The sequence below is a fragment of the Streptomyces sp. NPDC052225 genome (genome assembly GCF_040679615.1).
Taxonomy (GTDB): Bacteria; Actinomycetota; Actinomycetes; order Streptomycetales; family Streptomycetaceae; genus Streptomyces.
In genome coordinates this window covers 108,931-164,953 of the sequence record NZ_JBFAVD010000018.1, presented here as the reverse complement: position 1 = coordinate 164,953, position 56,023 = coordinate 108,931, and the positions used below count along the sequence as shown (strand labels likewise).

Below are 56,023 nucleotides of genomic sequence, written 5' to 3'. Positions count from 1 at the left end.
CGGCCGCGTCCTGGCCCTCTCGCCGACCGGCGCCCCGCTGGGCCAGACCCGCCCCCGCCCCTCCCCGCACTCCGACCGCGTCGTGGCCGAGCTGCCCCCGCCCGTCGTGATCGACGGGCGGGTCTACGCGAGCGCCCCGGACGGCACCCTGTTCGGAGTCGACGGGCGCAGGGCCGGGGCGTGGTGAGGCTCGGGCGTCAGCCGAGCTTCGAGACGTCGCGGACCGCGCCCTTGTCGGCGCTGGTGGCCATCGCCGCGTACGCGCGCAGCGCCGCGGAGACCTTGCGCTCGCGGTTCGCCGGGGCGTAGACGCCGTTCAGGGCCTCGCGGCGGGCCGCCAACTCCTCGTCGGAGACCAGGAGTTCGATGCCGCGGTTCGGGATGTCGATGCGGATGCGGTCGCCGTCCTTGACGAGGGCGATCGTGCCGCCGGCCGCCGCCTCGGGCGAGGCGTGGCCGATGGACAGGCCCGAGGTGCCGCCGGAGAAGCGGCCGTCCGTGACGAGCGCGCAGGCCTTGCCGAGGCCGCGGCCCTTCAGGTACGAGGTCGGGTAGAGCATCTCCTGCATGCCGGGGCCGCCCTTGGGGCCCTCGTAGCGGATGACGACGACGTCGCCCTCCTTGACCTGCTTGAGGAGGATCTTCTCGACCGCCTCCTCCTGCGATTCGCAGACGACGGCCGGGCCCTCGAACGTCCAGATCGACTCGTCGACGCCGGCCGTCTTCACGACGCAGCCGTCCTCGGCGAGGTTGCCCTTGAGGACGGCGAGGCCGCCGTCCTTGGAGTAAGCGTGGGCGACGTCGCGGATGCAGCCGTTCGCCGCGTCCGTGTCGAGGGTGTCCCACCGCTCGGACGTGGAGAACGCCTCGGCGGAGCGGACGCAGCCGGGCGCCGCGTGCCACAGCTCCTCGGCCTCGGGCGAGGCGCTGCCGCCGCGGATGTCCCAGGCGTCCAGCCACTCCTTGATCGAGGGGCTGTGGACGGTGTGGACGTCCTCGTTGAGCAGGCCGCCGCGGTAGAGCTCGCCGAGGAGGGCCGGGATGCCGCCGGCGCGGTGCACGTCCTCCATGTAGTACGTGGTCGTGGGCGCCGCGTTCGGGGCGACCTTGGCCAGGCAGGGGACGCGGCGCGAGACCGCGTTGATGTGGTCGAGGTTGTAGTCGACCTCGGCCTCACGGGCGGCGGCCAGCAGGTGCAGGATCGTGTTCGTGGAGCCGCCCATGGCGATGTCGAGCGCCATGGCGTTCTCGAAGGCGGCGTGCGTCGCGATGTTGCGCGGCAGGACCGAGTCGTCGTCCTCGCCGTAGTAGCGCTTCGTCAGCTCGACGACCGTCGCGCCCGCGCGCTCGTACAGCGCCTTGCGGGCGGTGTGCGTGGCGAGGACCGAGCCGTTGCCGGGCAGCGAGAGGCCGATGGCCTCGGTCAGGCAGTTCATCGAGTTGGCGGTGAACATGCCGGAACAGGAGCCGCACGTCGGGCAGGCGTTCTCCTCGATGCGGAGGATGTCCTCGTCCGAGACGTTCTCGTTCACGGCGTCGCTGATCGCGTTGACCAGGTCGAGCTTGCGGACCGTGCCGTCGACGAGGGTGGCCTTGCCGGCCTCCATCGGGCCGCCGGAGACGAAGACCGTCGGGATGTTGAGGCGCAGCGCGGCCATCAGCATGCCGGGCGTGATCTTGTCGCAGTTCGAGATGCAGATCAGCGCGTCCGCGCAGTGCGCCTCGACCATGTACTCGACCGAGTCGGCGATCAGGTCGCGCGACGGCAGGGAGTACAGCATGCCGCCGTGGCCCATCGCGATGCCGTCGTCGACCGCGATCGTGTTGAACTCGCGCGGGATGCCGCCGGCGGCCGAGATGGCCTCGGAGACGATGCGGCCGACCGGGGCCAGGTGCGTGTGGCCGGGCACGAACTCCGTGAAGGAGTTGGCCACCGCGATGATCGGCTTCCGGCCGATGTCCGCACCGGGTACACCGGAGGCGCGCATAAGGGCGCGTGCGCCCGCCATGTTGCGGCCGTGGGTGACTGTGCGGGACCTCAGCTCGGGCATCGTCGCTCGCTCCTGCCTGAAGGAAGAGAAAAAAGAGTGTCTACGAGCCTACGCCGCGGCTCCAAGATCTGGACAGGGTGTCCGTATACCGAAACACCCGTCTCAGCCGCGCCCCTTTATCTGCCGGTCAGATGCCCCTGCACGACCGGTGCGATCCGCGCGACGAGGTCCTCCACGTCGGCCGACGCCAGCGGCTCCACCTTGATCACGTAGCGCAGCATCGCGGTCCCCACCAGCTGGGCCGCGGCGAGCGACGCGCGCAGCTCGGCCTCGCCGTCCGGCAGGTCGAGGCGCTGCGCGATCCGGGCGAGGACCTGCGCGGCGACGAGCCTGCGGAAGACGCCGGCCGCCACGTCGTTGTTCACGGCCGAGCGGACGATGGCCAGGAGCGGGGCCCGGGTCGCCGGGTTCTCCCACACCCCGAAGATGAACCGCGTCAGCCGCTCCCCGACCCCGTCGAGCGGCCCCTCCTCCACGGCGGTCGGCGCCTCGAAGGCCGGGGCGAACGCGACCTCGACCGAGGCGGCGAACACCTGCTCCTTGGTCCCGAAGTAGTGGTGCACGAGCGCCGAGTCGACCCCGGCGGCCTTGGCGATGGCGCGCACGGACGCCTTGTCGTAGCCCCGCGCGGCGAACTCCTCGCGGGCCGCGTCCAGGATCCGCTCCCGCGTCCCCGGCCCGTCCCCGCCCTGCGTACGGGAAGGGCGCCCCCGACGCCGTACGGGACCGGTCGCGTCGGTCATGAACGCGGTACCCGCACCGCGGAGGCGAGGTGGAGCCGGGTGAAGGCGAGGGCCTCGGCGAGGTCGGCCTCGCGTTCGGCGCTGGACATGGCACGGCGGGTGTTGACCTCGATGACGACGTGCCCGTCGAAGGAGCTCGTCGCGAGCCGCTCCAGGAGTTCGGCGCAGGGCTGCGTGCCGCGGCCGGGGACGAGGTGCTCGTCCTTGTTGGAGCCGCCGCCGTCCGCCAGGTGCACGTGGCCGAGGCGGTCGCCCATGCGGTCGATCATCTGCATCGCGTCGGTGCGGGCGGTCGCGGTGTGGCTGAGGTCGACGGTGAAGTGCCGGTAGTCGTCCTTCGTGACGTCCCAGTCGGGGGCGTACGCGAGCATCTCGCGGTCCCGGTAGCGCCACGGGTACATGTTCTCCACGGCGAACCGCACATCCGTCTCGTCGGCCATGCGCCACACGCCGGTGACGAAGTCCCTGGCGTACTGGCGCTGCCAGCGGAACGGCGGGTGGACGACCACGGTCGACGCCCCGAGCTTCTCGGCGGCGGCGCGGGCCCGCTGGAGCTTCACCCAGGGGTCGGTGGACCAGACCCGCTGCGTGATCAGCAGACACGGCGCGTGGACCGCGAGGATCGGCATGTGGTGATAGTCGCTGAGGCGGCGCAGGGCCTCGATGTCCTGGCTGACGGGGTCGGTCCAGACCATGACCTCGACACCGTCGTAGCCCAGGCGCGCGGCGATCTCGAAGGCCGTCGCCGTCGACTCCGGATAGACCGAGGCCGTCGACAGGGCGACCTTCGCATCCGGGATGCGCACCACTGGTTCTGCCACGGAGACAGAGTACGGGCCCACGCGAGACGACGGGGAGCGGGCCCGGAAGCGTAGGCCGGAACCCGCCTCCTCGCCTTCAGGCCCCGGGCAGGTGGTCCAGGCGGCGCAGGATCACGCCCTCGCGCAGCGCCCACGGGCAGACCTCCAGGGTCTCCACTCCGAACAGGTCCATCGCGCCCTCGGCCACAAGGGCGCCGGCGAGCAGCTGGCGGGCCCGGCCCTCGGAGACGCCGGGCAGCTCCGCCCGCTCCGCCTCGGTCATCCCGGCGAGCCGCGGCACCCAGTCCTCCAGGGACTTACGCTTCAACTCCCTTTGTACGTAAAGGCCCTCGGTGGAGCGGGCCGCTCCCGCAAGACGGGCGAGCTGCTTGAACGTCTTGGACGTGGCGACCACGTGGTCGGGCGCCCCGAACCGGCTGAACTCCCCCACCGTGCGCGCGATCTGCGCCCGCACATGCCGGCGCAGCGCCTTCACGTCGGCCGGGTCCGCCGGGTCGCCGGGCAGCCACGCCGCGGAGAGCCGGCCCGCGCCGAGCGGCAGCGACACCGCGGCGTCCGGCTCCTCGTCGATGCCGTACGCGATCTCCAGGGAGCCGCCGCCGATGTCGAGGACGAGCAGCTTGCCCGCGGACCAGCCGAACCAGCGCCGGACCGCGAGGAACGTGAGGCGGGCCTCCTCCTCACCGCTGAGCACCCGCAGCGCGACGCCGGTCTCGTCCTTGACGCGGGCGAGGACCTCGTCGGCGTTGCTCGCCTCGCGCACCGCGGAGGTGGCGAACGGGAGCAGGTCCTCGACACCCTTGTCCTCGGCCGCCACCAGGGCTTCTCTGACCGTGTCGACCAGGCGCTCCACGCCATCGGGGCCGATCGCCCCGCGCTCGTCGAGGAGTTGGGCGAGCCGCAGCTCCGCCTTGTGCGAGTGCGCGGGCAGCGGGCGGGCGCCCGGGTGCGCGTCCACCACGAGCAGATGAACCGTATTCGAACCCACGTCGAGGACACCGAGTCTCATGTACGGAACGCTACTGCGCTGACGGGGCGGCCCGTCCGGCAAGGTCCGGGCAAGGGCCTCGGCGCCTTTACCCTGGAGGCGTGCCAAAGACGAAAAAGGCCAAGGCCGACAAGAGCGACAAGAAGACGAAGTCGGCAAAGCAGAAGACGCCGAAGTCTGCGCAGATCCTGAACCCGGCGGGGCAGCCCGACGAGAAGCCGATCGACTTCCCGCGCGCCTGGGTCGAGTTCCCGGATCCCGCGGACGACGAGCAGATCTTCCGCTGCGATCTGACATGGCTGACCTCTCGTTGGAGCTGCATCTTCGGCAGCGGCTGCCAGGGCATCCAGGCGGGCCGCGCCGACGACGGCTGCTGCACGCTGGGCGCGCACTTCTCGGACGAGGACGACGAGAAGCGGGTGGCCGGGTTCGTGGCCCGTCTGACGCCCGACATCTGGCAGCACCACGACGTCGGTACTCAGACGGGCTGGGTGTCGAAGGACGAGGACGGGGAGCGCCAGACCCGCCCGTACAACGGCTCGTGCATCTTCCAGAACCGCCCCGGCTTCAAGGGCGGCGCCGGCTGTTCGCTGCACATCCTGGCGATCAAGGAGGGGCGTGAGCCCCTGGAGACGAAGCCGGACGTCTGCTGGCAGCTGCCGATCCGGCGGACCTACGAGTGGATCGACCGGCCCGACGACACCCGGGTGCTCCAGGTCTCGATCGGCGAGTACGACCGCCGCGGCTGGGGTCCCGGCGGCCACGACCTGCACTGGTGGTGCACGTCGGCGACGTCGGCACACGGCGCGGGCGACCCGGTCTACGTCTCGTACCGCCCGGAGCTGACCGAGCTGATGGGCCAGGCCGGCTACGACAAGCTGGTCGAGCTGTGCGAGGAGCGCCTCGCGGCGCTGCCCAAGGGCCTGCCGCTGGTCGCCCCGCATCCCGCGGACCCCGCGTAACGCCGCGTCGGCTCACGGGGACTGCGTCGGAGACGTCGAGTCCCCGGGGTCCGTCGTGCCGGGGTCGCTCGGCGCGGGGTCCGTGGGCGTCGGGTCGGGGTCCGTCGTCCCCGGGTCGCTGGGGGTCGGATCGGGGTCCGTCGTGCCGGGGTCGCTCGGCGTCGGATCGGGGTCCGTGGTCCCCGGGTCGCTGGGCACCGGGCCCGGATCGTCCGTGCCGGGGTCGCTCGGCTCATGGCCGTGGCCCCCGCCCGAACTGCCGTATCCCTCAAGGGAGATGACGGCCCCCGACGGGTCGATGCCGATGCGGGCGTACCAGTGCCCGGCCGGCTCCCTGTCGTGATCGACGTACACCTGGATCGTGATCGACTCCCCCGGCCGCAGCGTGCCCGACGACCGGCTCAGATACAGCCAGGACGCCCCGGTGTACGCGGACCAGTCGACCGGTGAACTCCCTGACGCGGTCAGCGTGATGAGCGTCGCGTCGCCGCTGGGCTGGGCCTCGACGGTGAGCCTGCCGGGACCCGTGCCCGCGCGCGTGGGCGGCGAAATGACCTCTACGGAGACGTCCGGTGAGCGGCTGCCCGCGGTGAAGCGGGGGTCGGGGGTGGTGCTCGCGTTCCCCGCGTTCTCGTACGCGTCGCCCGGCCGCTCCTCGCCCGCGAGCCCGCCGGGGCCGCCCGCCTCGCTGGCGCTGATGGAGCGCCCGTCGGAGCCCTCACCGGTCTGCGGAGCGCCCCGGTAGGCGGCCCACAGGGCGAGCACGGGGGCGGCGACCACGGTGGCGACGACCGTCGTGGTGACGGCACGCGCGCGCAGCCGGTCCCTGCGGGCGGCCCGGTCCTTGGGGTCCATCGGGAAACCGCGCCGGTCGAAGCGCGGGGCCGTGGAGTGCGAGGTGTGCATCGCGTGGTGCAGCGCCGCGCGCGGAGCCTCGGCGAGGGGCAGCGCGGCGGGGGTGACGGTCGTGCCGGGCCAGGCTCCGGGGGTGGCGCGCTCGGCGGTGCGGCGGCAGCGCGGGCAGTCGTCGACGTGCCGGACCAGTTCGCGGCGCAGAGCGGCGGAGAGCAGCAGCTGATGGTCGCCGGTGAGGCGGGCGACGCTGGGGCAGGTGCCGGTCTCGACGACGGCGAGGGCTGCGCGGGTCCGCTCGACCTCGCAGGCGGCGGCGGAGAGCAGCTCGCGGGTGGCCCCGGGATCGCTGCCGAGGACGGCGGCGACCTCGCGTGGTGACAGCTGGTGGCGCACCGCCAGTTCGAGCGCCTCGCGCTGCTCGGGGGTGGTGCCGGCGGCCTCCGGCCAGGCCAGGAGGGCGAGTTGGCGCCGACGCTCCTCCTGGAGGGGCCCGTCCTGCTGCGCGTCGTCCGCTTCCCGTTCGCCGGAGGCCCCGGCGGCGTGCGCCCCCTGCCGCTTGCGCTTGGCCTCGGCGAGGCGGCGCAGACAGGACCAGCGGGCCAGCGCGTACAGCCAGGCGCGCTGGTCGGCCGGCGCCTCCGGGCCGCGGGAGCCGCGCCGCTCGGCGAGCGCGAGGGCGTCACCGAGGGCGGCGATCGCCTCGTCGTGGTCGCACAGGACGGAGAGGCAGTAGGTGAACAGGCCGTCCAGACAGGGCTCGTAGCGAGCGGGCGGGCGCTGCGCGACGGCGCGCGGCGCCGGACGCCTCGCCCCGGCGCGATGCGCCCGGTGTGCGCCGGTGGTGTGCGTGGGGGGTTCCGGCCTGCTGCTCATCACCCGAGCGACCGTAGGCGGCGGGCAGAGCCCCTTCCGCCCCCTTGAACACATTTAATCCTTACGGGTGAAACGATCCCTCAAAAGAGGACAGGAACCTCATATTCCGTGGCCAGTGCGGCTACGCGGGGCGACGGCCGGTGAGCGCGGGGCCGGGATTGTCAGTGGCGCCCGTTACGGTTCGGTCCATGGCTGCCCGTACCAAATCCGCGAAGGACCGACCGTCGTACCGCTGCACCGAGTGCGGCTGGCAGACGGCCAAGTGGCTGGGCCGCTGCGGCGAGTGCCAGGCGTGGGGGACGGTCGAGGAGTACGGCGCCCCCGCGGTGCGCACCACCGCGCCCGGCCGCGTCACCACGTCCGCCGTGCCCATCGGCCAGGTGGACGGCAAGCAGGCCACGGCCCGCTCCACCGGCGTGCCCGAGTTGGACCGCGTCCTCGGCGGCGGTCTCGTACCCGGCGCGGTGGTGCTGCTCGCGGGCGAGCCCGGCGTCGGCAAGTCCACGCTGCTCCTGGACGTCGCGGCGAAATCGGCGAGCGAGGAGCACAAGACCCTCTATGTGACGGGCGAGGAGTCGGCGTCCCAGGTGCGCATGCGCGCCGACCGCATCAAGGCCATCGACGACCACCTGTACCTGGCGGCCGAGACCGATCTCTCCGCCGTCCTCGGCCACTTGGACGCGGTGAAGCCGTCGCTGCTGATCATGGACTCGGTGCAGACCGTGGCATCGCCGGAGATCGACGGGGCACCCGGCGGCATGGCGCAGGTCCGCGAGGTGGCGGGCGCGCTGATCCGCGCCTCCAAGGAGCGCGGCATGTCCACGCTCCTCGTGGGCCACGTCACCAAGGAGGGCACGATCGCGGGCCCGCGCCTTCTGGAGCACCTGGTCGACGTCGTCCTGAACTTCGAGGGCGACCGGCACGCCCGCCTGCGCCTGGTCCGCGGCGTCAAGAACCGGTACGGGACGACGGACGAAGTCGGCTGCTTCGAGCTGCACGACGAGGGCATCACGGGCCTCGCCGACCCCAGCGGCCTGTTCCTCACCCGGCGCGACGAGCCGGTGCCCGGCACCTGCCTGACCGTCACCCTGGAGGGCCGCCGCCCCCTGGTCGCCGAGGTCCAGGCGCTCACGGTCGACTCGCAGATCCCGTCCCCGCGGCGCACGACATCCGGCCTGGAGACGTCCCGCGTCTCGATGATGCTGGCGGTGCTCGAACAGCGGGGCAAGATCAGCGCCTTGGGCAAAAGGGACATCTACTCCGCGACGGTCGGCGGCGTGAAGCTCTCCGAACCCGCCGCCGACCTCGCCATCGCGCTCGCCCTCGCGTCCGCCGCGAGCGACACCCCGCTGCCGAAGAACCTGGTGGCGATCGGAGAAGTAGGCCTCGCGGGCGAGGTCAGACGGGTCACGGGCGTGCAGCGCCGGCTCGCCGAGGCGCACCGGCTCGGGTTCACGCACGCCCTGGTCCCCAGCGATCCGGGCAAGGTTCCGGCCGGTATGAAGGTCCTGGAAGTCGCCGATATAGGGGACGCGCTGCGGGTGCTGCCCAAGGGCCGTCGCCGAGAGGCCCCACGGGAGACGGAGGAGCGCCGGTAGACTTTGCCCTGGTCTCGCCCGTGCGTACGAACGCGACGAACTCCTGGGCACGAAGAGTCCGCGACCAGAGCCTGCGATCCGGAGGAGTCCAGTGGCAGCCAACGACCGGGCGGCAGCTCCCGGAAAGTCCGCCGGTTCCAGTACCGACGGTCTGATGCGCGCCGCGCTGAGCGCGGTGGCGCCGGGCACGGCCCTGCGGGACGGTCTGGAGCGCATCCTCCGTGGCAACACGGGCGGGCTCATCGTCCTCGGCTCCGACAAGACGGTCGAGTCGATGTGCACCGGCGGCTTCGTCCTCGACGTGGAGTTCACGGCCACGCGCCTGCGCGAGCTGTGCAAGCTCGACGGCGGCATCGTCGTCTCCTCGAACCTGGACAAGATCCTGCGGGCCGGCGTCCAGCTGGTCCCGGACCCGACGATCCCCACCGAGGAGACCGGCACCCGGCACCGCACGGCGGACCGCGTCAGCAAGCAGGTCAACTACCCGGTCGTCTCGGTCTCCCAGTCGATGCGCCTGATCGCGCTCTACGTGGACGGTCAGCGCCGCGTCCTGGAGGACTCGGCGGCGATCCTCTCCCGCGCCAACCAGGCCCTCGCGACCCTGGAGCGCTACAAGCTCCGCCTGGACGAGGTCGCGGGCACGCTCTCCGCCCTGGAGATCGAGGACCTGGTCACCGTCCGGGACGTCACGGCGGTCGCGCAGCGCCTGGAGATGGTGCGCCGCATCGCCACCGAGATCGCCGAGTACGTCGTCGAGCTGGGCACGGACGGGCGCCTTCTCGCGCTCCAGCTGGACGAGTTGATCGCGGGCGTCGAGCCCGAGCGCGAGCTCGTCGTACGGGACTATGTGCCCGAGCCGACGGCGAAGCGCTCGCGCACGGTCGACGAGGCGCTGTCCGAGCTGGACTCCCTCACCCACGCCGAGCTGCTCGAACTGCCCATCGTGGCCAGGGCGTTGGGCTACACGGGCTCGCCGGAGGCGCTGGACTCGGCGGTGTCGCCGCGCGGCTTCCGCCTCCTGGCGAAGGTGCCGCGCCTGCCGGGCGCCATCATCGACCGCCTCGTGGAGCACTTCGGCGGCCTCCAGAAGCTGCTCGCCGCGAGCGTCGATGACCTCCAGACGGTGGACGGCGTCGGCGAGGCGCGGGCCCGCAGCGTCCGGGAGGGCCTGTCGAGGCTGGCGGAGTCGTCGATCCTGGAGCGATACGTCTGACGCAACGCTCCGTTCAAGCCCGTCCGGAGCCGATCAAGCCCGTCCGGGGCGATCAAGCCCCTCCGGCGCCACTCAAGCCCCTCCGGCGATTGAGGAGCGGGGCCCGGGGCGGAGCCCCGAGACCCGAACTACAGCGCCCGAAGCCGCCTAGTCGGCCTTCAGCACGAACGACGTCTGCGTCCCGGCGAGTTGAGCCGCCTTCACCTCGACGAGATACGTCCCCGCACCCGCCGCCCCCGCAGAGGGCGTCGCACACTGCGGAGCACTCGGCTGCCGGTCCCACGTGATCGTGTGGGTGACCTTGCCGCCCGCGGGGACCCGCAGGAGCAGGCTCCCGGACCCGGCCGGGCAGTCCTCGGACGACCAGTACCGCTTGTCGCCGTCCGCCTTCGTGATCGTCACGACCGCCGTCTTCGGCCCGAGATCGACCTTGCAGGACTTGTCCGTGGAGTTCTTCGCGATCAGCTCGATCTTCGGCTTCTCGCCCGGGGTGTACGAGTTGTGGACGCTGCGCACGGTCAGCGAGACGCCGCCCGCCGTGCAGTCCGGCAGGCTCGACCCGGCCGGGACCTGGTCGCCGGAGGACGTGCCGGAACCGCTGCCGTCGCCGCCCGCCGAGTCGTCCGAACCGCCGGAGCCACCGGAACCGGAACCCTCGCCGGACCCGTCGCCCGAGCCGTCACCGGACCCGTCGCCGGAGTCACCGCCCGAACCGGAACCCGATCCGCCCGACGTGTCGCGCCCGCCCGGGTGTTCGCTGATCGCGGGCCCCGACCCCGAGGGGCCGGGGGTGATGGACTCCGTCGGGTGCTTGCCGTTGGACCCGTCGGCGCCGTTGTTCCCGTCGCCGCCACCCATGTTGACGATCCATACGATCAGCAGCGCGAGGAGCGCGAGCATGGACGCCAGCACCACCCTCCGTCGCCAATAGATGGAGGAGGGAAGCGGCCCGATCGGATTGCGCAGAGATCCCACGGCTCAAACCTTACGAGAGATCGGGCCGTTGTCCGGTGCCCACCCGCCGCCTCGTGCGGCGAGTTTTCCGGATCATCATCACGCGCGCGCTTTTTGACGCCGTTTCGGCACCCCTGTCTTTCGTCAGGTGCCGCGCCCGACCCTCGCGGGATGTGACGAGGGCCGGGTATTACGTACTGTCCGTGACCATGGGAACCTTCGACTCCGATCTCTACCGCCACATCACCGATTTCGCCCACGACACTCCTTCGTGGTTCCAGCACCTCATGGAGGTGTGGACGGAACTCGGTCTGCTGCTGTTCGCCGTGCTCTTCGTCGTCGCCTGGTGGCGGGCGCGGCGCGGCGACCCGCGGGCCCTCGCCGTGGCGGTGCTCGCTCCGCTGGCGACGGCGGCGGCGTACGTGGCCAGCGAGTTGATCAAGTCGGGGATCGACGAAGAGCGGCCGTGCCGGGCCGTGTCGGGGGCGCTGCGGCCGCTGGTCGACTGTCCCGCCCACGGGGACTGGTCGTTCCCGTCCAACCACGCGACGATCGCCGCCGCCGCGGCCGTGGGGCTCGCGCTCGCCTGGCCGGCGATCGGCTGGCTGACCGTGCCGATGGCGATCCTCATGGCGTTCTCGCGGGTGTTCGTGGGCGTGCACTACCCGCACGACGTCGCGGCGGGCCTGCTGCTCGGCACCCTGATGGCGTTCCTCGTCGTACGGCTGCTGGCGCGGCCGGGGGCGCGGATGGCCGAGGCGATGCGCGGGTCGGGGAACGGGCTCGCGCGCTGGTTCGCGGGGCCGGGTCCCGCGGGCGCCGGATACGGCCCGTCGCACACCGGCGGACCGCGGCACGGCTCGCACCGCCGCTGAATTCCCGTACGCACTGCGGGTCCTGACGGCGGCTCACACGGGCCTACGTCAGCAGACCCGCCTCGTACGCCACGATCGCCGCCTGCACGCGGTTCTTGACCTCCAGTCGGTCGAGGACCGCGCTGACGTACGCCTTCACGGTGCCCTCGACGAGATGCAGGCGCGCGGCGATCTCCGGGTTGGACAGGCCCGCGCCGACCAGGCCGAGCACCTCGCGCTCGCGCGGGGTGAGCGCGGCGACGCGCTCGCGGGCGGACGCCTCCCGGGAGAGCCGGCCGCCGCCGAGCCCGTCGATGACATGGCGGGCCACCTTCGGCGACAGGAACGCGGCGCCGTCGGCCACCGCCCGTACGCCCGCCATCAGTTCGTGCGGGTCGCCGGACTTGAGCAGGAAGCCGGTGGCGCCGCCGCCGAGCGCCCGCGCCACGTACGCGTCCTCGGAGAACGTCGTCAGCATCGCGACCGCCGTGCCCGGCACGGTGCCGGTGATCTCCTCGGCCGCCGCCAGACCGTCCAGGCGCGGCATGCGGATGTCGAGCAGCGCCACGTCCGGGCGGTGGGCCCGGGCGAGGGTGACCGCCTCGCGGCCGTCCGCGGCCTCGGCGACGATCTCGAAGTCGCCGCCCGCGGCGAGGATCGCGCCGACGCCGGCCCTGACCATCGCCTCGTCGTCGGCGAGCAGGACCCTGATCCGCCGGCCCGCGCCGGCCCCGCTCAGCGTGCCCATTCGCGCTCCTCTTCCTGTATCTGGTCGGCGGTGCCCGCCTTGGGGATCACCACGCGGTCGACGAGTGCGTGGGCCGCGCCCGCGGTGTCGAAGCAGAGCCTGAAGTGCTCGACGGGCACGAAGAGTTCGCCGCTGGCGCGGTAGTAGCGGCAGTCCGCGTGCGCGGGCGGCGGGGTGGGCGCGCGCTCGACGGGCGGGTCGCTGATCGTGCGCTCGGGCAGCCGGGGCTCCGCGTCGGCCAGGGGCGTGCCGATGCGCAGCTGCGCGTACGCCTGCGGGGTGAGGACGGCGTGCGTCTTCGTGTAGGCGTACCAGGTGAACGACCCGCCGATCAGGACGGTTCCCGCGACGGCCGCCGCGCCGAACGCGAGGCCCACGCGGCGTCTCGCGGTGCGCCGCGCGTGCGCGAATCCGGCCGGCCCCTGCCGGGGTGTGCCGGGTGCGGGCAGGTGTGCCACCACGCGGAACCCGTCGCCGTGCGGGCCCGCGTCGAACGTGCCGCCGAGCGCCGTGATCCGGGCGCGCAGCCCGAGGAGCCCGGTGCCGCTGCCGTGCGGGGCGGCGGGCGCGCGGGGCGGGCGCTCGTTGCTGACGGTGACCGTGACGGCACCGCCGTCCTGCCGCGTCGCCACGGTGACAGGGGCGCCCGGAGCGTGCTTGGCGGCGTTCGTGAGGGCTTCCTGGACGACGCGGTAGAGGGTGCGGTCGTCGGTGGCGGGCGCGCTCAACAGGCGTACGGGAAGCCCGGATTCGGCGGCCCGCTCCACGAGCTGGGCGACGGTCTCGCCGGCCGGGGCGAGCGGCGCGGGCTCGTCGTCCTCCTCGCGCAGCAGGCCGATGATGCCGTGCAGCCGGTCGGTGGCGTCGGAGGCGGCGGCGCGCAGTTCGGCGGCGGCCTTCCGGTGCGCGTCGGCGAGGCCGGGCGTGACCTGGAGGGCGCCCGCGCGCAGGGCGATGAGGCTCAGCTCGTGGCCGAGGGAGTCGTGCATGTCCTGCGCGATGCGGGCGCGTTCGCGCAGCCGCGCGCGGTCGGCGACGATGCGGTGCTCGCGCTCCAGTTGCTCGGCCCTGGCCCACCCCGCGGCGGTCAGCTCGCGGCTCTGCCGCCAGTACCGGCCGATCAGCCACGGGAAGACCGCGCCGAACAGCAGCGTGCCCATGAGGACGAGCCACTCGGCGGCCGGGTCGACCTGCCGGACCGCGATCTTGACGGTGCCGGTGGCGGCGAGCGCGGCGAAAGCGAGCAAGGAGGGGCGCAGGGCGCGGGACCTCAGCCCCATCAAGTAGGCGAACGCGGCGAGCGCGCACCCGTACGAGAGCGTGAACAGGGACGACGCCACGGCGAGGCCCGGCGCGGCCGCGAGCAGGAAGGCGACGGCGGGCCCGCGGCGGTGCAGGGCGGTGGCCGCGCCGAGCGCGGCGATCCCGGCGACCTGCTGCCAGATGCCGGCGGGCTCGTGCAGATGCAGCCCTTCGACGGCGAGCACCGGGACGGTGAGCGCGGCCCAGAGCGACAGGTCCGACAGGCGGGTCGGTGGAGGTAGGGGTGCGTTCCCGCGTCGTTCGGTGCGTGCGATCGGCGTGCCGGGCGAAGGTCCTAGTAGCGGAGCTACTCGGGCGTTTGACCGGTGCGGCGAGCGTGCGTGCCGGGCGGCGTGGGGATGTGCCCCTACCTCCACCGACCCGCCTAGGGCGGTTCGGCGTCGGAGTTCCACTCCATCGACGGTACAAGCGCGGTCCCCGCTTCCACCTCTGCCGATCGTCAGGGGTGGGACGCCCCCGAGCCTGTCAGGGGGTCCCGCGCGCGGGGCTCCGTCCGTGGCAGGATCGGGAGTGCCATGACTGCGCCCACGAAGACCCCCACGCATCCCGATCTTCACGCACCCGTCATCGACTGGTTCGCCGAGCACGCCCGCGACCTGCCCTGGCGCCGCCCCGAGGCGGGCCCGTGGGGCGTGATGGTCAGCGAGTTCATGTTGCAGCAGACGCCGGTGAACCGGGTGCTGCCCGTCTACGAGCAGTGGCTCGCGCGCTGGCCGCGCCCTGCCGACCTCGCCAAGGAGGCGCCCGGTGAGGCCGTGCGCGCCTGGGGGCGGCTCGGGTATCCGCGGCGCGCGCTGCGGCTGCACGGCGCGGCCGTCGCCATAACGGAACGGCACGGCGGCGACGTGCCCACCGGACACGCGCAGCTGCTCGCCCTGCCGGGGATCGGCGAGTACACGGCCGCCGCCGTCGCCTCGTTCGCGTACGGGCAACGGCACGCGGTGCTCGACACGAACGTACGGCGGGTCTTCGCCCGGGCCGTCGCGGGCGTGCAGTACCCGCCGAACGCGACGACCGCCGCCGAGCGGAAGCTGGCGCGGGCCCTGCTGCCGGAGGAGGACGAGACCGCCGCCAAGTGGGCCGCCGCCTCGATGGAGTTGGGCGCGCTCGTGTGCACCGCGAAGAACGAGGACTGCCACCGCTGTCCGATCGCGGCGATGTGCGCGTGGCGGCTCGCGGGCAAGCCCGCGCACGAGGGTCCGGCGCGCCGCGGGCAGACGTACGCGGGGACCGACCGTCAGGTGCGCGGGAAGCTCCTCGCCGTACTGCGCGAAGCGGCCGATCCGGTGCCGCAGGCGGTGCTCGACCGGGTCTGGGACGAGCCGGTGCAGCGGGCCAGGGCCCTGGACGGGCTGGTCAGCGACGGTCTGGTGGAGCCGCTGCCGGGTGGTCTCTACCGGCTGCCGACGAGCTGAACCGGCCGATCCCTTGACGGGCCGTCCCGGTCCGTTACACAACCGACGGACAGCCGTGCGTTCGTCGCAGGCTGGAACGGACAACGCCGTGACACGGCCTCCGTAGCTTCTTTCTCGTACCGCACACGACCAGTGCGGCACACGGGGAACAGGCAAGGATCGGGAGGCGGTTGATCATGGCGCACGGCGGTGAGGTGCTCGAGTTCGAGGAGTACGTCAGGACGCGGCAGGACGCTCTGCTGCGCAGCGCCCGGCGCCTGGTGCCGGACCCGGTCGACGCGCAGGACCTGTTGCAGACCGCGCTCGTGCGCACGTACGGGCGCTGGGACGGCATAGCGGACAAGCGCCTCGCCGACGCCTACCTGCGCCGCGTCATGATCAACACGCGGACGGAGTGGTGGCGCGCCCGCAAGCTGGAAGAGGTCCCCACCGAGCAGCTCCCCGAGTCGCTCGTGGACGACTCGACCGAGCAGCACGCGGACCGTGCGCTTCTGATGGACGTCATGAAGGTCCTGGCACCGAAGCAGCGCAGCGTCGTGGTGCTGCGACACTGGGAGCAGATGTCCACAGAGGAGACGGCCGCCGCGCTCGGAATGTCGGCCGGAACCGTGAAGAGCACGCTGCACCGGGCGCTCGCCCGGCTCCGCGAGGAGCTGGAGAGCCGAGACCGCGAAGAGCTGGTGTCCCGCGCGCTCGAACGTGAGGAGCGGGAGCGTTGCGCGGCCTAGGCCTACGTGCCTCTGGGACCTTGAGGATCCGCGCCGGGGTCCGCAGGGTCCTGGGTGTGGTGAAGGCGGGGAGTTCGGTGATCGCCGGGCTCGCCGCCCTCGGGCTTTTCGTCGGCGCTCTCGCCGCCTGCTCGGCGGGCGGCACCGGGGCCCGTGACGAGGGCCCGGCCCGCACCGACCCGGTCGGCTCGACCGCGCCGGCCGCCACCGCGAGCCCCGCCCCCTCCACGTCCCCCTCCCCGTCGCCCTCGGCGGTGAACGCCGTGCGTCTGGTGAAGGCCGACCCGAAGGTCAGCACCGACATCAAGCGTGACCTGAAGCCCTGCGTGGCCGACGAGTACCCGGTCGACGTGAGCTACGGCAACCTGACTGGCGCCGCCGCAACCGACGTCGTGGTCAACGTGATGACCTGCGGTGACGCCGTGGGCATCGGGACGTACGTGTATCGCGACGAGGGCGGTACGTACCAGAATGTCTTCCAGGCCGAGGAACCCCCGGTCTACGCGGAGATAGACCGGGGTGATCTGGTGGTCACCAAGCAGGTGTACGACAAGGGCGACTCGGTCGCCTCTCCGTCGGGCGAGGAGATCCTCACGTACCGGTGGAGCGGGGACCACTTCGTCCAGGAGAGCCGGACGCACAACGACTACAGCCACGCGGTGGACGGGGCCTCACCGGTCCCGTCGGACGACGGCTGAGAGCGCGAAGAGCACGCAGAGCGGATGGGAGACCACATGAGCGCCATGGGCGGTGAGCGCAAGGGCGAGCAGACGCACGTCCTGTTCGTCGAGGACGACGACGTCATCCGCGAGGCCACCCAGCTCGCCCTGGAGCGCGACGGCTTCGTGGTGACCGCGATGCCCGACGGTCTCAAGGGCCTGGAGGCGTTCCGGGCGGACCGGCCGGACATCGCCCTGCTCGACGTGATGGTGCCGGGCCTCGACGGGGTGTCGCTGTGCCGCCGCATCCGCGACGAGTCGACGGTGCCGGTGATCATGCTGTCCGCGCGCGCCGACTCCATCGACGTCGTGCTCGGCCTGGAGGCCGGCGCCGACGACTACGTGACGAAGCCGTTCGACGGGGCGGTGCTCGTGGCCCGTATCCGCGCCGTGCTGCGCCGCTTCGGACACGCGGGCGGACCGTCGGCGGCCGGTGCCGGCGCGACCGGCGAGGCCGCGGGGGCCGGCGGCGCGGTGCTGCACTTCGGCGACCTGGAGATCGACACCGAGGGCATGGAGGTGCGCAAGGACGGCACCCCGGTGGCGCTCACGCCCACCGAGATGCGGCTGCTCCTGGAGTTCTCCTCGGCGCCCGGCACTGTCCTGTCCCGCGACAAGCTCCTGGAGCGCGTCTGGGACTACGGCTGGGGTGGCGACACCCGCGTCGTCGACGTCCACGTGCAGCGCCTGCGCACCAAGATCGGCCAGGACCGCATCGAGACCGTCCGTGGCTTCGGCTACAAACTGAAGGCCTGACCAGGCTGATGGGGAAGCGGATATGAGGGGGACGGGGACGGAAGGCACCGGGGGGACCGCGGGCCCGCGCGGCGGGGCGCTGCGGCGGATGCTGCCCCGGCGGCTGCGGCGCTCCCTGCGCACCGGGGTGCGCTGGAAGATCAGCGTCGCCATCGCACTGGTCGGCGCGCTCGTCGCCCTCGCGCTCAGCCTCGTCGTGCACAACGCGGCACGCGTCTCGATGCTGGACAACGCACGGGACGTCCAGGACGAGCGCATCCAGTTCGTACAGCGCCAGTACGAGGCCCGCGGCGGGAACCTGCCGGTCGGCTTCAAGGTCAACGACCCGACGATGCCGCGCGACCTGCGGGCCAAGGCGCTCAGCGGACGCCGCGCCACGTTCGTCTCCGAGCCGTCGAACGGGGTGCCGGACATCTGGGCCGCGGTCCCGCTCAGCAACGGCGACCTGCTCTCGGTCCACACCCGGTTCACCGACCGCAGCGCCACCGTCATGGACGACCTCGACCAGGCCCTGCTGATCGGCTCGATCGCCGTCGTCCTCGGCGGCAGCGCGCTCGGCGTGCTCATCGGCGGCCAGCTCTCCCGGCGGCTGCGCAAGGCGGCGAGCGCGGCCCGCGAGGTCGCGCAGGGCCGGACCGACGTACGGGTGCGGGAGGCGATCGGCGGTGTCGTGCGCGACGAGACCGACGATCTGGCCCAGGCCGTGGACGCCATGGCCGACGCCCTCAAGCAGCGCCTGGAGGCCGAGCGGCGGGTCACCGCCGACATCGCGCACGAGCTGCGCACCCCGGTCACCGGCCTGCTCACCGCCGCCGAGCTGCTGCCGCCGGGCCGCCCCAGCGAGCTGGTCAGGGACCGGGCGCAGGCGATGCGCACCCTCGTCGAGGACGTGCTCGAAGTGGCCCGTCTGGACAGCGCGGCCGAGCGGGCCGAGTTGCAGGACATCATGCTCGGCGAGTTCGTCGGCCGGCGGATCGCGGCCCGCGCCGCGGACGGTGTGCGGGTCGACGTGATCCACGAGTCGGAGGTGACCACCGACCCGCGCCGCCTGGAGCGCATCCTGTTCAACCTCCTGGCCAACGCCTCCAAGCACGCCCGCCCGCCGATCGAGGTCAGCGTCGAAGGCCGCGTCATACGCATCCGCGACCACGGCCCCGGCTTCCCCGAGGACCTCCTCGAAGAGGGCCCGAGCCGCTTCCGCACCGGCGCCGCCGACCGCGCGGGCCACGGCCACGGCCTGGGCCTGACGATCGCCGCCGGCCAGGCCAGAGTCCTCGGCGCCCGCCTCACGTTCCGCAACGTGAGACCGCCGGGCAGCGACCCGGACACCCCCGCGGAAGGCGCGGTGGCGGTCCTGTGGCTGCCCGAGCACGCCCCGACGAACACCGGGAGCTTCCCGATACTGCGGCTGCCCCAGGCCCGTAAGTGACGGCCGGGTGTCCCGCCGGGAAGAACCTCGCGACAGGCCCCTGAGCCGCGCGTTCCGGGGCTAACCTCGCGCCCATGACAGCAGCGCACCCCGCCGAACAACCTCCTCCCATACGTGAGTTGCCGCGCCGCGCCACCTGGTTCGAGCTCTTCGGCGACCTGGTGTTCGTCGCGGCGGTGGGCCAGGCCACGCACCGCCTGGGCCACCACCCGGACACCCTCTCGGTGGTCTCGGCCGCCGCGCTGTTCGTCCCGCTGTGGTGGACGTGGGTGCTGTACGCGGTCCGCGCCAACCGGGCCGACCGCGACGAGACCGCGCAGCGCCTGATCGCCACGGCGGGCCTCGCCACGGTCGCCGGCATGGCCGTCTGCCTGGGCGCCGTCGGACACAGCCACGGCGCCGACATCGGCTTCGTCGTCTCGTACGTGGGCGCGCGGGCCGGTGTCGGCGCGCTCTACGCCTGGGACCTTCGCCACGAGCCGCGTCTGCGCCGCATCATGCGGGCCTTCGTCACCGGCTCCGGGATCACGGGCGCGATCTGGCTGACGGCGACGTTCGCCCTCCACGGCCCCGCCCGCTACATCGCCTGGGGCGTCGCCATGACGGCGGAACTGGCCCTGCCGCTGCTCGCCGGGCGCCGCCTCGCCGACAGCCCGAGCGACGCGGAGCATCTGCGCGAACGGTTCGGCCTGTTCACGATCATCGTCCTCGGCGAGACCGTGCTCGGCTTCACCAACGGCATCGTCAAGGCCGACACCGACCCGGCGGCGGCGCTCACGGGGGCGGCCGCGTTCGCCCTCGCCGCCGCGCTCTGGTGGTCGTACTTCAGCGGCTCGGGCACCCGGCCCGGCGGCCACGAGGAGATCGCGGCCGGCGGACGCCTCATGCACATCTACGTCTTCGGGCATCTGCCGGTCCAGCTGGGCCTGGCCGTCACGGGCGGCGCGGTCGGCGCCGCGGTCGCCGCCCCGCACGACCATCTGAACGCCGCCCTCTCGGCCTGCGTCCTGGGCGGCACGGCCCTGTTCCTGACATCGACCGCCCTGGTCAGGGCATCCTTCACCGGCGTGAGGGAGCAGGTCGTGCTGGTGCGTCTGGTGACGGCGGCGGCCGTGCTGTGCGTGCTCGCGGCCGCCCCGCACCTGCCGGTGGCGGCGACCCTCGCGATCCCGGCCGCACTGCTCTCCGTATCCGTGGTGGCGGAAGTGCCCGGGCACCGGCGGCGGCTGGCCGTGGCGCCCGCGCCCGCTGCCTAGAAGGCCCGGCGCACGGCGACGGCCCCGGTGCCGGAGCACCGGGGCCGTTCGAGCCGGGGGAGGCCAGGAGTGGTCCGCTCAGACGGACTCGGACACCGTCTCACCGGCGTCCCGCGAAGCCGCGCCCTTGGAAGCCGCGTCCTTGGGAGCCGGCGCCGCACCCCGCAGCGCGACCTCCTTCACGAAGACCGAGGCGATCAGCGCACCGACGGCCACGATCGAGCCGAGGATGAACGCCGAGTGCGTACCGGACGAGACCGCGAACTGGTACGCCTCCTTGACCGGCACCGGCAGGCTCGCCATCGCGTCGGCCGTCAGCGTCGCCGACTGCTCGGTGGCCTTGCCGCCCATCTCGCCCGCCTTCTGGGCCATGACGTCCTGGACCTTGTTGTTGAACAGCGCGCCCATGATGGCGACACCGAACGACGAACCGAGCGTGCGGAACAGGGTCGTGGACGACGAGGCGACGCCCATGTCCTTCATCTCGACGCTGTTCTGCGCGACCAGCATCGTGATCTGCATCAGGCAGCCCATACCGGCGCCGAGCACCGCCATGTAGATGCCGGACGTGAACCGCGACGTCCCGGTGTCCATCTGCGCCAGCAGAAACAGGCCGCCCACCATCAGCACGCTGCCGACGACGGGGAAGACCTTGTACTTGCCGGTGTTGGTGGTGACCCGCCCGGCGACCAGCGAGACGACCATCATCGCGAGCAGCATCGGAAGCAGCAGCAGACCGGAGTTGGTGGCCGAGGCGCCCTGCACGGACTGCTGGTAGAGCGGCAGGAAGAGCACCGCGCCGAACATCACGAAGCCGGTGATGAAGCCGATGACCGACATCAGCGTGAAGTTGAGGCTGCGGAAGATGTGCAGCGGCATGATCGGCTCGGCCGCGCGGGTCTGCGAGAACACGAACCCGACGAGCGCGGCGACGCCGATCCCGATGAGCTCCATGATCACGGCGGAGCCCCAGGCGTACTCGGAGCCGCCCCACGTGGTGACGAGGACGATCGAGGTGATGCCGACGGTCAGCAGCGCGGCACCGAGGTAGTCGACCTTGCCCGTCGCGCGCTTCTTCGGCAGATGCAGCACCGCGGTGATCGCGACGAGGGCGACGACACCGATCGGCAGGTTGATGTAGAAGGCCCAGCGCCAGCCGAGGTGGTCGGTGATGGTGCCGCCGACGAGCGGTCCGCCGATCATCGCGAGCGCCATGACGCCGGCCATCATGCCCTGGTACTTGCCGCGCTCACGGGGCGGGATCAGGTCGCCGATGATCGCCATGACGCCGACCATCAGACCGCCGGCGCCGAGACCCTGGACGGCCCGGAAGCCGATCAGCTGGCTCATGTCCTGGGCCATGCCGCTGAGCGCGGAGCCGATCAGGAAGATCACGATGGAGGAGAGGAAGGCGCCCTTGCGCCCGTACATGTCGCCGACCTTGCCCCAGATCGGGGTGGAGGCGGCGGTCGCGAGCGTGTAGGCGGTGACCACCCATGACAGGTGCTCGAGCCCGCCGAGGTCGCCGACGATGGTCGGCATCGCGGTGCCCACGATCATGTTGTCGAGCATCGCGAGCAGCATGGCGATCATCAGCGCCAGCAGCACGACGCGCACGCTGCGAGGCTGTTTCGCCTCTTGTTCTTCTACGGGTATCGCGGTCTGCGCCATGGTCCCCACTCCCCCAGAGCCGGTCGAATCCGGGACTTACTTGCCGCCCGGCTAGTTGCTTACAATAGGGGAAGGTAGAGCTCTAACTAGCCGGGCGTCAAGTAAGTTTTCTCCCAAGGGGCGGTCGATGATCACGGGCAGCAGCAAGCCGCAGCAGCGCCGCGGGAACACCCGCCAGCGCATTCAGGACGTTGCCCTGGAACTCATCGCCGAGCAAGGCTACGAGAAGACGTCGCTCCGGGAGATCGCCGAGCGCCTCGACGTGACCAAGGCCGCGCTCTACTACCACTTCAAGACCAAGGAAGACATCGTCGTCAGCCTCTTCGACGACCTGATGACGCCGATCGACGCGCTGATCACCTGGGCGAAGGAGCAGCCGCCGACCCTGGAGACCAAGCGCGAGATCCTCACCCGCTACAGCCTCGCGCTCGCGGACGCGGCCCCCCTGTTCCGGTTCATGCAGGAGAACCAGGCGCAGATGCGCGAGCTGAGCATCGGCGAGAACTTCAAGGACCGCATGAAGGACCTGCTGAGCACGCTCGTCCCGGAGGACGTCGAACTCACCGACCGGGTCCGCTGCTTCAGCGCGCTGTTCTCCATGCACGCCGGGATGTTCGTCCTCAAGGACGTCGAAGGCGACCCCGAGGAGAAGCGGCTCGCCATCCTCGAGGTCGCCACGGACCTGGTCACCCAGGCCCACAAGCACTGAGCCGTACGCGCGTCGCTCAGACCCTGACGCCCTGCGCCTTCAGGAAGGCGACGGGGTTCACGGCCGAGCCGTAGTTCGCGGTCGTACGGATCTCGAAGTGCAGGTGCGGGCCGCTGGAGTTGCCGGTGTTGCCGGACAGCGCGATGTGCTGGCCCGTGCTCACCGTCTGGCCGACCCTGACGTCGATCCGCGACAGGTGCGCGTACTGCGAGTACGTGCCGTCGCCGTGCTTGATCACGACGGCGTTGCCGTACGCGGGTCCGTCACCGGCGCCGTTCGGGCCGGTCTTGACGACGGTGCCGCCATGCACGGCCATGACGTTGGTGCCGACCGGCACGGCGAAGTCCTGGCCGGAGTGCTTGCCGGTGGACCACATGCTGCCGCCCTGCGCGTAACCGGCGGAGAGCGTGTAGCGCGTGACCGGGTCGACCCACGAGGAGGCCTTCTTGGCGGCGGCCTGCTTCGCGGAGGAGGCGGCCTTGGCCTGCGCGGTGGCCTGGGCGTCGAGGGACGCGGCGGCGACACCCGGCAGAGCGCCGGCCTGAGCGGTGTCGGCGGCGAACGCGGCCCCGGTACCCAGGACGGCGGAGACTCCGAACCCTGCGGCCATGACGGCGGCACGCTTGCGGAGCTTCGACGTACCGGGGTTCTGGGGCGTGGTGCGCTTCGACATACGGGAGACCTCTTCGAGCTTCGGGGACATTCGGGCCCTGCCACCCGCCGGCGGACCGAGCGGACCGAGCGGACCGGACGAACCGGACGGGCATGAAGGAACCCGGCACACGTCCTCGTGCTGCCGGGTGGGCCATCCCTTGGTAACCCCCCGCCCCGCCCCGCCCCAAAAGCCCGATCTACTACGCCGCCTCGTACCGCCCCGACGGGACGCAAGTCGCTTGACACCCCGACCCGCCGCTCGCCGGTCTGCCGGATTTATCCCCCGATCCCGCGTTTAACCCCACTTCACGGACGCGCCCCCAGGCCGCACACGCCTCCCACCCCGCCCGATCCTTCGAATCGGACAAATCACCAGAACCCGTCAACCGCGTAACGACCGCCCGCCGCACCCCCGTGTCCACTATTTCCCCTAGTACCGGACAAATCGCCTGTGCGGCATGTCACCGGTCGGCAAGATCCAACCCCGCGCGGATGTGACCCGGGCTACGCTCCCGGGCCATGGATCCCGCAGTCCTCGGCACCCGCCTCGCCTCGACCGTCCTCGTCTCCGCCCTCCGCAGACTCCTCGTCCAGGACGCCCCGGGAGCGGGCCTCGTCGACAGGCCCGTACGGCTGTCGGGGCTGGTGTCGTTCCGGGGGGAGAAGCGCACGCTCACCGATGCGGACGTCACCCGGCTGGCCCGCAAGCTCGTCGCCGCGGCCGTGGAGGGACCCGGCGAACCCCCCTTCCCGTACGAGGAGACGGAGGCGGTCACCCACGCCCTGGCCCGCACCCTGTCCGCCCTCGGCGACCTGGGCATGGACGACGTACAGGCGGTCCGTCTCGGCCACCGCGAACTGGCCCGCGCCCTGCGCCGCGAAGCCCCCGACCCGGAGCTGTCCGCCGACGCCTCGTACTTCCTCGACTCGCTCACCGAATGGGCCTGCCTGCACCTGGTGCACTTCTTCACCCAGCGGTCGACCTTCGTGGCACGCACGCTCGTCGAGCAGAGCCGCGGCCAGGCCGAGACGCTCGCCAAGCTCGACGCCCTGCTCGCCCGCGACGACCGCCCGGCCGGGGACCACGCCTTCGAGGAGCGCTACCGGCGTTATCTGGCCGCACGCCACAACCGCCTGACGATCTTCGGCCTCGACGTCCGCGACACCGCCGACACCTGGCCCCTCGACGTCGCCTACCTCGGCCTGGAGACCACCCACGACGAGGCGCCCGACCTCGGCGGCGACGGCACCCCCGCCGCCGTCCGGCTGCCCGCCGAGGACGTCCTCGTACGGCATGCGCGCGTCCTGCTGCGCGGCGCGGCCGGCTCCGGCAAGAGCACCCTGATCCAGTGGCTGGCGCTCACGACGCAGGACCGGCTGCCCTACGTCCTTCCGCTGCGCACCCTGATCCGCGCCGCCCGGCTGCCCGCCCCCGGCGAATTCCTGACCGCGACCGACTGCCCGCACACGCCGCCCGACGGCTGGGCCGAGCGCGTCCTCGCCGACGGCCGCGCCCTCGTCCTGGTCGACGGCCTCGACGAGGTACCCGCCGCCGACCGCGCCCGGGTCCGCGACTGGCTGCTCGCCCTGGTCCGCGGTTACCCCGGCAACCGGTGGCTGCTCACCGCCCGCCCCACCGCCGTGCGCCCCGACTGGCTCGCCGCCGACGGCTTCGCCGACCTCGCGCTCGCCCCGATGGACCGCCCCCGCGTCACGTCCTTCGTCCGGTGCTGGCACGCCGCCGCCGACGCCCCCGAGCACGAGGAGCCGCTCCTCGACGCGCTGCGCACCAAACCCGACCTCGCCCGGCTCGCCACCAACCCCCTGATGTGCGGCCTGATCTGCGCCCTGCACCGGGCCCGCCGCGGCTATCTCCCGCCGCGCCGCAAGGCCCTGTACGACGCCGCGCTCCAGCTGATCCTCACCGAGCGGGACCGGCAGCGCGGCATGAGCGGGCTCGACGGCATCGACCTGGAGACCGAGGACCAGCTGGAACTCCTCCAGCGCCTCGCCTACTCCCTCGTCCTCGCGGGCCGCACCGAGATGGACGAGGAGACCGCACTCGCGCTCCTCGAACGCGCCCTGCCGTCCGTGCCCGCCGCTGCCGCCCAGGGCGACGCGCCCGCGATCCTGCGCCACCTCCTGCTGCGCAGCGGCGTCCTGCGCAGTCCGGCGCCCGGCACCATCGACTTCGCGCACCGCACGTTCCTCGACCACCTCGCCGCCCGGTACGCCGTCGAGGAGGGCCACCTCGACGTGCTCCTCGGCCACGCCGACGACACCCAGTGGGAGGACGTCCTGCGCATGGCGGTCGCCCACGCCCGCACGCGCGAACGCGCCCGCCTGCTGCGCGGCCTGCTGTCCCCGGCCGTCCCCCGCCTGACGCTCCTCGCACTCGCCTGCCTCCAGGACGCGACATCCGTCGACCAGGAGGTCGTCGAGGAGGTACGGGCCAGGGCGGCGGCCCTGATCCCGCCGCGCTCGGTGACGGAGGCGGAACAACTGGCCCAGGCCGGCCCCCTGGTCCTCGAACTCCTGCCGGGCCCCGAGGGCCTGTCGGAGGAGGAGGCGCACGCGGTGACGGTGACGGCGTCCCGGCTCGGCGGCGAGGGCGCACTCCCCGTGCTGAAGAAGTTCCGCGGCCATCCGTCCCTCATGGTCCGCCGCCAACTGGTCGGCACCTGGCACCGGTTCGACCCGCAGGAGTACGCCGACGAGGTCCTCGCCCACCTCGACCGCGACCGGCTCGACCTGTCCGTCCGGAACCGGGAGCAGTGGGCCGCGGCCCGCACCATGGCGCCCTGGACCCGGCTCGACCTGACGGGGCCGTACACCTGGGACGACATCGTGGCCGGCACCGACCCCGCGCGGCTCGCGGCCCTCGCCCTGGCCGACAACCCGGACGTACGCGACCTGCTGCCGGTCCGCGACCTGCCCGCGCTGCGCTCGCTGTCCCTCACCCGCTGCCACCACCTCACGGACCTGACCCCGCTCGCCGGCCTCCCCCTGGGCCACCTCGGCATCCCCCAGCAGCCGCTGGCGCAGGGACTGCCGGCACTGACGCAGCTGAGGTCCCTGACGATCGGCCACGCCCTGCCCGGCGGCACGCTCACCGACCACCTGCCGGTCTCGGACCGCCTCCAGCAGCTCTACCTGACCCAGGGCGCGATCACCGAGACGGGTCTCATCGGCCTCGGAGCCCTCACCGGCCTCACCTACCTCAGCCTCAGCGCGGGCCTCGGCCTGCTGGAGCCCGAGGACTGGGACGAGCTCGCCGCGCACCCCGCACTCACCGACCTCTTCCTGGCCGCCGACATCCTGCCCCCGGGGCCGCTTTCCGCCCTCCCCCGCATCACGACCCTCGGCCTCTACCTCCCCGGCGGCCCCGCCACCCTCCCCCTCCACGCACCGCTCTTCCCGAACGCGCGCACGGTGGACATCCACCCCGGCCGGCAGGCCCCCCAGGACCACGCCTCCTACGCCCGCCTCTTCCCGGACGCCGAGGTGAGGGTCCACCGCCGGTGACCCGTCGCCGGGCACGCGAAAGGGGCCGGTGCTGAATCAGCACCGGCCCCTTTCACAGGCTCACCCAGAACTACGGGCTACGCCTCCTTGCTCAGGTTCGGCCCACTCGAGCCGCCCGCCGCCGCGTCCTCGATCGGGGGGACGTCGGGCAGCGCCGACTTCTCCTCGCCGCGGAAGGTGAAGGTCTTGCTCTCGCCCTCGCCCTCCGTGTCGACGACCACGATGTGGCCCGGACGCAGCTCGCCGAAGAGGATCTTCTCCGAGAGGGTGTCCTCGACCTCGCGCTGGATCGTGCGACGCAGCGGCCGCGCGCCCAGAACCGGGTCGTAACCCTTCTTGGAGAGGAGCTCCTTGGCGGACTGGGAGAGCTCGATGCCCATGTCCCGGTCCTTCAGGCGCTCGTCCACCTTCGAGATCATCAGGTCGACGATCTGGAGGATGTCGGCCTGCGTGAGCTGCGGGAAGACGACGACGTCGTCGACACGGTTGAGGAACTCGGGACGGAAGTGCTGCTTGAGCTCGTCCGACACCTTGTTCTTCATGCGCTCGTAGTTGGTCTTCGTGTCACCCGTGGCCGCGAAGCCCAGGTTGAAGCCCTTCGAGATGTCACGGGTTCCAAGGTTGGTCGTCATGATGATGACCGTGTTCTTGAAGTCCACGACGCGGCCCTGGGAGTCGGTCAGGCGACCGTCCTCCAGGATCTGGAGCAGCGAGTTGAAGATGTCCGGGTGCGCCTTCTCGACCTCGTCGAAGAGGACCACCGAGAACGGCTTGCGCCGCACCTTCTCGGTCAGCTGGCCGCCCTCTTCGTAACCCACGTAGCCGGGGGGCGAACCGAAGAGACGCGAGACCGTGTGCTTCTCGCTGAACTCCGACATGTCGAGGGAGATCAGCGCGTCCTCGTCACCGAAGAGGAACTCGGCGAGGGCCTTGGACAGCTCGGTCTTACCGACACCGGACGGGCCCGCGAAGATGAACGAACCACCGGGACGCTTCGGGTCCTTGAGGCCCGCACGCGTACGACGGATCGCCTTCGAGAGCGCCTTGACGGCGTCCTTCTGGCCGATGACCCGCTTGTGGAGCTCGTCCTCCATGCGCAGCAGACGCGAGGACTCCTCCTCGGTCAGCTTGAAGACCGGGATGCCGGTGGCGGTCGCGAGGACCTCGGCGATCAGCTCGCCGTCGACCTCGGCGACGACGTCCATGTCGCCGGCCTTCCACTCCTTCTCGCGCTTGGCCTTCGCGGCGAGCAGCTGCTTCTCCTTGTCACGGAGAGACGCTGCCTTCTCGAAGTCCTGGGAGTCGATGGCCGACTCCTTGTCGCGGCGCACGCCCGCGATCTTCTCGTCGAACTCGCGGAGGTCCGGCGGCGCGGTCATCCGGCGGATGCGCATCCGGGAACCGGCCTCGTCGATCAGGTCGATCGCCTTGTCCGGCAGGAAGCGGTCCGAGATGTACCGGTCGGCCAGCGTGGCCGCCTGCACGAGGGCCTCGTCCGTGATCGAGACACGGTGGTGGGCCTCGTAGCGGTCGCGCAGACCCTTGAGGATCTCGATCGTGTGCGGCAGCGACGGCTCCGCGACCTGGATCGGCTGGAAGCGGCGCTCGAGGGCCGCGTCCTTCTCCAGGTGCTTGCGGTACTCGTCGAGCGTCGTCGCACCGATGGTCTGGAGCTCACCGCGGGCCAGCATCGGCTTCAGGATCGAAGCGGCGTCGATGGCGCCCTCGGCGGCACCCGCACCCACGAGCGTGTGCAGCTCGTCGATGAACAGGATGATGTCGCCGCGGGTGCGGATCTCCTTGAGGACCTTCTTCAGCCGCTCCTCGAAGTCACCGCGGTAGCGGGAACCGGCGACGAGCGCACCGAGGTCGAGGGTGTAGAGGTGCTTGTCCTTGAGGGTCTCGGGCACCTCGCCCTTGACGATGGCCTGGGCGAGGCCCTCGACGACGGCGGTCTTGCCGACGCCGGGCTCACCGATCAGGACCGGGTTGTTCTTGGTGCGGCGCGACAGGACCTGCATCACGCGCTCGATCTCCTTCTCGCGCCCGATGACCGGGTCGAGCTTGGACTCACGAGCGGCCTGCGTCAGGTTGCGGCCGAACTGGTCGAGCACCAGGGACGTGGAGGGCGTGCCCTCGGCAGGACCGCCGGCGGTGGCGGTCTCCTTGCCCTGGTAGCCGGAGAGCAGCTGGATGACCTGCTGCCGCACCCGGTTGAGGTCTGCGCCCAGCTTGACCAGGACCTGGGCGGCGACGCCCTCGCCCTCACGGATCAGGCCGAGCAGGATGTGCTCCGTGCCGATGTAGTTGTGGCCCAGCTGAAGGGCCTCGCGGAGCGACAGCTCCAGGACCTTCTTGGCACGGGGGGTGAAGGGGATGTGCCCGGACGGAGCCTGCTGGCCCTGCCCGATGATCTCCTCCACCTGCTGGCGGACCGCCTCGAGCGAAATCCCGAGGCTCTCCAGGGCCTTAGCGGCGACACCCTCGCCCTCGTGGATCAAGCCCAGGAGGATGTGCTCGGTGCCGATGTAGTTGTGGTTGAGCATCCGGGCTTCTTCCTGAGCCAGGACGACAACCCGCCGCGCGCGGTCGGTGAACCTCTCGAACATCGTTAATCGCTCCTCAGAGCGGTCAGGCAGTAAGGGGGCTGTCCCCTCCCTGTCCTTCCGCAGCTTAGTCCCGCAAGCGGGGACCGCTCATTCCAACTGCCGACACCCGTCGATGGCCTCCTGCCCCGAACGCCGACATCTGCTCCAACCCGATGGTGCGAGACGATGTTCCCGCAGGCCAGGCAGATACCCACACCGCCACTACGCCGATGGCGAACGCGGACTGCCCGACCGGAGCGTGTCGCCCCTCCCACTAGGGATGTCTTACCCGCACGGACTGACACTCCATGCGGCGCGCGCCGGTTCCCTCCGCTACGGGCGAACATCCTTACGCCACCGAACACCCCCGTACGCCCCCATTCCGGACACGGTACGCGTTCAGGCAACCACACCGCGTAACCCGAGAGGGCTCCGCGCGGTTGCTCCGGGCATGGTCGCCCCCTTCGCTGCCGCCGGCTCCGGCACCACCGTCCCCACGCCCCGCCGCCCCCTGGACCCGGCCGGTTCCCGGATCCGGCGGTGGTACGAGGACGAGCTCGGCTGGGCCGCCACGACGGGGCCCGACGGCGTGCGGCTGCACACGGGGCTGCGCTTCGACGTGCTGGAGCTGCCGGCCGAAGCGGGATTCGCGATGCTGCGCAGGCTCGACCCGCGCTCGCCGGTGGCCGTGCGCGGGGAGACGATGCAGCTGCTGGTGGCCGCGGGCAGCGCGGACGAACTGCCGGGGCTGCTCGACTGGCTGGAGTGGGGGTCGCTCCCCCTGGACCTCGTCGCCCTCGGAGCGGGCGCCTTCATCGAGGCGCCGACGCCTCCGGGCTGGTCCGGCTCACAGGAGGCCGCGGTGTGGGTGCGGCCCCCCGAGCCCGGGCGTGAGGTGGAACCGGTGCTGCCGGCTCTGACGAGCCTGACGGCCGTCTCGACCTGGTCGGTCGTGGGGGGCGGTGGGGGCGCCCCCGATCTCGTACGACTCGTGGACACGGCGGCGACTCAGTGCCACCGGGCCCGGCTGCGCCGCGCATCGACCGCGTCGACGGCTCAGCCGTTGGCCTTCTCGTAGGCCTCGCGGATCGCCTGGGGGACGCGGCCGCGGTCGTTGACCTCGTGCCCGTTCTCCTTCGCCCACGCGCGGATCTGCGCGGTGTCCTGGTTGCCACCGGACGTGGCGCGCGCCTTGCCCCGGCCGCCCGCGGCACGGCCGCCGGTGCGCCGGCCGGCCTTGACGAAGTCCTCAAGGGCGCTACGGAGCTTGTCCGCGTTCGCGGTGGTGAGGTCGATCTCGTAGGACTTGCCGTCGAGGGCGAACGTCACGGTCTCGTCCGCCTCGCCACCGTCGAGGTCATCGACAAGAAGGACCTGAACCTTCTGTGCCACCGGATTTCCTTTCATCGATATCTGAAGGGCCGACCCCCCACGACCGAGGTCGCTGTTTCGTCGTCCCCTTGTTATATGCAGTACTGCACTACGTCGGAAAGCAAACCGCTTTTGCCGGAAAAACACAAACCCCCGGCTGAGATCCGGGACAGATCCCGGATCTGAACGCTGCCCATCAGGACCGAAAACATGCGCGTTCCGGACATAGGGAACCGGCGCCCTCGGCGTTGCCGAAATACCGGACCGGCGATCACAGATGCAGAAGCATCCGGCTGTTGCCCAAGGTGTTCGGTTTCACTCGTTCGAGACCGAGGAACTCCGCGACGCCCTCGTCATAGGAACGCAGCAGCTCGCTGTAGACATCGGTGTCGACCGTATCGACCGGTGTCTCGCCGATCTCCACGAAGCCGTGCTTGGCGAAGAACTCGACTTCGAAGGTGAGACAGAAAACGCGCCGAACACCGATCCAGCGCGCGGTCTGCAGCAGCTTCTCCAGGACCTGATGTCCTACGCCGGCACCCTTGACCTGTGGATTCACCGCGAGAGTGCGGACTTCCGCGAGGTCTTCCCACATGACGTGCAGCGCACCGCAGCCGACGACCTCCGCGTTGTCGTCCCGTTCCGCGACCCAGAACTCCTGGATGTCCTCGTAAAGCGTCACGGTGGCTTTGTCGAGCAGGATCCCCTGGCGGCTGTAGGCGTCGAGGAGCCGGCGGACCGCGGGTACATCGGCGGTGCGTGCCCTGCGTACGGTGAGTGCTTTAGCGGTGGATTCGACGACCGGGCCGACTTCGGGGAGCTCTGCTGGCATGACCGGACGCTATCGCCCGGCCTCCTCGCCCGCTTCCCCGGGGCCCCGCGGCACTTCGGGCTGAACGATACGCATGGCGTCCCTGAGCGCTTCGCGCTGCTGGGGCGACATCATGCCGAAGAAGGCGACGAGCGCGGCGGCGGGGTTGTCGCTCTGCGCCCAGGCCTCGTTCATCAGTGCCGCCGAGTAGGCGGCGCGGGTGGAGACGGCCTCATATCGATAGGCCCGGCCTTCCGCCTCGCGGCGCACCCAGCCCTTCTGATGGAGATTGTCCAATACGGTCATGACCGTCGTGTAGGCGATGGACCGTTCCTGCTGAAGGTCCTCCAGGACTTCTCTCACCGTCACCGGGCGGTTCCACTTCCACACCCGTGTCATCACTGCGTCTTCGAGTTCTCCCAAGGGGCGCGGCACGAGCAGCACAATAGTGGGAGAAGACGGCAATTCAGTGGCGGACGTGGCTCGGGGCGGGCAATCAATGACAAAAGGGGCGCCCGGTGGGCGCCCCTTTTCCTGTCTTCGCGCTGGTCGCGGCGGGTCAGGCCCCTGCCGGGCCCTGCTTCACGCCGCTCTGGCGGGCGGCCTCGGCGCGGGCGATCGCGGCGTCCACGGCCGCGTCCTCCTTGCCCTTGCGGTCGCCGCCCTGCGACTTCACGATCGTCACGATGAGGCCGATGAAGAACGCGGCCATCACTACCGGGGGCACGAGCGCGGAGACGTAGTCCATGGCTCCAGGGTAGCTACCCCGCCGCCAACTGCTGCGGCGGGGCCGGGGGCTGGGCCGGGCGGCGCTTGGGCGGGAAGACCTCGGACGGCTTGGGCGCCGGGCGCGGCGGGGTGCCGGGTTTCGGCTCGGCCGGCCGGTCGGCGGCGTCGAGGAGGCCGCCGGGCAGGGCGAGCAGTCGCGTACGGGAGGCGGGGACGCGCGGTTGCCGGCGCGCTTCCAGTCTGTCCCGTACGCCTTGTTCGGCCAGGGCGCGGCAGCGGTCGAGGGGGGCCGCCGCGGTGGGGTTGCCGCGCAGGGCGCGCAGCGCCGAGAGGTCGTCGACGCCGGGCTGGTGGCCCGCCGCCAGAGCGTCCGTGAGGAGGCTCAGATAACCGGTGACGGAGCCGGGCAGGGCCCCTCGGTAGCGGTCGAGGTCGGCGAGCAGGAAGGCCCGCTGGCGGGCGGCCTCCTGTGCGGTCTCGTCGACCGACTCCGCGAGTCGCAGACAGTCCCGGACGTCCTTGTCCGAGGCGGGGGCGGGGTGGAGGGCGAGGGCGAGGGCGCGTCGGAGCACACGCAGCTCTTCTGCACCGAACGCCATGCCGCCGCGGTTTCCGTAGGGCGTGGGCATGGGGTGACAATACGGGCTAATCAGACAATTTCAATGAATTCCCAGATGCCCGGGCGCGGCGGCTCTTCGCCCGCCACCACCACAGCCCCGACAGCAGAGCGGCACCGAGCAGCCCCGCCGCCGCGATGGTGCCGCCGCCGGGGCCGCCGGGGCCATCGGCCCGGGCGCCGGCCGCGGGGTGCGTGCTGGGCTCGACCAGGGGGCCGCCGGTGGCGTCGATCTTGATGGGCAGGGCGTTGTCGCCGCGCTTCGGGTCGTTCGCCGGGCGCTTGGGGTCCTCCCGGATCTCCAGGCGGCCCTCGGCGCCGCGGACCCGCTCGTCGATCCGGACCTGGAGCGTCGTCTCCCAGGTGTCGCCCGGCTCCAGGGCGCGGTCCGGGTCGCAGAAGCGCGTGGTGCCCTGCCGTCCCGCGCACTCCCACTGCCATTCCAGCTCGTTGTCCGGATCCGGCGGCGGGGTCGGCTCGACGATCGTGGTGCCCTCCGGGGGCGTGACCGCGAGGAAGGCACCGGCGACGCGGCCGGGGCCCGCGTTGCGCAGGGCGACCTTCAGGTCGACGGTCTGTCCGGTCCGTCCGGTGAGCGTGCCCGTGGTCGCCCGCAGGTCGGCCGTCTGGGACGTGCGCAGCTTGACGGTGCCGAGCCCGTACTGGTCGCCGTACTCCGACGCGCCGCCCTCGACCGGGCGGACCCGCAGCGTCGGTCCGGTGCCGCGCGTCGTGCCGTCGTCGGCGGCGGGGGCGCCCCCCATGCCGGTCAGCGGGGCGCCGGAGGGGTCCTGTAGATAGGCGCCGTACGTGAACGAGCCGGTCAGCATCGAGTCCGGTACGCCGACGGTGACCGGCTCGGCGAACTCGTAGGCCCGGCCCGGGTCGAGGACCTGGTCGAACCAGCAGTACGCCGAGCGCTCCGCCGCGTACCGGCAGTTGGCGAAGTCGGTGCGGAAGCCGAGCCGGGCGCTGTCGAACCGCACGCCGAAGCCCTGGGCCGGGGCCTTGCCCGCGTTGCGGATCCGGGGCCTGAAGGCGAAGTGCCCGCCCGGGGCGACGCCCTTGAGGGGCTTCTCCACGCGCTCGCGCAGATCGGGCCCCGCGACCCGGACGTCGGTCTCGAACGTGGCGTCCGCGCTGCCGGGGGCGCTGAAGGTGTAGCGGAGCGTGCCGTGGCTGCCCTGGGCGGCGCCCGGCTCGGCCTCGATGTAGAGGGCGTCCGGATAGTGGTGCCCGCCGCGGGTGAGGGTGCCCAGCTCGCAGGTGAACACCTCGGTCGTCCAGGTGTGGTCGCCGCACTGGCGCCGGGTGCGCAGGTGCGCGACGCCCGCCAGATCCGTGGCGTCGACGGTCAGCGTGACGCCGGCCCGCGAGGCGCGGCCCGCGCCCGGCCGGGGGTCGAGCCAGAGGCGGTAGCCGCCGGTCGGGCCGACGCCGCGCTTCGTGAGGTACGCGGTCTGCGGCACCGTCAGCTCGGCCGCGGGGCCGGCCGCGTGGGCCGGGGTGACCGGCGTGCCGAGCAGCGCCGCGACCAGGAGCGCGAGGGCCGTGCCGCATCTTCGTAGGACGTGCATCGGTTCCCCCGGAGCCTGGTGCGGTGCGGTGCGGTGTGCCGTGCGTGGTGTCAGGTGCGTGACACGTTGCGTTCGTAGACCAGGCGGAGTCCGATGAGGGTCAGCCACGGCTCGTGCTCGTCGATGACGGTGGCCTCGCCGAGGACCATGGGCGCGAGGCCGCCGGTGGCGATGACGGTGACGTCGTCCGGGTCGGACGCGAGCTCGCGCGCCATCCGGTTCACGACGCCGTCGACCTGGCCGGCGAAGCCGTAGACGATGCCGGACTGCATCGCCTCGACGGTGTTCTTGCCGATGACGCTGCGCGGCCGGGCCAGTTCGATCTTGCGCAGCTGGGCGCCGCGCACGCCGAGGGCCTCGACGGAGATCTCGATGCCGGGGGCGATGACGCCGCCCGCGTACTCGCCGCGCGCGGAGACCGCGTCGAACGTCGTCGCCGTACCGAAGTCGACGACGATCGCGGGGCCGCCGTAGAGCTCGACGGCCGCGACCGCGTTGATGATGCGGTCGGCGCCGACCTCCTTGGGGTTGTCCATGAGGATCGGGACGCCGGTCTTGATGCCGGGCTCGACCAGGACGGCGGGGACGTCGCCGTAGTAGCGGCGGGTGACCTCGCGCAGTTCGTGCAGGACCGAGGGGACGGTCGAGCAGATCGCGATGCCGTCGATGCCGTCGCCGAGTTCGTCGCCGAGCAGCGGGTGCATGCCCATCAGACCCTGGAGCAGGACGGCGAGTTCGTCGGCGGTTCTGCGCGCGTCCGTGGAGATGCGCCAGTGCTCGATGATCTCCTCGCCGTCGAACAGGCCGAGGACCGTGTGGGTGTTGCCCACGTCGATGGTGAGCAGCATCAGACGGTCGCCTCGCGCAGATCGAGGCCGATGTCGAGGATCGGCGAGGAGTGCGTGAGGGCACCGACCGCGAGGAAGTCGACGCCGGTCTTCGCATACGTAGCGGCGTTTTCGAGGGTGAGGCGGCCCGAGGACTCCAGGAGCGCGCGGCCGTCGGTGAGCGCGACGGCCTCCTCGGTCTCGCCGGGCGTGAAGTTGTCCAGGAGGATCAGGTCGGCGCCCGCGTCGAGGACCTCGCGCAGCTGGTGCAGCGTGTCGACCTCGACCTCGATGGCGAGGCCCGGGAAGCGGTCGCGCACGGCTTCGAAGGCCTGGGCGACGCCGCCCGCCGCCACGACGTGGTTGTCCTTGACCAGGGCCGCGTCGGAGAGGGACATGCGGTGGTTGACGCCGCCGCCCATGCGGACCGCGTACTTCTCCAGGGAGCGCAGGCCCGGGGTCGTCTTGCGGGTGTCGCGGACCTTCGCCTTGGTGCCCTCCAGAGCGTCCGCCCACGCGCGCGTGGCGGTCGCGATGCCGGACAGGCGGCAAAGGAGGTTGAGCGCGCTGCGCTCGGCGGTGAGCAGGTCGCGGGTGCGGGTGGTGACGGACAGGAGCTTCTGGCCCGCCTCCACCGTGTCGCCGTCCTCGGCGTGCCGCTCGACCTCGAACTCGTCCGTGGCCACCACGGAGATGATCGCCTCGGCGACCCGCAGGCCCGCGACGACGCCGGCCTCGCGGGCCGTGAAGTCGGCGGTGGCGACGGCCTCTTCGGGGATCGTGGCGACCGTGGTGACGTCCACGCCGCCGTCGAGGTCCTCGGCGATCGCCATGTGGGCGATGTCCTCGATCTCGACCGGGTGCAGGCCCGCATCGAGCAGGAGCTGGGCGAGCGACGGGTCGAGACCGCACTCCATCGCGTCGTCGGCGCCTTCTTGGGCACAGCCGCAGCCGTCGCCACAGGAGGTCGCCAGGGGAAGGTCGGGGGTGGCGCTCACGTCGGTCACTGCTCCTGGGGTGTCTTTGCCGTTGCGGGGAAGTCTGCGGTCGCTGTGGTGTGCGTGGCCAGAGTGCGGTCCGGATTGAGGCGTACGACGATGTGGCGGCGCCAGTTCGCGTCGTCCCGGTCGGCGTGGTCCTCGCGCCAGTGGCAGCCGCGGGTCTCCTCGCGGCGGCGGGCGGCCGCGACCAGGACGCGGGCCACGCACAGGAGGTTCGTCGCCTCCCAGGTGTCGACGCCCGGCTCGGCCGTCTTGCCGTGCTCCGCGAGGGAGTTGACCGCCTCCGCGTGGATGCGGCCCAGCTGGGCGGCGGCCTCGGCGAGGGACTCCTCGGAGCGCAGCACGCCCGCGCCGGCCGTCATCACGCGCTGGATCGCGAAGCGGGCCTCGGCGGGCAGCAGGGGGTGGGGCGGGGTCTCCGGCTGGGCCACAGGTGCGGGCACGCGCGCGTGGAGGCCGTTCTCCCCTGCTTCTCCGTGTCGCTTCTTGATGTCCTCCGCGATGCGCTCCGCGTAGACCAGGCCTTCCAGAAGGGAGTTGGAGGCCAGGCGGTTCGCGCCGTGCACGCCGGTGCAGGCGACCTCGCCGCACGCGTACAGGCCCGGCACCGTGCTGCGGCCGTGCAGGTCGGTGCGGACGCCTCCGGAGGCGAAGTGCGCGGCCGGGGCGATCGGGATCGGCTCGGTGATCGGGTCCATGCCGTGGGCGCGGCAGGTGGCCAGGATCGTGGGGAACCGCTTCTCCCACATGTCGGCGCCGAAGTGCCTCGCATCGAGGTACATGTGCTCGACGCCCTGCTCCTGCATGCGGCGCACGATGCCCTTGGCGACGACGTCGCGGGGTGCCAGTTCGGCCAGTTCGTGCTGGCCCACCATGAAGCGCACGCCGTCCGCGTCCACCAGGTGGGCGCCTTCGCCGCGCACCGCTTCGGAGACGAGCGGCTGCTGGCCCTCGGCGTCCTTGCCCAGGAAGAGCACCGTCGGGTGGAACTGGACGAACTCCAGGTCGCTGACCTCGGCGCCCGCGCGCAGGGCGAGCGCGACGCCGTCGCCGGTCGACACGTGCGGGTTCGTCGTCGCGGAGAAGACCTGGCCCATGCCGCCGGTCGCGAGGACCACGGCGGGGGCGAGGACGGCTCCGACGCCGTCGTGCTGACCCTCGCCCATGACGTGCAGGGAGACACCGGCGGTGCGCCCGTCGGCGTCCGTGAGGAGGTCGAGGACCAGCGCGTTCTCGACGGTGCGCAGGCCGCGCTCGCGGACCGCCTCGACGAGCGCGCGGGAGACCTCGGCGCCGCTCGCGTCGCCGCCCGCGTGCGCGATGCGGCGCCGGTGGTGGCCGCCCTCGCGGGTCAGGTCGAGCTCGCCGTCCTCGGTCTCGTCGAAGTGCGCGCCGGCCGCGATGAGGCGGCGTACGGCGTCGGGGCCCTCGGTGACGAGGGTGCGCACCGCGTTCTCGTCGCACAGGCCGACGCCCGCGACGAGGGTGTCGTCCAGGTGCTGATCGGGGGTGTCGCCCTCGCCGAGCGCGGCCGCGATGCCGCCCTGGGCCCAGCGCGTGGAGCCGTCGTCGAGGCGGGCCTTGGTGACGACGACGGTGCGCAGTCCCGCGGCCTCGCAGCGCAGGGCGGCGGTGAGACCGGCGACGCCGGAACCGACGACGACCACGTCAGCGTCCAGGTTCCAGCCGGGGGCCGGCGCGTGGAGTCGTATGCCTGTGCTGGTCACAGGTGACCTCCGAAGGTCAGGGGCAGGTTGTCGATCAGCCGCGTGGTGCCCACGCGCGCGGCGACGGCGAGGACGGCGTCCCCTTCGAAGTCGTCCGTTACGTCGGTGAAGTCCGCGGGGTCGACCAGGGCCACGTAGTCCAGGACGACCGGGGGCTGGAGCCGTGCGGCCTCGTCGAGGACCATGCGGGCGGCGGCGAGGACGGCCGATGGCAGGCCCGGTGCCGCCGTGGCGACCGCGTGGGCGTCGGCGGCGGCGCGGGCCTCGCCGATCGCGCCGAGCGCCTCGGCACGCGCGCGCGAGGTGGGGTTCTCCACGGCACGCGCGCGGAGCGCCTCCTGCGCGGCCTGCCGGTCGCGGCCCGCGAACAGGGCGCGGGACAGGGCCAGTGCGGAGCGGCGCTCGGCCGGCGACAGGTAGCGGTTGCGCGAGGAGAGCGCCAGGCCGTCGGCCTCGCGGACCGTGGGCACCGCCTCGATGGTCACGTCGAAGTTCAGGTCGCGCACCATGCGGCGGATCAGGGCGAGCTGCTGCGCGTCCTTCTGCCCGAAGAGGGCCACGTCCGCGCGGGTGAGGTGAAGGAGCTTGGCGACGACGGTGAGCATGCCGTCGAAGTGGCCGGGGCGCGAGCCGCCTTCGAGGCGCTCGCCCATGGGGCCCGCGGTGATGCGCACCTGCGGCTCGCCGCCCGGGTAGACCTCGTCGGCCGAGGGCGCGAACACGGCGTCCGCGCCCGCCTGTTCGGCGATCTTCACGTCGGCGTCGAGGGTGCGCGGGTAGCGGTCGAGGTCCTCGCCCGCGCCGAACTGGAGCGGGTTCACGAAGACGGTGACGACGACCTCGCCGTCGGCGCCCGCGCGCTCGCGCGCCGTACGGATCAAGGTGGCGTGCCCCTCGTGGAGGGCGCCCATCGTCATGACGACGACGCGCTGCCCGCCGCGCGCGCGGGTGCGCAGTTGCTCGCCTTCATGCAGCAGCCGGGTCATCGGGTCTCCTCCGCGCCGGTCGCGAGGACACCGAGGAGGTCCTCGGCGAGCTCCGGCTTCAACAGGCCGTGCGCGAGGGCGCGGTCGGCGGTCGCGCGGGCCATCGCGAGATACCCGGCGACGGTCTGCGGCGCGTGTTTGCGCAACTCGCTCACGTGCGCGGCGACCGTGCCTGCGTCGCCGCGCGCGACGGGTCCGGTGAGGGCCGCGTCGCCGGACCTGAGCGCGTTGTCGAGAGCGGCGCCGAGCAGCGGGCCGAGCATCCGGTCGGGGGCGGAGACGCCCGCGTCGCGGAGCAGTTCCATGGACTGGGCGACCAGGGTGACCAGGTGGTTCGCGCCGAGCGCGAGGGCCGCGTGGTAGAGCGGCCGCTTCTCCTCGTCGATCCACTCGGGCTCGCCGCCCATCTCGATGACGAGCGCCTCGGCGGCGAGCCGCAGCTCCTCGGGCGCGGTGACGCCGAAGGAGCAGCCGGCCAGGCGCTGGACGTCGACGGCGGTGCCGGTGAACGTCATCGCGGGGTGCAGGGCGAGCGGCAGCGCCCCCGCACGCAGCAGCGGGTCGAGCACCCGGGCGCCGTACCGGCCCGAGGTGTGCACGACGAGCTGCCCGGGGCGGACGACGCCGGCTTCGGCGAAGCCCTCGACGAGCGTCGGCAGGACGTCGTCGGGGACGGTCAGGAGCACAAGATCGGCCCGCGCGAGGACCTCGGCGGGCGGCACCAGGGGCACGTCGGGCAGCAGGGTCGCGGCCCGCCGCACCGAGGCGTCCGAGACGCCGGAGACGGCGACGGGGCGGTGCCCGGCCAGTTGCAGGGACGCGGCGAGCGCGGGTCCGACCCGGCCGGCGCCGACGACACCCACGGTGAGCCGCGCGGGGCGGTCGCCCGGGTCGGTGGGCCTGCTGGGCTCTGATCGGGGGAATTGCGAGGGTGAGGTCACTGGACGAGGGCCTTCCGTTCCAGTCCGCTCGGGGTACCGGACGATTTCTCGTCATGTTAACGCTATCTGGGCGGCCGAGCCTCGGGCGTCCACAGGCTGTGGGCAAGCGCACGTACGTGGGTCATGATCCAAGGATGACCGGAACGTACGAGAGCGACGAAAAGACGCAGGCGGCGCGGCGGATCGCGGCCTGGCGGGCCGCCGAGCGGACCTTGGCGCGGCGCCCCGGCGAGGCGACGGTGGGCGAGCGGCTCGCGCAGCTGGCCGAGGCGGCTGGCTCGGTGACCGACGCGGACGGCGACGTCGACATCTACGGCGGCGGAGTCGTCGCCGAGCTGGAGAAGAAGGTCGCGGCCCTGCTCGGCAAGGAGGCGGCCGCGTTCTTCCCGACCGGCACCATGGCGCAGCAGGTCGCGCTGCGCTGCTGGGCCGGGCGCACCGGCAACCCCACGGTGGCGCTGCACCCGCTGGGCCACCCGGAGGTCCACGAGCGCGACGCCCTGTCCGCGCTCACCGGGCTGCGCACCGTGCACCTCACCTCGGAGGCCCGCCAGCCCACCCCCGACGAGGTGCACGACCTGGACGAGCCCTTCGGCACCCTGATGCTCGAACTGCCGCTGCGGGACGCCGGGTTCGTGCTGCCCTCCTGGGAGGAGCTGGAGGAGCTGTGCGAGGCGGCACGCGCGCGGGACGCCGTCGTGCACTTCGACGGGGCCCGCCTGTGGGAGTGCACGGAGCACTTCGGGCGCCCGCTGGACGAGATCGCGGGGCTCGCGGACAGCGTCTACGTGTCGTTCTACAAGACGCTCGGCGGGCTCAGCGGCGCGGCGCTCGCGGGCCCGGCGTCGTTCATCGAGGAGGCCAGGGCCTGGCGGCACCGCTACGGGGGCCAGATCTTCCAGCAGTTCCCGCAGGCGGTCGCGGCCCTCGCGGGCCTGGAGAGCGAGCTGCCGCGGCTGCCGGAGTACGTGGCTCACGCGCGCGTGGTCGCCGAGGCGATGCGGGACGGCTTCGCGAAGGCCGGGGTGCCGTGGTCGCGGGTGCACCCCGAGGTGCCGCACACGCACCAGTTCCGGGTCGTGCTGCCGTACCCGGCCGACGTCCTCACGGAGGCGGCGACGGCGCAGGCGGAGGAGACGGGGACGTCACTGTTCGGACGCTGGTGGGCGACGGACACGGCGCCGGGGCTCTCGCTCGTCGAGGTCACCGTCGCCGGTCCCGGCCTGGAGTGGAGCGCCGACGACGTCCGCGCGGCCGTCGCGGACTTCGTACGGCGTCTCGGTTAGCGGCGCTGTTCAAAGACGGGTAGCCGCGCCGTTCAAAGACGGGCTCTCAGCACCCGGCGGCGTGGCCGCGGTGGCCGGAGAAGCGGCGGGCCAGGGCCGCGCGGATCCGGCCGCGTGCCGGGCGCCCGGCCAGGACCGCCGCGAACCTGCGCTGGTCGCGCAGCTCGCGCAGGGCGTCCCAGTCGTGCGCACCGGGCGGCGGGCCCGCGGTCTCGCCGCGCTGTGCGGCTCGGTAGACGTCGAGGGCGTACTGCTGGTTGGGGGTCATCACGACCACCTCGCTCTCCATCTCGATTGTCGCGCTCTGTCCCGGAATCAGCCTCTTTGCTGCGCTTCGGGTGCTTTCGGGGTCGATGGATACGAGATTGCGCCCGTCGCCCGGCCCCGGTCACGTCGATTGACGGGTCCCGTCAATCGACGGTCCGGTTGTCAGTGGGCCCGTGCACCATGGGGTCATGAGCGTGAGCATCGACATCACGGGCCTGCCGCCCGAGCGCATCCGCGTCGTGCCCTCGCCCCTGGCCGAGCTCGGCATGGCGCTGCACGCGCTGTCCGAGCCCGCACACCACCCGGGGCTCCAGGGGTGGACGACGAGTGTGTCCACACGCCTCGACCCGTGCCTGGCGGACCGGCTGTGCGAGGCCGACTTCCTGTGGCGGACGACGTTCTCGGACGTGTTCACGCCGGCCGCCGGGATCGCGGGCCGGCGCACGCTGCCCGGGGCCACGCTCGCCGAGGAGCTCGACCTGCTCGACAAGCTCTCGGACGAGCAGTTCGTGGACGCCGCCCTGGAGTTCACCTGCCAGTCCACGTACGCGAGCCGGACGGTGAACCGCCTTCAGGACCCGCGCACCCGCGAGCGCGCCCTGGACCTCGCCGCCACCCGCGGGGTGCAGCAAGTGCGGTTCACCAAGCGCCTGTTGGACGATCCGCCCGCCGTCAGGGCGTGGCTGCGCGAGCTGCTCGTGGAGTGCGACGAGGCGTTCTTCTCGGACGTGTGGGCACGCGTCCAGCACCAGTTGACGGCCGACGCCCGGCACAAGACGGAGCTGCTGCGCCGCAAAGGCCTCGGCGAGGCGCTCGGCGCGGTGTCCGCCGCCGTCTCGCTCGACGAGGCGGGCCGCACGATCTCCGTCGACAAGATCTCGCAGGGGTTCACGGAGACGGGCGACGGCTACCTCGCGCTCATACCGACGAGCCTCGGCTGGCCCCACCTGTGGGTGCTGCACCGGGCCGGCTGGCAGCCGTCGATCATGTACCCGATCTCGTCACCGGGCCTGTCCGCGCCGCCCTCGGTCGAGCAGTTGACGCTGCGCATGTCGGCGCTCGCCCACCCGGTGCGGATGCGGCTCTGCCGCCACCTGGCGCGCGGCTCGTACACGACGAGCGAGCTGTCCGACGCGCACGGGATGTCGGCGCCGGAGATATCCCGGCACCTGTCGGTGCTGAAGAAGGCGGGGCTGATCACGACGCGGCGCCACGGACGTTATGTGCAGCACCAGTTGGATCTGAGCGTGGTGTCGCGGCTCGGCGGGGACTTCATCGAGGGCGTGCTGCGCTGAGTCGCACGGCTACCGCCTGATGTGTCGCAGGCCGGTCCAGGCCCTGCGGGCGCGGCCGGTCAGGGCGCCGCCCCGCCGCGGGGTCAGCGTCAGTCCTGACAGGACGCCGATGCGCTCCGCCGTCCGCGCGACCGTCGTCTCGTCCGTCCACAGGTGCTCGGCGAACTCCGGCTCCTTCAGGCGCTCCAGGCACGGGTCGAGCTGCCGCTCGGCCCAGCTCTCGCCCGGCGCGGGCGCGCTGCCGCCGAGAGCCCGGCGCACGGTGTGCACGACGCGGCGCTCCCGCAGCCGCCGCAGGACGGTCTCCCGGGAGGCGAGCAGCGTGAAGTGCCGCACGTCGTGGCCCTGTTCCCGCAGCCGGCCGAGGATCTCGTCGTGGTGCGCGAGGTCCGTGAGCGTCATCGGCACGACGACATGCCCGTCGTGCCCGGTCAGGGCGAGGTCAAGAACCTCGTACACACCCGCACGCCACGCCTTCAACTCACGGAAGTCTTCGCGCAGTTCGGGCGGCAGCGCGCGGTGCAGGCCGAAGCCGACATGCTCCGGGTCGCAGACGACGCTGCCCGGAAGCCGGCGCCGGAGTTCGTGGGCGGTCTGGGTCTTGCCGCCTCCGAAGGGTCCGTTGATCCAGAGGAGCATGCGCCGACCCTATGGGGTGGCGCTCAGCCCTGTCCGCCCGCTCGGACAAGTCCCGTCTCGTAGGCGAGGACGACGACCTGGACGCGGTCGCGCAGGTCCAGCTTGGTCAGGATGCGGCCCACGTGCGTCTTGACCGTGGCCTCGGACAGCACGAGCCGCGCCGCGATCTCGCCGTTCGACAGGCCCTGCGCGACAAGGATCATGACCTCGCGCTCGCGCTCGGTGAGCCGCTCCAGGTGCTTGTGCTGCGGCTCCTTGGTGGTGCTGGGCAGCATCGGCGCGAACCGGTCGAGCAGCCGCCGCGTCGTGGACGGCGCGACCACCGCGTCACCGCTGTGCACGGCGCGGATCGCGGTGAGCAGCTCGCCGGGCGGCACGTCCTTGAGCATGAACCCGGACGCGCCCGCCTTGAGCCCGGAGAACGCGTACTCGTCCAGGTCGAACGTGGTCAGGATGAGCACCTTCGGCGGGTTGGGGTCCGCGCAGATCCGCCGCGTCGTCTCGACCCCGTCCAGCTTCGGCATGCGTACGTCCATGAGGACCACGTCCACCGCCGTCGAGCGCAGCACCTCCAGGGCCTCGACACCGTCGCCCGCCTCGGCGACGACCTCCATGTCCGGCTGGGCGGCGAGCACCATCCGGAAGCCGGTGCGCAGCAGCACCTGGTCGTCGACGAGCATGACCTTGATCGACATCGGGCGGGTCCTCACATCCGGTGAACGGCTGGTGGCTGGTGACTGGTGACTGGGATGGGTGACGGGCGGCTGGTGACAGGTGGGCGTCGGACAACTGGTACGTGTCAGTGAGCGGGCTTGAGAGGCAGCAGGACGCTGATACGGAACCCACCGCCGGGGCGCGGGCCCGCGTCGAGCGTGCCGCCGACCATACCCACGCGCTCGCGCATCCCGATGAGCCCGTGCCCGCGTCCGTCGGCGCCGCCGTCCTCGTACAGCTCGTGCGGGGCGCCCTTGCCGTCGTCCTCGACGAGCAGGCCGAGCCCGTCGTCGAAGTAGACGAGGCGGACGCTCGCCCCCGCGTTCGGACCGCCGTGCTTGCGGGTGTTCGTGAGGGCTTCCTGAACGATGCGGTACGCGGTCAGCTCGACGCCGCTGGGCAGCTGGCGCGGGGTGCCCTCGACCTTGAAGTCGACGGGCAGGCCCGCGGTGCGCACCTGCTCGACGAGGTCCTCGATCTGCTCGACGTCGGGCTGCGGCACGTACTCGCCGCCCTCCTCGGGCTCGCCGGTGCGCAGCACGCCGAGCAGCCTGCGCATCTCGGCGAGGGCCTGCCGGCCGGTGCCCGAGATGGTCTCCAGGGCCTTCTTGGCCTGGTCGGGCGCCTGGTCGAGGACGTAGGCGGCGCCGTCGGCCTGGACCACCATCACCGACACGTTGTGCGCGACGACGTCGTGCAACTCGCGGGCGATGCGCGCCCGTTCGGCCGCGACGGCGACCTTCGACTGGGCCTCGCGCTCCCGCTCCAGACGGGCGGCCCGCTCCTCCAGCTGCGCCAGGTAGGCGCGGCGGGTGCGCAGCGAGTCGCCGAGGACCCAGGCGAGGGCGAAGGGCACCATCTGGAAGACCGTGACCGCGATCTGCCCGGCCCCGCTCGTCTCGACGGTGGGCCAGCGCAGTTGGGACAGCGGCGCCGCGCACAGGCCCATCGCCAGGCCGGCTCGCGAGGCCCACCGCGCGCCGTCGGCGGCGACCGTGTAGACGATCACCAGCATCGCGAAGTCGGACGGGTTCACCCGCGCGTCGAACACCAGCTGGCCCAGGCCAGCGACCGCCGTGAGCACGAGCATCCGCTCGGGCATCCGGCGGCGCAGCAGAACGACCACGGACAACAGGGCGGCGAAGAACAGCGAGGGGATCGTCGACCGCTCCTCCACGCCCATGCCGACCAGACTCGCGCCGGAGATCCCGAAGAGGATCACGGCCCAGAAGCCGTCGACCCATGTCGGGTGTCTGCGGAGGAAGTCGTAGAGGCGCTGCACGTAACCCAGAGTAGGTACGTGAGCGGCGTGCAGGGGTCAACCGGAGGGCCGATCCGTTCCCGGCGCGCGTACTCCCCAAGGTGGAGAGGCGTGCGCCCCCGCGCTCAGGACCACCCGGCGGATCCTGTCGCGGACGCGGGGTTCGGCACGCACATCCGCACAGAACGGCGCGGGCCACCCCAGCCGCGGCCTGACCCGCCGGGCAGGCCCTAGCCTTCGGGTGTGAGCGACGTACGTGAGGCCGAGGGGCGCGGGTGGCGTGAAGCCATGGAGGAGGCGCTGTACGGACCTCAGGGGTTCTATCGGCGCCCCGAGGGACCTGCCGGGCATTTCCGCACGTCGGTGCATGCGTCGGCGCTTTTCGCGGGGGCCGTGGCGGAGCTGTTGCGCCGGGTCGACACGGCGCTCGGGGAGCCCGCCGAGCTGGCGTTCGTGGACATGGCGGCGGGGCGCGGCGAGCTCGTTTCCGCCGTCCTCCATGTGCTGCCGGAGGACGTCGCCGCACGCGTGCGTGCCTGCGCGGTGGAGAAGGCGGACCGCCCCGCGGATCTCGACCACCGGATCGAGTGGCGCGCCGAGCCGCCCTCCGGCGTGACGGGGCTGCTGTTCGCGAACGAGTGGCTCGACAACGTCCCCCTGGACGTCGTCGAGGCCGACGAGGACGGCACCGCGCGGCTGGTCCTCGTACGACGGGACGGGACCGAGACGCTCGCCCCGGGGCCGCTGGACACGGCGTCGGCCCGCTGGCTGGAGCGCTGGTGGCCGCTGCCGGCCGAGCCGGGGCTGCGCGCCGAGATCGGGCTGCCGCGCGACGAGGCGTGGGCGGCGGCCGTACGCGGCCTGGAGCGCGGCCTCGCGGTCGCCGTGGACTACACGCACACGCGCGGCGCCCGGCCGCCCTTCGGCACGCTCACCGGGTTCCGGGAGGGCCGCGAGACGGCGCCGGTGCCCGACGGCTCCTGCGACATCACGGCCCATGTGGCGCTCGACGCGTGCGCGGCGACACCGGGGGCCGGGATCCTCACGCAGCGCGCCGCCCTGCACGCCCTGGGCGTCACCGCACAGCGCCCGCCGCTGTCCCTCGCGTCCCAGGACCCGACGGCGTACGTACGGGCGCTCACGCGGGCGGGAGAGGCCGCGGAGCTGACGGCGCGCGGCGGGCTCGGGGACTTCGGGTGGCTGGTCGAGCCCATCGGCCTGCCGGACGGGGCCCTACGTGCCGATGGGTCCCTACTTGCCGATGGGTCCCTACGTGCCGACGAGTCCCTACTTGTCGATGTCGCCGACCACGAAGAACAGTGATCCCAGGATCGCCACCATGTCGGCGACCAGCGTGCCCGGCAGCAGCTCGGTCAGTGCCTGGATGTTGTTGTACGAGGCGGAACGCAGCTTGAGGCGGTACGGCGTCTTCTCGCCCTTGGAGACGAGGTAGTAGCCGTTGATGCCGAGCGGGTTCTCCGTCCACGCGTACGTGTGGCCCTCGGGCGCCTTGAGGACCTTCGGGAGGCGCTGGTTGACCGGCCCCGGCGGCAGGTCGGCGAGGCGGTCGAGGGCGGCGTCGGCGAGGTCGAGGGCGTTGTGGGTCTGCTCCAGAAGCACCTCGAAGCGCGCCAGACAGTCGCCTTCTTGTCGCGTGACGACCTTCAGGGTGTCCTGGAGCTCTCCGTAGGCGAGGTACGGCTCGTCGCGCCTGAGGTCGAAGTCGACGCCCGAGGCGCGGGCGATCGGGCCGCTCACCCCGTACGCGTGGACCGCCTCGGCGGACAGGACGCCGACCCCGCGGGTGCGGCCGCGGAAGATCTCGTTGCCGAGCACGAGCCGGTCGTAGACGTCCATGCGGGAGCGCACGTCGGCGACGGCCGCACGCGCACGCGTGGTCCAGCCGAGCGGCAGGTCCTCCTTGAGGCCGCCGACGCGGTTGAACATGTAGTGCATGCGCCCGCCGGAGACCTCCTCCATGACGGCCTGAAGTTCCTCGCGCTCACGGAAGGCATAGAAGACCGGTGTGATTCCGCCCAGTTCGAGCGGGTACGAACCGAGAAACATCAAATGGTTCAGCACACGGTTCAGCTCGGCGAGCAGTGTCCGCAGCCAGACGGCGCGCTCGGGGACCTCCATGCCCAGCATCCGCTCGACGGCGAGCACGACCCCCAGCTCGTTCGAGAAGGCGGACAGCCAGTCGTGGCGGTTGGCGAGCATCACGATCTGCCGGTAGTCCCGCGCTTCGAAGAGCTTCTCCGCACCGCGGTGCATGTAGCCGATGATCGGCTCCGCGTGCTGGATCCGCTCGCCGTCGAGCACGAGACGCAGGCGCAGCACACCGTGGGTGGAGGGGTGCTGCGGACCGATGTTGAGCACCATGTCGGTGCTCTCCGCGGCACCACCGATGCCGACCGTGGCCTGAGTCGTGGGCGTCATGGCGACAGTCTCTCCTACGTAGGGTGGGCGCATGGAAACAGGGGCAACGGGGACGACGGGGAGCACGGGGCCCGCGGAGGGCGCCGAGGCGCCCTCCGACGCGGGACCCGACTGGACGGGGCTGCCGCCGGGCCTGCTGAAACTGCGCCGCCTGTTGCTGGTGCTGTGGATGGTGCCACTGGCGGTGGCGGTGGGCCTGGTGCTCACGATGCTCGCGGGCCCGCCGTGGGCGGCGTTCGCCCTGCTGCCGCTGGCCGTGCTGGCGTGGGGCTGGCCGATGCTGGGCCGCAACTGGCGCTCGTGGCGCTACGCGGAGCGCGCCGACGACCTGCTGCTCAGCCGCGGCGTGCTGTGGCACGAGGAAACGATCGTGCCGTACGGGCGCATGCAGCTGGTCGAGGTCACCTCGGGCCCGCTGGAACGCAAGTTCGGCCTCGCCAGCCTCCAGCTGCACACCGCGGCGGCCGCCACCGACGCGACGATCCCCGGCCTGGCACCGGCCGAGGCCGAGCGCCTGCGCGACCGCCTCACCGAACTCGGCGAAGCGCGATCGGCGGGCCTGTGACGGCCTCCCGCGCCCCCGAGGGCGCAGGAGACCCGCCCGTGCGCGCGGACGTACGAGAGCGGCGCCTGCACCCCGTCACGCCGCTGCGCCGGGCGTGGGCGCCGATAGCGATCCTGCTCGGCTGGGCCGTCCACGACATGGACCAGGCGCAGCGCCAGCTCGCCCGGCTCACTGCCACCACGCTCGCGATCGGCCTGGGCGTGCTCGTCCCCGCGGCCGCCCTCTACGGCTTCCTCACCTGGTGGTTCACCCACTTCGCGGTGACGGACACCGAACTGCGCATCCGCACGGGCCTCTTGTTCCGCCGCACCGCGCACATCCGGCTCGACCGCCTTCAGGCCGTCGACGTCACCCAGCCGCTTCTGGCCCGCTTCGTAGGCGTGGCCAAGCTGAAACTCGACGTAGTAGGCGCCGACAAGAAGGACGAACTCTCCTACTTGGGCGAGAAGGAAGCGCGTGACCTGCGTGCCGAACTCCTCGCCCGCGCGGCCGGGTTCGCGCCCGAATCGGCGCGCGACGTCGGCGAGGCCCCGGCGCAGCAGATCCTGCACACGCCGCCGCGCACGCTCGCCGTCGCGCTGCTCCTGACGGGCACGCCGTGGGCGATGCTGATCTCCGCGATCGTCGTCCCCACGTTCCTGTGGTTCGCCACCCACAACCTGTGGACGGTGATCGCGGTCGGCGTGCCGCTGGTGGGCGGCGCGTTCACCAACAGCGCGGGCCGGTTCATCAAGGAGTACGACTGGACGGTCGCCGAGTCCCCGGACGGGCTGCGCATCGACCACGGCCTGCTCGACCGGGTGCACGAGACGGTGCCGCCGGGCCGGGTGCAGACCGTGCGCATCGTCGAGCCGCTGCTGTGGCGGCGGCGCGGCTGGGTCCGGGTGGAGCTGCACGTCGCCGGGTCGTCCAACACCGTCCTGGTCCCGGTGGCCCCGCGCGAGCACGCCGAGGACGTCGTCGCGCGGATCCTGCCGGGGGTCGCGGTGCCCAAGCCCGCGGACTTCACGGCGTCACCGCGGCGCGGCCACTGGTGCGTGCCGCTGTGGTGGCGGGGCTACGGAGTGGCCGTGACGGAGACGGTGTTCGCCGCGCGCGCGGGCCTGCTGCAACGCCACCTCTCGCTCGTCCCGCACGCCAAGGTGCAGAGCGTGCGCCTCACCCAGGGCCCCTGGGAGCGCTACTGGCGGGTCGCCGACCTGCACCTCGACACGGGTGCCAACAAGACGGTGACGGCGCGCCTCAGGGACGTACAGGAGGCGTCGGAGCTCCTGCGCGCGCAGGCGGACCGGTCGCGGACGGGCCGCAGGGACGCGCGGCCCGACCGGTGGATGGCCAAGCCGTAGGGAGCGTGGCGTACGTCAGGCCCGGCGTACGTCAGGCCTGGAGAGCCGACCTGAGGCCGCCGACGTCGATCTGCTCGGTCTCGTCGTGCGCGGTCAGGTCGATGACCTCGGCGCGCTCGGACTCCGGCTCCCGGTCCCCGTCCTGGTCCCGCTCCTGGGAGGCCAGCGCCTCTTCGCCGACGACATCGGCGAGGTCCTCGCCCGGCTGCACGGCGGAGCCCTGCGTGCCGAAGAAGTCGAAGCCGCCCTCGAGCCGCTTGCGCGCGGGCGCCGCCGGCACCACCACCGCCGCGGCGACCGGGACCGTGAAGTGGCCGGCCGCCGCCTGGGGCTTCCCCCGGGAATCGGTCTCCTCGGCTGCCACGGGGGCCTTCGGGCGCGCGAGACGGTCGAGCGCGGCATTGGCCCGCAGGTAGAGCAGGGGCGTGGGCGCCCCGGTATGCGCGGACGCGCCGGCCGGGGGCAGCGCCTTCGCCGGGGCGGCGGCCTCTATCGCGAGCTGACGGCGGCCTTCGAGCGCGCTGGCCCGCTCGGTCTCCGCGTTCGCGTACCGGCGCAGCAGCGCCGCGTGTTCGTTGCGCAGCGCCGCCAGCTCGGCGCGCTTGGCCCGCAGCTTGCCCTCCAGCTTGCCGCGCAGCTCGCGCGACTCCTCGAGGTCGCCCTCCAGCTCCGCCACGGCCTCCTCGTGCCGCCATCGCTCGCTCGCCGCACCCCGGGTCAGATCGGCGACCTGCTTGCCCGCGAGCCGGTCCCAGCGGCGCATCACGACGGCACCGACGACCGCGGCGGCCGCCGCGGCGGCGGTGACGCCCCGCAGCACCATCGGATCGCCGGACAGCCAGACGCCGCCCGCGCACACGAGCGGTACGCCGGCGATCACCGAGGGGGGCAGCAGGCGGTGCAGGGGTGGGGAATGGCGGTGACGTCCACGTGGCATGGCCAGAAACTTACCGCGCGTAGGCGAATCGCGAAGCCCCGCACGGCAAAATTCGGGCACAGACGTCACAGAATCCACCGAACTCACGTCAGGTAACGCCTAGTTACTCTCATCACCACGCTCGGCAATCCCCGGCCACCCTTCACCCGCGACCAAGATCACTTACCGATGAGCCCCTTGGACTCCAGGTACTCCTTCGCGACATCCGCTTCCTTCTGCCGCTCGGCGTCGACCTTGCGGTTCAACTCGACGAGATCGTCGGTCGTGAGCGTCTTCGTCAACTTCCCCAGGGCGTCGGCTATCCCCGCATCGCCCGCGTCCTTCGCATTCACAACCGGAATGATGTTGTCCGCGTTCTGGAGCTTCTTGTCGTCCTCCAGGAGAACGAGGTTGAAGTTCTTGAGCGTCGCGTCGGTCGTGGTCGTCAGGACCAGCTGGTCCGTGCCGTTCTTCACCGCCTGCTTGGCCTGCGTGGTGCCGACGCCCTTGGGGTCGATGCCCTTGACGTCGATGCCGTACGTCTTCTTCAGGCCCGGCGCGCAGAAGGGCCGCTCCTCGCATTCGTCACCGGCCGCGATCGTGACCTTCTGGCCCGACTTGCCGAGATCCGAAAGGGTCTTGAGGTGGTGCTTCTTCGCGAAGTCCGCACTCACCGCGAACGCGTTCTGGTCGACGGCCTGACCCGCGTCCAGAACCTTCAGCCCCTCCGGCTCGGCGAGCTTGCGCAGTGCCGTCACCGTGGCGTCGACATCGCTGGAGGCGACGGCCTTCGCGTCGGCGCCGTTCTTCTTCAAGTTGAGGAATTCGGCGAGCGTCGCCGCATATTCGGGCACCACGTCGATGGCGCCCTTCGCGAGCTGCGGTTCGTAGATCTCGCGGTTCTTCACGGTCTTGACCGAGGCGTCATAGCCGGCGTCGTCCAATATCTGCCGGTACAGCTCACCGAGCACCTTGGCCTCGGTGAAACTCGCGGCGCCGACGACGACCTTGCCCTTCTTGCCGCCACCGCCCGAACCGCCCGAATCATCCTTGCCTTCGAGGCTGTCGCCACCGCACGCGGTGAGTCCCGCGGTCAGCGCGCTGACCGCCACGACCGCCAGGGCCATCCGACGCGTCCTGCTGTTCATCGCTCTCCTAGTTGCATCGCACTGAGTTGCATCGCACTGATTGAGGTCCACCGGAGACGGTCGTCATCGGAGACGGTCGTCATCGGAGACGGCGCCACGGTCAGGCCCGCCCCCGCATCGGGTCGAGCAGCCGCCCCACCGCCACGAAGACGCCCTCCACGAGCAGCGCGAGCGCGGCCACCAGCACGGCGCCGGCCACGACCTGGGGCGTGTCCTGGAGGTTGAACCCGGCGGTGATGATCCGCCCGAGCCCGCCCTCACCGGCCATCGCGGCCAGCGTCGCCGTCGCGATCACCTGCACCGCCGCCGACCGCAGCCCGGTCATCACCAGCGGGTACGCCAGCGGAAGTTCGACGCGGGCGAAGACCTGGCCGCCGCTCATGCCCATCCCGCGCGCGGCCTCCACCACCGCCCGGTCGACCTCGCGCATCCCCACGTACGCGTTGGTCAGCAGCGGTGGCACCGCGAACAGGACCAGCGCGATCAGCGTCGGGACGTCTCCGTGCCGGCCGAGCGGGGTGAGGGTGAGGAGCACCAGGACGGCCAGCGTCGGCACCGCGCGGCCCACGTTCGAGATGTTGATCGCGAGGGCGCCTCCCCTGCCGATGTGGCCGAGCCACAGGGCGAGCGGCAGCGCGATCAGGCAGGCGACGCCGAGCGCGACACCGCTGAAGTACAGGTGCTCGGCGAGGCGGTGCCACACCCCCTTCTCGCCCTGCCAGTTGGCCCCCGTGGTCAGCCACTCGTACGCGCCCGATATCGCGCTCATGCCACCTTCTCCGGCGTCCGGCCCTCGGCCGCGTCCGCGACGGCGCCCGCGCTCCCCCGTATTCGGGTCCCGCGCGAGGCCCGCCCGGCCGTCACCCGCGTCCACGGCGTCAGCCACCGCTGGACGCCGAGCAGCAGCAGGTCGGCGAGGATCGCGAGGACCACGCAGAGCACCGAGGCGGTCAGCACCTGGGCCTTGAAGTCACTGTCGAGCCCGTCCAGGATCAGCGTGCCGAGGCCGCCGTAGTCCACGATCGCGCCGACCGTGGTCAGCGCCACCGTCGACACCGTGGCGATCCGGACGCCGGCCAGCAATGCCGGGAGCGCCAGCGGGAGTTCGACCTCCCACAGCAGCCGCAGCGGTCCGTACCCCATGCCGCGCGCCGCTTCCGTGGCCTCCTCGGGCACCGCTTGCAGCCCCGCCAATATGTTGCGCACGAGAATCGTCAGCGAATACAGGACGAGCCCCGTGATCACCAGCGAGACCGAAAGCCCGAAAAGGGGCAGCAGCAGCGAGAACATCGCCAGCGAGGGAATCGAATAGAGCACGGTGGTCACCCCGAGCACCGGCCCAGCGAAGGCCCGGCTGCGCCGCGCGAGCAATGCCAGCGGCAGGGATATCAGCACGCCGATCGCGACCGACGCGGCCGTGATGCCCACATGCTGAACGGTGGCATCGACCAATTCCTGGCTGCGGCTGCGCAGATACTCCCCGCACACCCAGTCATTGGCCACCAGGCAGTTCTGCTCGCTCACCCCGCCCACCTCCCCGTATCCCCGAACGTATGCCAGCCACCCGCACACACGCACACAGGTTTCCGACTGCCGACGACCCCTAGGGTCTGTTCGGCGGGTAACGCCGCAGACGCGCACCGGCGAGTGGCCGCCACTCGAATGCGTCCTGACCTGCCGAACAGACCCTAGCCGCCGCCACTGACAACGGCCGATACCCGCCCCCGCCCCGCAACACCGCCTTTACACAACTGCCTTGTCCGGCCGTGCCCAACGGGCGGGCGGCCCGGCAGAATGGGGTCCCATGATCCGGTTCGAGAACGTCAGCAAGCGCTACGCGGACGGCACCACCGCCGTCGACGATCTGTCCTTCGAGGTGAACGAGGGCGAACTGGTCACGCTCGTCGGCCCGTCGGGCTGCGGCAAGACCACGACGATGAAGATGGTGAACCGGCTCATCGAACCCACCGCGGGCCGGATATTCCTCGACGGGGACGACATATCCGCCATCGACCCGGTCCAGCTCCGGCGCCGTATCGGCTATGTCATCCAGCAGGTGGGGCTGTTCCCGCACAAGACGGTGCTCGACAACACCGCGACCGTGCCGCATCTGCTCGGCGTCAAGCGCGCCAAGGCCCGCGAGCGGGCCGCCGAGTTGCTCGACCTGGTGGGCCTGGACCCGAAGGTCTTCGGCGACCGGTATCCCGAACAGCTCTCCGGCGGACAGCGCCAGCGCGTCGGCGTGGCCCGGGCGCTGGCGGCCGATCCGCCGGTCCTGCTGATGGACGAGCCGTTCGGTGCCGTCGACCCGGTCGTCCGCGACCACCTCCAGACCGAGTTCCTGCGCCTTCAGCAGACGCTGGGCAAGACGGTCCTGTTCGTCACGCACGACATCGAGGAGGCCGTCCGCCTCGGCGACCGGATCGCCGTCTACGGAGCGGGCCGCATCGAGCAGTTCGACACCCCGTCCGCCGTCCTGGGCGCCCCCGCCACCGACTACGTGGCCGACTTCGTCGGCGCCGACCGCGGTCTCAAGCGCCTGTCGGTCACGCCCATCGAGGAGGGCGACCTGGAGCAGCCGCCCGTCGTGCACCTCGACGACCCGCTCCCCCGCGAGCTCGACGCCCGCTGGGCCGTCGTCCTGGACAGCGAGAACAACCTGCACGGCTGGATCTCCGCCGAGCACGCGCGCGGGGCGGCCACGAAGGGCGACACCGTACGCGACCACGCCCGCCGCATGGAGGCGTGGCTGCCGGTCGGCGCCTCCCTCAAGCAGGCGTTCGCGACGATGCTCCAGCACGACGCGGGCTGGATCGCGGTGATCGACGAGCGCAGCGAAGGCCGCTTCCTCGGCGTCCTGACCCCCGCCCGGCTGCACGAGGCGCTGCGCCGGTCCACCACGGCCGACGCACGCGACATCGCGCGCGCGGACGTCGAGTTGGAGACCGTGGAACAGCTCGTCAAGTAAGGCGCTCGCTCAGCCAGGCGAGCGTCGCCGGGATCTCCCGGCGCCACGTGTTGAAGTTGTGCCCGCCGCTGTCGAGGATGATCGACGACACGCGCGTGGGCGCCTTCACGTGGTCGATGAACCTCCGCGTGCTCGCATAGTTGCGCTCCCCCTGCTTGCTGCTGGTGACCAGGAGAGAGGTCCTGGGCGGCGGCAGGTGGTCCAGGCACCACATGAGGTCCGCGCGGTCGGCCGACTGCCGGTCGCCGTGGAAGAGATCACCGGTCGTCGGGTCGGTCGGCGCCTTGTAGTACGCGGACAGGCCGGCCGCAGCTCCGTAGACGCCGGGGTGGTGGACGGCCATCTTCAGGGCGCAGTAGCCGCCGGTGGAGTCGCCGACGATGCCCCACTTCTTCGCGGTCCTGTAGTGGCGGCCCATCTCGGCGGGCAGGTCGGCGGCGAAGAACGTCTCCGCCTGCGGGCCGCCCGGCACGTCCACGCACTCGGTGTCGCGCGGCGGCGCCACGGTCGGCCGCATCATCACGAGGATCATCGGCCGCATCACCCCCGCGGCGGCCTGCGCCTGCGCCGTCCGCGGATAGTGCAGTCCCTTGATGAGCGCCTCGGCGGTACCGGGATAGCCGGTCAGAACGACGGCGGCGGGGAACCTCGTACGGGCGTAGCGCGCCTGGAAGTACTCGGGCGGCAAGTAGACGTACGCCGGTGCCGCGATGTGCGACGTACGCCCCACGACGTCGATCTTCTGCACCTGCCCGCCCACGCCGGGCCGCGTCCCGCCGCGGCCGCTCACGTCCTGCCGCGACACCAGGTGCACCGGGCCGCGCCGCGCCGCCGTGTCGTGGTCGGTCACCACGCCCTGGCCCTGCTCACGGCCCAGGAGGTCCGCCCAGGTCGCGTAGAACCCGAACGCCTGGTTCACCGCGAGGCCGACCGCGGCGAAGACCGCCACCTGTGTCGCGAGCAGCAGCACCACGCGCCCGGTGACGGACCGCCAGGAACGGTGCGCGAGGCGCGGCCACAGGACGACGGTGCCCAGGAAGAGTGCCACGGCGAACAGCACGACGAGCACGAGGAGTTGGTCACTGGTGAGACCCACGGGACGCCCTTTCCTCACCCTTTGCGGTTCTTTTCCGGTCGGGAGTGAACCCGCTCCGCCGCCT

The 56,023-nt window shown here is 72.1% G+C and carries 52 protein-coding genes (1 of these 52 cut by a window edge); 20 read left to right on the top strand and 32 right to left on the bottom strand.

Going from position 1 to position 56,023, the window contains the following annotated elements; translation table 11 throughout:
* Positions 1–187 carry the final stretch of a serine/threonine-protein kinase gene (locus AB0L37_RS25365; protein WP_365509686.1) on the top strand. Its footprint begins 1,958 nt before the window's first position, so 187 of the gene's 2,145 nt are visible here — the last part of the coding sequence; its start codon lies beyond the left edge, outside the window; it ends in the stop codon at positions 185–187.
* A 10-nt stretch (positions 188–197) separates the two neighbouring features.
* Here the strand turns inward: AB0L37_RS25365 and ilvD are convergent, their stop codons facing one another.
* From ilvD to AB0L37_RS25345, 4 genes are all read right to left on the bottom strand, one after another.
* Positions 198–2,051, bottom strand: a complete 1,854-nt coding sequence (ilvD, locus tag AB0L37_RS25360) for a dihydroxy-acid dehydratase (RefSeq protein WP_365509683.1) — start codon at positions 2,049–2,051, stop codon at positions 198–200.
* A 116-nt stretch (positions 2,052–2,167) separates the two neighbouring features.
* Positions 2,168–2,794 carry a TetR family transcriptional regulator gene (locus AB0L37_RS25355; RefSeq protein WP_365509680.1) on the bottom strand — a complete coding sequence of 209 codons (627 nt, stop codon included), beginning with the start codon at positions 2,792–2,794 and terminating at the stop codon, positions 2,168–2,170.
* Positions 2,791–3,615 (bottom strand): sugar phosphate isomerase/epimerase, encoded by an 825-nt coding sequence (locus tag AB0L37_RS25350; protein WP_338699013.1) that lies wholly within the window; start codon positions 3,613–3,615, stop codon positions 2,791–2,793. Before AB0L37_RS25350 ends, AB0L37_RS25355 begins: the two co-directional genes overlap by 4 nt.
* Before the next feature lie 76 nt (positions 3,616–3,691).
* On the bottom strand, positions 3,692–4,624 hold the full coding sequence (locus AB0L37_RS25345) for a Ppx/GppA phosphatase family protein (RefSeq protein ID WP_365509677.1): 933 nt from the start codon (positions 4,622–4,624) through the stop codon (positions 3,692–3,694).
* Between the two features lie 80 nt (positions 4,625–4,704).
* Between AB0L37_RS25345 and AB0L37_RS25340 the strand changes: the two genes are divergently transcribed.
* Positions 4,705–5,565 carry a hypothetical protein gene (locus tag AB0L37_RS25340; protein ID WP_365509675.1) on the top strand — a complete coding sequence of 287 codons (861 nt, stop codon included), beginning with the start codon at positions 4,705–4,707 and terminating at the stop codon, positions 5,563–5,565.
* A 12-nt stretch (positions 5,566–5,577) separates the two neighbouring features.
* On the opposite strand, the gene AB0L37_RS25335 is transcribed toward AB0L37_RS25340, so the two are convergent.
* Positions 5,578–7,293, bottom strand: a complete 1,716-nt coding sequence (locus tag AB0L37_RS25335; RefSeq protein WP_365509672.1) for a hypothetical protein — start codon at positions 7,291–7,293, stop codon at positions 5,578–5,580.
* Positions 7,294–7,481: 188 nt separating this feature from the next.
* On the opposite strand from AB0L37_RS25335, the gene radA reads away from it, so the two are divergent.
* Both radA and disA read left to right on the top strand, forming a co-directional pair.
* Positions 7,482–8,891, top strand: a complete 1,410-nt coding sequence (radA, locus tag AB0L37_RS25330) for a DNA repair protein RadA (protein WP_365509669.1) — start codon at positions 7,482–7,484, stop codon at positions 8,889–8,891.
* Between the two features lie 91 nt (positions 8,892–8,982).
* Positions 8,983–10,104 (top strand): DNA integrity scanning diadenylate cyclase DisA, encoded by a 1,122-nt coding sequence (disA, locus tag AB0L37_RS25325; RefSeq protein WP_365509666.1) that lies wholly within the window; start codon positions 8,983–8,985, stop codon positions 10,102–10,104.
* 147 nt (positions 10,105–10,251) lie between these two features.
* On the opposite strand, the gene AB0L37_RS25320 is transcribed toward disA, so the two are convergent.
* A complete protein-coding gene (locus AB0L37_RS25320) occupies positions 10,252–11,079 on the bottom strand; it encodes a hypothetical protein (protein ID WP_365509663.1) in 828 nt (275 codons plus the stop codon).
* A 188-nt stretch (positions 11,080–11,267) separates the two neighbouring features.
* On the opposite strand from AB0L37_RS25320, the gene AB0L37_RS25315 reads away from it, so the two are divergent.
* The gene (locus AB0L37_RS25315; protein ID WP_365509660.1) at positions 11,268–11,933 is read left to right on the top strand and encodes a phosphatase PAP2 family protein; all 666 of its coding nucleotides are present in this window, start codon (positions 11,268–11,270) and stop codon (positions 11,931–11,933) included.
* Positions 11,934–11,976: 43 nt separating this feature from the next.
* Here the strand turns inward: AB0L37_RS25315 and AB0L37_RS25310 are convergent, their stop codons facing one another.
* Both AB0L37_RS25310 and AB0L37_RS25305 read right to left on the bottom strand, forming a co-directional pair.
* Complete coding sequence (locus AB0L37_RS25310) at positions 11,977–12,660, bottom strand: response regulator transcription factor (protein WP_365509658.1); 684 nt, start codon at positions 12,658–12,660, stop codon at positions 11,977–11,979.
* Positions 12,648–14,147 (bottom strand): histidine kinase, encoded by a 1,500-nt coding sequence (locus tag AB0L37_RS25305; protein WP_365509655.1) that lies wholly within the window; start codon positions 14,145–14,147, stop codon positions 12,648–12,650. Before AB0L37_RS25305 ends, AB0L37_RS25310 begins: the two co-directional genes overlap by 13 nt.
* A gap of 351 nt (positions 14,148–14,498) precedes the next feature.
* Between AB0L37_RS25305 and AB0L37_RS25300 the strand changes: the two genes are divergently transcribed.
* The 6 genes from AB0L37_RS25300 (at position 14,499) to AB0L37_RS25275 (ending at position 20,286) form a co-directional block, all read left to right on the top strand.
* Positions 14,499–15,398 (top strand): A/G-specific adenine glycosylase, encoded by a 900-nt coding sequence (locus AB0L37_RS25300; protein ID WP_365509652.1) that lies wholly within the window; start codon positions 14,499–14,501, stop codon positions 15,396–15,398.
* 176 nt (positions 15,399–15,574) lie between these two features.
* Positions 15,575–16,126, top strand: coding sequence for a SigE family RNA polymerase sigma factor (locus AB0L37_RS25295; protein WP_338698993.1), 552 nt, complete (start codon positions 15,575–15,577; stop codon positions 16,124–16,126).
* A gap of 20 nt (positions 16,127–16,146) precedes the next feature.
* On the top strand, positions 16,147–16,824 hold the full coding sequence (locus AB0L37_RS25290; protein WP_365509649.1) for a hypothetical protein: 678 nt from the start codon (positions 16,147–16,149) through the stop codon (positions 16,822–16,824).
* A 45-nt stretch (positions 16,825–16,869) separates the two neighbouring features.
* The gene (cseB, locus tag AB0L37_RS25285; RefSeq protein ID WP_365509729.1) at positions 16,870–17,601 is read left to right on the top strand and encodes a two-component system response regulator CseB; all 732 of its coding nucleotides are present in this window, start codon (positions 16,870–16,872) and stop codon (positions 17,599–17,601) included.
* Between the two features lie 88 nt (positions 17,602–17,689).
* The gene (gene cseC / locus AB0L37_RS25280; protein ID WP_365509726.1) at positions 17,690–19,030 is read left to right on the top strand and encodes a two-component system sensor histidine kinase CseC; all 1,341 of its coding nucleotides are present in this window, start codon (positions 17,690–17,692) and stop codon (positions 19,028–19,030) included.
* A 74-nt stretch (positions 19,031–19,104) separates the two neighbouring features.
* Complete coding sequence (locus AB0L37_RS25275) at positions 19,105–20,286, top strand: low temperature requirement protein A (RefSeq protein WP_365509646.1); 1,182 nt, start codon at positions 19,105–19,107, stop codon at positions 20,284–20,286.
* Positions 20,287–20,364: 78 nt separating this feature from the next.
* Here AB0L37_RS25275 and AB0L37_RS25270 read toward each other — a convergent pair whose 3' ends face one another.
* On the bottom strand, positions 20,365–21,957 hold the full coding sequence (locus AB0L37_RS25270; protein WP_365509643.1) for an MDR family MFS transporter: 1,593 nt from the start codon (positions 21,955–21,957) through the stop codon (positions 20,365–20,367).
* Between the two features lie 127 nt (positions 21,958–22,084).
* Here AB0L37_RS25270 and AB0L37_RS25265 point away from each other — a divergent pair, with 127 nt between their 5' ends.
* Entirely contained in the window at positions 22,085–22,666 is a 582-nt protein-coding gene (locus AB0L37_RS25265) for a helix-turn-helix domain-containing protein (RefSeq protein ID WP_365509640.1), read from the top strand.
* Between the two features lie 16 nt (positions 22,667–22,682).
* Here AB0L37_RS25265 and AB0L37_RS25260 read toward each other — a convergent pair whose 3' ends face one another.
* Positions 22,683–23,339 carry a M23 family metallopeptidase gene (locus tag AB0L37_RS25260; RefSeq protein ID WP_365509724.1) on the bottom strand — a complete coding sequence of 219 codons (657 nt, stop codon included), beginning with the start codon at positions 23,337–23,339 and terminating at the stop codon, positions 22,683–22,685.
* A gap of 500 nt (positions 23,340–23,839) precedes the next feature.
* Between AB0L37_RS25260 and AB0L37_RS25255 the strand changes: the two genes are divergently transcribed.
* Positions 23,840–26,845, top strand: a complete 3,006-nt coding sequence (locus AB0L37_RS25255) for an NACHT domain-containing protein (RefSeq protein WP_365509637.1) — start codon at positions 23,840–23,842, stop codon at positions 26,843–26,845.
* Between the two features lie 77 nt (positions 26,846–26,922).
* Here the strand turns inward: AB0L37_RS25255 and AB0L37_RS25250 are convergent, their stop codons facing one another.
* Positions 26,923–29,454 carry an ATP-dependent Clp protease ATP-binding subunit gene (locus tag AB0L37_RS25250; RefSeq protein WP_365509634.1) on the bottom strand — a complete coding sequence of 844 codons (2,532 nt, stop codon included), beginning with the start codon at positions 29,452–29,454 and terminating at the stop codon, positions 26,923–26,925.
* 430 nt (positions 29,455–29,884) lie between these two features.
* Between AB0L37_RS25250 and AB0L37_RS25245 the strand changes: the two genes are divergently transcribed.
* A complete protein-coding gene (locus tag AB0L37_RS25245; RefSeq protein WP_365509631.1) occupies positions 29,885–30,511 on the top strand; it encodes an SCO3374 family protein in 627 nt (208 codons plus the stop codon).
* On the opposite strand, the gene AB0L37_RS25240 is transcribed toward AB0L37_RS25245, so the two are convergent.
* The 11 genes from AB0L37_RS25240 to AB0L37_RS25190 all read right to left on the bottom strand — a co-directional run bounded on the left by AB0L37_RS25240 (position 30,490) and on the right by AB0L37_RS25190 (position 40,019).
* Positions 30,490–30,825 (bottom strand): Lsr2 family protein, encoded by a 336-nt coding sequence (locus AB0L37_RS25240; protein WP_365509628.1) that lies wholly within the window; start codon positions 30,823–30,825, stop codon positions 30,490–30,492. The two genes, AB0L37_RS25245 and AB0L37_RS25240, sit on opposite strands and share 22 nt — an antisense overlap.
* Before the next feature lie 250 nt (positions 30,826–31,075).
* Positions 31,076–31,636, bottom strand: a complete 561-nt coding sequence (locus tag AB0L37_RS25235) for an amino-acid N-acetyltransferase (protein ID WP_365509625.1) — start codon at positions 31,634–31,636, stop codon at positions 31,076–31,078.
* 9 nt (positions 31,637–31,645) lie between these two features.
* Entirely contained in the window at positions 31,646–32,050 is a 405-nt protein-coding gene (locus AB0L37_RS25230) for a BlaI/MecI/CopY family transcriptional regulator (RefSeq protein WP_365509622.1), read from the bottom strand.
* Between the two features lie 124 nt (positions 32,051–32,174).
* A complete protein-coding gene (locus tag AB0L37_RS25225) occupies positions 32,175–32,363 on the bottom strand; it encodes a hypothetical protein (RefSeq protein WP_365509619.1) in 189 nt (62 codons plus the stop codon).
* Between the two features lie 13 nt (positions 32,364–32,376).
* A complete protein-coding gene (locus AB0L37_RS25220; protein ID WP_365509617.1) occupies positions 32,377–32,973 on the bottom strand; it encodes a hypothetical protein in 597 nt (198 codons plus the stop codon).
* A gap of 16 nt (positions 32,974–32,989) precedes the next feature.
* The gene (locus AB0L37_RS25215; RefSeq protein ID WP_365509614.1) at positions 32,990–34,537 is read right to left on the bottom strand and encodes a hypothetical protein; all 1,548 of its coding nucleotides are present in this window, start codon (positions 34,535–34,537) and stop codon (positions 32,990–32,992) included.
* Positions 34,538–34,587: 50 nt separating this feature from the next.
* Positions 34,588–35,385: a type III pantothenate kinase gene (locus AB0L37_RS25210; RefSeq protein WP_365509611.1), complete on the bottom strand. Its 798-nt coding sequence runs from the start codon at positions 35,383–35,385 to the stop codon at positions 34,588–34,590.
* A complete protein-coding gene (gene nadC / locus AB0L37_RS25205) occupies positions 35,385–36,371 on the bottom strand; it encodes a carboxylating nicotinate-nucleotide diphosphorylase (protein WP_365509608.1) in 987 nt (328 codons plus the stop codon). Before nadC ends, AB0L37_RS25210 begins: the two co-directional genes overlap by 1 nt.
* On the bottom strand, positions 36,368–38,092 hold the full coding sequence (locus AB0L37_RS25200; protein ID WP_365509605.1) for an L-aspartate oxidase: 1,725 nt from the start codon (positions 38,090–38,092) through the stop codon (positions 36,368–36,370). Before AB0L37_RS25200 ends, nadC begins: the two co-directional genes overlap by 4 nt.
* The gene (gene panC, locus AB0L37_RS25195) at positions 38,089–39,078 is read right to left on the bottom strand and encodes a pantoate--beta-alanine ligase (RefSeq protein WP_365509602.1); all 990 of its coding nucleotides are present in this window, start codon (positions 39,076–39,078) and stop codon (positions 38,089–38,091) included. Before panC ends, AB0L37_RS25200 begins: the two co-directional genes overlap by 4 nt.
* Complete coding sequence (locus tag AB0L37_RS25190; protein WP_365509599.1) at positions 39,075–40,019, bottom strand: DUF2520 domain-containing protein; 945 nt, start codon at positions 40,017–40,019, stop codon at positions 39,075–39,077. The genes panC and AB0L37_RS25190 overlap by 4 nt, the downstream gene beginning before the upstream one ends.
* Before the next feature lie 134 nt (positions 40,020–40,153).
* On the opposite strand from AB0L37_RS25190, the gene AB0L37_RS25185 reads away from it, so the two are divergent.
* A complete protein-coding gene (locus tag AB0L37_RS25185) occupies positions 40,154–41,305 on the top strand; it encodes a beta-eliminating lyase-related protein (RefSeq protein WP_365509596.1) in 1,152 nt (383 codons plus the stop codon).
* A 46-nt stretch (positions 41,306–41,351) separates the two neighbouring features.
* Here the strand turns inward: AB0L37_RS25185 and AB0L37_RS25180 are convergent, their stop codons facing one another.
* The gene (locus tag AB0L37_RS25180) at positions 41,352–41,573 is read right to left on the bottom strand and encodes a hypothetical protein (RefSeq protein WP_365509593.1); all 222 of its coding nucleotides are present in this window, start codon (positions 41,571–41,573) and stop codon (positions 41,352–41,354) included.
* Between the two features lie 187 nt (positions 41,574–41,760).
* Here AB0L37_RS25180 and AB0L37_RS25175 point away from each other — a divergent pair, with 187 nt between their 5' ends.
* Positions 41,761–42,867 (top strand): DUF5937 family protein, encoded by a 1,107-nt coding sequence (locus tag AB0L37_RS25175; RefSeq protein WP_365509591.1) that lies wholly within the window; start codon positions 41,761–41,763, stop codon positions 42,865–42,867.
* A gap of 9 nt (positions 42,868–42,876) precedes the next feature.
* Here the strand turns inward: AB0L37_RS25175 and AB0L37_RS25170 are convergent, their stop codons facing one another.
* The 3 genes from AB0L37_RS25170 to AB0L37_RS25160 all read right to left on the bottom strand — a co-directional run bounded on the left by AB0L37_RS25170 (position 42,877) and on the right by AB0L37_RS25160 (position 45,502).
* Positions 42,877–43,506 (bottom strand): AAA family ATPase, encoded by a 630-nt coding sequence (locus AB0L37_RS25170; RefSeq protein ID WP_365509588.1) that lies wholly within the window; start codon positions 43,504–43,506, stop codon positions 42,877–42,879.
* A gap of 23 nt (positions 43,507–43,529) precedes the next feature.
* On the bottom strand, positions 43,530–44,201 hold the full coding sequence (locus AB0L37_RS25165; protein WP_365509585.1) for a response regulator transcription factor: 672 nt from the start codon (positions 44,199–44,201) through the stop codon (positions 43,530–43,532).
* A gap of 104 nt (positions 44,202–44,305) precedes the next feature.
* The gene (locus tag AB0L37_RS25160) at positions 44,306–45,502 is read right to left on the bottom strand and encodes a sensor histidine kinase (RefSeq protein ID WP_365509582.1); all 1,197 of its coding nucleotides are present in this window, start codon (positions 45,500–45,502) and stop codon (positions 44,306–44,308) included.
* 267 nt (positions 45,503–45,769) lie between these two features.
* Here AB0L37_RS25160 and AB0L37_RS25155 point away from each other — a divergent pair, with 267 nt between their 5' ends.
* Complete coding sequence (locus AB0L37_RS25155; RefSeq protein WP_365509721.1) at positions 45,770–46,804, top strand: SAM-dependent methyltransferase; 1,035 nt, start codon at positions 45,770–45,772, stop codon at positions 46,802–46,804.
* Here the strand turns inward: AB0L37_RS25155 and AB0L37_RS25150 are convergent.
* On the bottom strand, positions 46,769–47,920 hold the full coding sequence (locus AB0L37_RS25150; RefSeq protein ID WP_365509579.1) for an NADH-quinone oxidoreductase subunit D: 1,152 nt from the start codon (positions 47,918–47,920) through the stop codon (positions 46,769–46,771). The genes AB0L37_RS25155 and AB0L37_RS25150 overlap by 36 nt on opposite strands.
* Before the next feature lie 31 nt (positions 47,921–47,951).
* On the opposite strand from AB0L37_RS25150, the gene AB0L37_RS25145 reads away from it, so the two are divergent.
* Positions 47,952–48,485, top strand: coding sequence for a PH domain-containing protein (locus tag AB0L37_RS25145; protein WP_365509576.1), 534 nt, complete (start codon positions 47,952–47,954; stop codon positions 48,483–48,485).
* A gap of 38 nt (positions 48,486–48,523) precedes the next feature.
* Entirely contained in the window at positions 48,524–49,831 is a 1,308-nt protein-coding gene (locus AB0L37_RS25140) for a PH domain-containing protein (RefSeq protein WP_365509573.1), read from the top strand.
* A gap of 31 nt (positions 49,832–49,862) precedes the next feature.
* Here the strand turns inward: AB0L37_RS25140 and AB0L37_RS25135 are convergent, their stop codons facing one another.
* The 4 genes from AB0L37_RS25135 to AB0L37_RS25120 form a co-directional block, all read right to left on the bottom strand.
* The gene (locus tag AB0L37_RS25135; RefSeq protein WP_365509571.1) at positions 49,863–50,768 is read right to left on the bottom strand and encodes a hypothetical protein; all 906 of its coding nucleotides are present in this window, start codon (positions 50,766–50,768) and stop codon (positions 49,863–49,865) included.
* 158 nt (positions 50,769–50,926) lie between these two features.
* Positions 50,927–51,895, bottom strand: coding sequence for an ABC transporter substrate-binding protein (locus tag AB0L37_RS25130; RefSeq protein WP_365509568.1), 969 nt, complete (start codon positions 51,893–51,895; stop codon positions 50,927–50,929).
* 100 nt (positions 51,896–51,995) lie between these two features.
* Positions 51,996–52,664 carry an ABC transporter permease gene (locus AB0L37_RS25125; RefSeq protein ID WP_365509566.1) on the bottom strand — a complete coding sequence of 223 codons (669 nt, stop codon included), beginning with the start codon at positions 52,662–52,664 and terminating at the stop codon, positions 51,996–51,998.
* On the bottom strand, positions 52,661–53,419 hold the full coding sequence (locus AB0L37_RS25120) for an ABC transporter permease (RefSeq protein WP_365509563.1): 759 nt from the start codon (positions 53,417–53,419) through the stop codon (positions 52,661–52,663). Before AB0L37_RS25120 ends, AB0L37_RS25125 begins: the two co-directional genes overlap by 4 nt.
* A gap of 280 nt (positions 53,420–53,699) precedes the next feature.
* Here AB0L37_RS25120 and AB0L37_RS25115 point away from each other — a divergent pair, with 280 nt between their 5' ends.
* Positions 53,700–54,863, top strand: coding sequence for a betaine/proline/choline family ABC transporter ATP-binding protein (locus AB0L37_RS25115; RefSeq protein ID WP_365509560.1), 1,164 nt, complete (start codon positions 53,700–53,702; stop codon positions 54,861–54,863).
* On the opposite strand, the gene AB0L37_RS25110 is transcribed toward AB0L37_RS25115, so the two are convergent.
* Positions 54,856–55,959: an alpha/beta hydrolase-fold protein gene (locus AB0L37_RS25110; protein WP_365509557.1), complete on the bottom strand. Its 1,104-nt coding sequence runs from the start codon at positions 55,957–55,959 to the stop codon at positions 54,856–54,858. The genes AB0L37_RS25115 and AB0L37_RS25110 overlap by 8 nt on opposite strands.
* Positions 55,960–56,023: the final 64 nt, after the last annotated feature.

What these genes read in the sequence shown, in the direction of transcription:
- ilvD (WP_365509683.1), bottom strand. Translation starts at nt 2,051, where the DNA reads ATGCCCGAGCTGAGGTCCCGCACAGTCACCCACGGCCGCAACATGGCG.
- AB0L37_RS25355 (WP_365509680.1), bottom strand. Translation starts at nt 2,794, where the DNA reads ATGACCGACGCGACCGGTCCCGTACGGCGTCGGGGGCGCCCTTCCCGT.
- AB0L37_RS25345 (WP_365509677.1), bottom strand. Translation starts at nt 4,624, where the DNA reads ATGAGACTCGGTGTCCTCGACGTGGGTTCGAATACGGTTCATCTGCTC.
- AB0L37_RS25335 (WP_365509672.1), bottom strand. Translation starts at nt 7,293, where the DNA reads ATGAGCAGCAGGCCGGAACCCCCCACGCACACCACCGGCGCACACCGG.
- radA (WP_365509669.1), top strand. Translation starts at nt 7,482, where the DNA reads ATGGCTGCCCGTACCAAATCCGCGAAGGACCGACCGTCGTACCGCTGC.
- AB0L37_RS25315 (WP_365509660.1), top strand. Translation starts at nt 11,268, where the DNA reads ATGGGAACCTTCGACTCCGATCTCTACCGCCACATCACCGATTTCGCC.
- AB0L37_RS25310 (WP_365509658.1), bottom strand. Translation starts at nt 12,660, where the DNA reads ATGGGCACGCTGAGCGGGGCCGGCGCGGGCCGGCGGATCAGGGTCCTG.
- AB0L37_RS25300 (WP_365509652.1), top strand. Translation starts at nt 14,499, where the DNA reads ATGACTGCGCCCACGAAGACCCCCACGCATCCCGATCTTCACGCACCC.
- AB0L37_RS25295 (WP_338698993.1), top strand. Translation starts at nt 15,575, where the DNA reads ATGGCGCACGGCGGTGAGGTGCTCGAGTTCGAGGAGTACGTCAGGACG.
- cseB (WP_365509729.1), top strand. Translation starts at nt 16,870, where the DNA reads ATGGGCGGTGAGCGCAAGGGCGAGCAGACGCACGTCCTGTTCGTCGAG.
- cseC (WP_365509726.1), top strand. Translation starts at nt 17,690, where the DNA reads ATGCTGCCCCGGCGGCTGCGGCGCTCCCTGCGCACCGGGGTGCGCTGG.
- AB0L37_RS25275 (WP_365509646.1), top strand. Translation starts at nt 19,105, where the DNA reads ATGACAGCAGCGCACCCCGCCGAACAACCTCCTCCCATACGTGAGTTG.
- AB0L37_RS25270 (WP_365509643.1), bottom strand. Translation starts at nt 21,957, where the DNA reads ATGGCGCAGACCGCGATACCCGTAGAAGAACAAGAGGCGAAACAGCCT.
- AB0L37_RS25265 (WP_365509640.1), top strand. Translation starts at nt 22,085, where the DNA reads ATGATCACGGGCAGCAGCAAGCCGCAGCAGCGCCGCGGGAACACCCGC.
- AB0L37_RS25260 (WP_365509724.1), bottom strand. Translation starts at nt 23,339, where the DNA reads ATGTCGAAGCGCACCACGCCCCAGAACCCCGGTACGTCGAAGCTCCGC.
- AB0L37_RS25255 (WP_365509637.1), top strand. Translation starts at nt 23,840, where the DNA reads ATGGATCCCGCAGTCCTCGGCACCCGCCTCGCCTCGACCGTCCTCGTC.
- AB0L37_RS25250 (WP_365509634.1), bottom strand. Translation starts at nt 29,454, where the DNA reads ATGTTCGAGAGGTTCACCGACCGCGCGCGGCGGGTTGTCGTCCTGGCT.
- AB0L37_RS25245 (WP_365509631.1), top strand. Translation starts at nt 29,885, where the DNA reads ATGGTCGCCCCCTTCGCTGCCGCCGGCTCCGGCACCACCGTCCCCACG.
- AB0L37_RS25235 (WP_365509625.1), bottom strand. Translation starts at nt 31,636, where the DNA reads ATGCCAGCAGAGCTCCCCGAAGTCGGCCCGGTCGTCGAATCCACCGCT.
- AB0L37_RS25225 (WP_365509619.1), bottom strand. Translation starts at nt 32,363, where the DNA reads ATGGACTACGTCTCCGCGCTCGTGCCCCCGGTAGTGATGGCCGCGTTC.
- AB0L37_RS25220 (WP_365509617.1), bottom strand. Translation starts at nt 32,973, where the DNA reads ATGCCCACGCCCTACGGAAACCGCGGCGGCATGGCGTTCGGTGCAGAA.
- AB0L37_RS25215 (WP_365509614.1), bottom strand. Translation starts at nt 34,537, where the DNA reads ATGCACGTCCTACGAAGATGCGGCACGGCCCTCGCGCTCCTGGTCGCG.
- AB0L37_RS25210 (WP_365509611.1), bottom strand. Translation starts at nt 35,385, where the DNA reads ATGCTGCTCACCATCGACGTGGGCAACACCCACACGGTCCTCGGCCTG.
- panC (WP_365509602.1), bottom strand. Translation starts at nt 39,078, where the DNA reads ATGACCCGGCTGCTGCATGAAGGCGAGCAACTGCGCACCCGCGCGCGC.
- AB0L37_RS25185 (WP_365509596.1), top strand. Translation starts at nt 40,154, where the DNA reads ATGACCGGAACGTACGAGAGCGACGAAAAGACGCAGGCGGCGCGGCGG.
- AB0L37_RS25180 (WP_365509593.1), bottom strand. Translation starts at nt 41,573, where the DNA reads ATGACCCCCAACCAGCAGTACGCCCTCGACGTCTACCGAGCCGCACAG.
- AB0L37_RS25175 (WP_365509591.1), top strand. Translation starts at nt 41,761, where the DNA reads ATGAGCGTGAGCATCGACATCACGGGCCTGCCGCCCGAGCGCATCCGC.
- AB0L37_RS25170 (WP_365509588.1), bottom strand. Translation starts at nt 43,506, where the DNA reads ATGCTCCTCTGGATCAACGGACCCTTCGGAGGCGGCAAGACCCAGACC.
- AB0L37_RS25165 (WP_365509585.1), bottom strand. Translation starts at nt 44,201, where the DNA reads ATGTCGATCAAGGTCATGCTCGTCGACGACCAGGTGCTGCTGCGCACC.
- AB0L37_RS25155 (WP_365509721.1), top strand. Translation starts at nt 45,770, where the DNA reads ATGGAGGAGGCGCTGTACGGACCTCAGGGGTTCTATCGGCGCCCCGAG.
- AB0L37_RS25150 (WP_365509579.1), bottom strand. Translation starts at nt 47,920, where the DNA reads ATGACGCCCACGACTCAGGCCACGGTCGGCATCGGTGGTGCCGCGGAG.
- AB0L37_RS25145 (WP_365509576.1), top strand. Translation starts at nt 47,952, where the DNA reads ATGGAAACAGGGGCAACGGGGACGACGGGGAGCACGGGGCCCGCGGAG.
- AB0L37_RS25135 (WP_365509571.1), bottom strand. Translation starts at nt 50,768, where the DNA reads ATGCCACGTGGACGTCACCGCCATTCCCCACCCCTGCACCGCCTGCTG.
- AB0L37_RS25130 (WP_365509568.1), bottom strand. Translation starts at nt 51,895, where the DNA reads ATGAACAGCAGGACGCGTCGGATGGCCCTGGCGGTCGTGGCGGTCAGC.
- AB0L37_RS25125 (WP_365509566.1), bottom strand. Translation starts at nt 52,664, where the DNA reads ATGAGCGCGATATCGGGCGCGTACGAGTGGCTGACCACGGGGGCCAAC.
- AB0L37_RS25115 (WP_365509560.1), top strand. Translation starts at nt 53,700, where the DNA reads ATGATCCGGTTCGAGAACGTCAGCAAGCGCTACGCGGACGGCACCACC.